Here is a 57,671-nt window from a genome sequence, read left to right on the forward strand (position 1 = left end):
TGTAATTTTCAGTAGGGCATAAATTTTTGCTTAATAAACCAGTTAACTTTTCCCTGTTAGCTGGTTTTTGTTCACTCCCTTCCCGTCAGAAGATGACCGAAAAAGTAAGATGGTATACTACAAAAATCAAGCAATGGTGGCATGGAGGAGAATTCACTGATAAATCGGCACGGTATGCGATCGCTCCGTATCATCGAACTTATTGCCTACCTAAATACTACAACTATCAATAAATTTCCTTTAGCTCTAAGTTTACTTAACTAGAGTATAAATATGCTCAACTATGTTGTGAATTTGCTCATGAGTTTGAAGTTGGGAAGATTGAAAATATTTTTCCAGCTTCTCGCGCACTTGTTGAATCGTTGTTTCTACAGGAAGATGATGTAAATCTTAAAGACCACCCTCAGCCGTCAAAATAGAGTTGAGGTAAAAAGTAGATCCTAGAGCAATGAAAGAAGATTCTATCAAAATTGTCGGTTTTCACGCCCATGTGTACTACGATACCATGACTCGGGACACGGCAGCACGGGTGCGTGAAGGATTGGACGCTAACTTTGATGTCCGGCTTGGGCGCTGGCATGACCAACCTATCGGTCCACACCCAAAAGCAATGTATCAAGTTGCGTTCTCACCAAATCAGTTTAGCGAAGTTGTCCCCTGGTTAATGCTCAATCATGAGGGATTGGATATTCTCATCCACCCTGAAACGGGAGATGATGTGGCAGATCACACCGAACATGCTTTGTGGCTGGGCAAAAAGCTAGACCTTAATATCGATGTCCTTAAACGGAGTAGAACAACCTCATAAAAAAAGGATGAAGGATGAAGGATAAAGGATGAAAAATAGGTTTGCAGGTGGGTACTAGCTAATGGCAGTTGCTTTAAACGAGGTAACCCTGTCAATACACTGCCTCCTCAATTTATTGATAAGTGGGTCGGTATGAAAAAGGGTAACTGGAGAAGGTCGTCCTTAGTCCTTTGTAAGGCTTTCCGGGGTAGTTACATTTTGTAATGTAGTTCTGTTTATTCCCACCCACCTACTTACTTAAGAAAAATTTTATTCAAATACCAATTCTCTATAAACCTGCACTCTTCTGATTAAGTTTCTCTTCTTGGCGCTCTTCGCATCTTGGCGGTTAATTCTGAAAATTAAGTACATCTTTATGGAGAACTGGTATAAGTTCAAGCCTTTCAATTTATTGATGTATTTACTATCTACTTCATCCTTTATCCTTCATCTTTCATTACAAAAGGCGAAAAATAAATGGATAACGGAAAGGTTCATCAGGCTTGGTTAAACAATGTATCAATGCCCAAATTGTCAGTCCCCAGTGCAGTAAAAAACCAAAAGCAATAACTGGAAAGAGCAATATTCCAGCAATACCAAAGGTAAGCCAAGATAAAACACCAATTGGTACTCCAATTAAAGTCGCCCAGAACCAAACATTAAAGTGAAAATTGATTGATTCTTTCGCGTTACTTTGAACAACTGGGTCATCGGAAATGAAGGTAATCGCAATTGGAACCCCAATCGAAATTAATGCCGTGCTAAAGAAAATCGCACCATGAGACAGAGATGATAGCAATTTGCGCTTATTGGAATCGTATGTAACTTGCATCCCAGTGACTCCTCAACTCGTTTTATATATTTGATTTTAATCGGAACTTGGCAGGGTCTGCAGTACAGATTACCGCACTTTAAAAGGTATGAAACTTTCCCCTTAGATAAACTTAGTGGAAATAAACAATTCCTATCATAAGATATGGGAATCCTCTCCTGAAAACTTCTACAATGACTGACTTCTTCCGCTCTAATGTTGACCTAATGGCTGCTTATGTTCCGGGTGAACAGCCCAAACCCGGTACTAAATTTATTAAACTCAACAGCAACGAAAATCCCTATCCCCCTTCCCCTGCAGTGATGGAAGTGCTGCGGAACTTTGATGGGGAATGGTTGCGGCGGTATCCAAATCCCTTCGCTCAAGAGTTCCGGGAAGCTGCAAGTCAAGCCTTAGGAGTTCCTGCTGATTGGATTATTGTTGGAAATGGCAGTGATGAGCTGTTGAACGTTGTGATGCGTGCCTGTGCAGAACCAGGGCGGAAGGTGGTCTACCCAATACCAACTTATGTATTATATCACACATTAACCCAGATGCAGTCTGCGGAAATTGTGGAGATTCCCTACAGTGAAGATTATCGCTTACCTCTTGAGGAATTGATCGCTGTCAATGGTTGTGTAACATTTATTGCATCGCCTAATAGCCCGTCGGGGCATATCGTTCCCTTAGAGGATTTACGACAATTAGCAAATCGTCTATCGGGGGTTTTAGTCATTGACGAAGCATATGTAGATTTTGCTGGAGAGAGTGCTTTGGAGTTAGTTCGGGAATTCGAGAATACGATCGCAATTAGAACGCTTTCTAAGGGTTACTCCTTAGCGGGAATCCGGTTGGGGTTTGGAATCGCAAATCCAAAGCTGTTGAGTGGATTGTATAAGGTGAAGGATAGCTATAACGTTGATGCGATCGCTTGTGCGGTTGGGGCAGCTGCAATGAGAGACCAAGCTTATAAAAATGCTTGTATAGAAAAGATTAAAGCATCACGGACAAAGCTCGCAATAGATTTAAAACAATTAGGTTTTCGCGTGTGGGATTCCCAAGCAAATTTCTTGCTGGTACAGCCTCCCCTAGGGAATGCGGAGGAACTCTACCTCAGGCTAAAGGAACTCTTAATTTTAGTGCGCTACTTCAAGCAGCCCGGATTGGATGATAAATTACGTATTACTGTTGGTACTGACGAGCAAAATCAAGCTCTAGTTGAGGCGCTGATTTCGCTAATGAAATAAAAATCTCGGTAAAAATCTATGGCTAAAAATATTTATGCCTTGCTGGTTGGGATTGACGAGTACCATCCTGCTTCAAAAGTACCTTCCCTGTATGGTTGCGTTAATGATATCAAAGCGATTGAAGTGTATCTCCGAAAGCGCATTGCCACAGATAAGGAATGGCAATTGGTTGAAAACTCCGATATTCCTTGGATACTGACAAATGAATGGGCAACGCGTCAAGCAATTATCAATGGTTTTCAACAGCATTTATCTCAAGCTGACAGCGAAGATGTCGTCTTGTTTTACTATGCGGGTCATGGTTCGCAAGAAACCGCACCACCAGAGTTGTGGTCTGATGAGCCAGACCATCTGATTGAAAACTTAGTTTGCTACGATAGTCGGACAGAAAACGGTTTTCATCTTGCAGATAAGGAATTGGAATACTTAATTTCCCAGGCTGCAAAGAAGAACCCACATATTGTAGTTATTTTGGACTGCTGTCACTCCGGTACTGGTACACGAGACCCAGAAGTTATTGTACGTCAAGCCCCTAATGATGCAAGACAACGAGATTTGAAAGACTTTATTTTTCCTGTAGAATGGCTTCTTTGTCGCTCAAACACAAATTACAAACCTCCAAGACATATTGCGATCGCAGCTTGTCGTTCCCATCAAACTGCTAAGGAGTACAAAGACGAAGATGGTCAACCACGAGGTGCTTTTTCTTATTTTCTAACACAAACACTGCAAAATACCAATGGTAGTTTGTCCTATAGCGATTTAATCAATAATACCCGTGCATTGGTGAGTGGGAAAAGACAAGAACAATCCCCACAAATTGAAGCACCTGAAATAGATGATTTAAACCAAGCTTTCTTAGGCGGTGCGGTTAGCGATCGCGATGCTTATTTTAACCTCACCTACAATAACAAATATAATAGTTGGACTATAAACGCTGGTGCTTTACACGGTATTCCCAGACCTTCTAACGGTGAAGAGACTTTGTTAGCCATCTTTCCAGAAAACACTTCCTCAGAAGAGTTACTTCAATTAAACAAGGCAATTTGTCAAGCTAAAGTCAAGCGGGTATTCCCAGAACTAAGCACAGTTGAAATTATTGGGTATGGAACCGGTCTATTGACTGAAAAAGGTTATTATGCAGTTATTGTAAGCTTACCACTACCACAGTTAAAAGTTTATTTTCAAGGTGACAATACAGGTGTAGAACTTGCTCGCAAAACACTTTCAACATCTGGCTATGATAATAAACCGTCGTTATATGTCCGGGAAGTGGAAGATCTGACAAGTGCAAATTACTATGTAGAAGCCAGCGAAGGTCAGTATTGGATTAAACAAGCATCAAATAAACATCCATTAGTTGCGCCCGTTCCTGAGACATCAGATAGCGATGGTTATACCGCAAAACGCGCCCATCAAATCATTCAAAGATTAGAACATATTGCACGATGGCAGAATATTCTTGACCTCAAAACTCCACCCACAAGCCAAATAAAACCTAGTGATGTGGAGATGGAGTTGATTATCTTTACAGGAGGAAAAGAGTATTCCTCAAAATCAGCAACCTCAGAACTGCGTGGAGAATATATTTATAATAATGGTAGGTGGGTAGCGCCAACCCTACAAATTAAAGTCATCAATAATACTGAAAAAGACCTTTACTTTCAGATAGTAGAATTTGCAGGAGATTACGAAGTTTGTATTCCTCCTTTATTCCCTGAAAGAAGTGGTTTACTTTTACCCAAAAAATCTCAACCAGGTGCAACCATTGTCAGTAAAAAAGTTCCTTATGGGATTCCAAAGAATTTCTTAGCCAAGGGCATTACCGAGTACAAAGAAATCTTCAAATTAATTGTCAGCACTTCAGATTTTGATGCTAGCTTGTTAAGGCAACCAGGGCTTGATGCCCCACTACCTACGACTCGTTCTACAGGAGGCTTAAATGGTTCCCTCAATCGTTTAATGGATCGAGTCTACACTCGTCAAGTTATGCGTGTTTCAGATAAAAGTAATGATAATTGGATGACGAAAGAAGTTTCTTTAATGCTTGTGCAACCAAATGTTCCAGGATAGTTGCTTTTAGTGTTTAGCACTAAAGTAACAAAGTAGCCTCGCATATCATGTCCTGATAAACACTTACAAAAAATACCCCTCCCTAGCCCTCCCTTTATAAACAAAAAATACCCCTCCCTAGCCCTCCCCTTATAAAGGAGAGGGATTATATTGACTTGCTTCCCCCCTTTATAAGGGGGGATAAAGGGGGGTAAATTCAACTTGTACACCACCACAGTAGCCCCCAATCATATGGAGGGACGGGAAAAAGTAAAATCGGGATATTGCAAGTAATCAACCGTACAATGGTTCATTCACTGGAAAATTGCTGCAATTACACTTATTGTAAACAGACACAAGATAACCTGTCTAGGTAGCATATGAACAAGCTTAATTATTACAACAAGATTGCACAAATCTACGACCAAACAAGGTGGTTGACGGAATCAGTAGCAGAAGAAGTCGCAAACTTTATTCTTGAGCTTACGTCTGCAACACTTGAAACATCTTTTTTAGAACCTGGAGTTGGCACAGGCTTAAATGTTCTTCCTCTCGTCAGACGCGGCTATTTCGTAACAGGAATCGATATCTCTCAAGAAATGCTAAATCAGTTTCGTCAAAAAATAAATGGAAATCCTCCCAATTTGAAATTGATTCATGCTGATGCCGAGCAATTACCTTTTCCAGACAACAGTTTTGATGTAGTATTAACCGTTCACATGATTCATACTGTCTCTGACTGGAAAGTATTTTTAGATGATATCGACCGAGTGCTAAAACCTAAAGGCTTTTATCTCAACTGTCAATGGATAACTCCTCCCGCCCGGAGAGAGTTTGAGGGCTATTTTCGAGCAATATTGTCTGAGTATGAAGGTAACAAGCAAAAATCAAAACCTGTAGATGCAACAATCCAAGAAATAAATGTGGAGAGGTATTTAAATAATAAAGGATACACATCAAATTATTTCATTGCAAAGGAGTGGTCAGTTAATAACACAGTGGGAGAATTATTAAATTTCTTTAAATCAAGGGCATATGGCTTATGTTGGCAAGTATCGGATGAGACCTTTCAGCAGGCTTTAAATGAGTTTGAAGAGTTTTGTATTAAGCATTATGGCTCGCTGGACACAATTCTTTCTTCTGAAGCTAAATTTGAAATCTGGGCTTATGGAGTGGGTTAATCCGGAAATATAACAAACAGAGTGAAGTTCATTTACCAATGACAAAGGACACTACTATTTTATGTCTGAAATTAAAAATAGTTATGCAGTTATTATTGGTATCAATCAGTACACTGAACCAAGCTGGAAATTAAAAAGTGCGACTAATGACGCTCGAAAGTTGGCTGAAATATTAAGAGATAAATACCAATATGAAGTTTTACAACTGGTAGATGAACAAGCAACTGCTAAAACACTGAATGAACTATTCACAGCTTTTGAAAATCAAACAATTCCTTTCCCTAATGGAAATAGAAGAGTAGAACCTGACGACCGTGTCTTATTCTATTTTGCCGGACATGGTGTTGCTAGGAGAGTAGATGAAAAAGATGATGGGCCCCAAGGCTTTATCTTTCCTCAAGACGCCAGTAGAGATGATAAAAGTTTGCTACCCATGCGGCAGCTGCACGATGCTTTGGTAAAACTGGGTTGCCGTCATTTATTAATTATATTAGATTGTTGCTTTGCTGGGAGTTTCCGTTCGGCGGTCAGACAAGCAGTGCTGTCAGAAGAAGATTTGTATTTGGAACGCTACAATCGGTACATCGCAGGTTGCGCCCAAGAGGTGATTACCTCTGCTGCTTATAATGAGACTGCTGCGGATTCTTTATATAGTTTTGGGGAACGCGGGGAAGATGAGCGACACTCTCCCTTTGCTAGTACTTTATTTGAAGCTCTCGAGCCGGACAGTGAAAATAATGCAGACTATAACAAAGATGGCGTTGTTACTATTACCGAAATCATTCAATATATAGAACAAAAATTTTTAGAAATGAATTCCGGACAAACACCCGGATATACTCAATTGAAGAAACATGATTTTGGGAAATATATATTTGTTATACCAGGATTTGATGCAAACAAAATACTACAAAAAGCCCCTCTTCCCGATGAAAAAAATCCAAGATATCCCTATAAGGGTTTGTTATCATTTGAAAGAGAAGATAAAGATAAATTTTTTGGTAGAAAAAGGTTAATTAAAACCCTAGCGCAAAAAGTCAGTACAGAAACACTTTCTATTGTCTCGGGAGCTTCTGGTTCGGGAAAATCTAGTTTAGTGAAAGCGGGGCTTGTTCCTGAATTGGAATCAGCTACTCAGTCTGATTTTAAAATTTTAGAACCAACTCGTCCGGGTGAATCTCCTCTCACTGCACTAGCACGAGTATGTAATGATATAGAAAACCCTGTATTGCAAGCCAAAAAGACCGAGTTACGGCGTAAAGCACTTAGCACTGACACTGAACATTTCACTGGTTTAGTTGGGAATTTGGCTTTAGTCCATCCCAATAAAAAATTCTTATTAGTCATTGACCAGCTTGAAGAATTAGTGACTCTGTGCCGTGATGAAAAAGAGCGGAAGCAGTTTTTAGAACAATTAGCTAAAGCAGTTATTAAGTATCGAAATAAGTTGTGTATCGTTGTGACGCTGCGTTCTGACTATGAACCTGTGTTGCGATCGCTATTTCAATCAGCATTTCAAGACTATGCCAAAGTTGATTTGGTAAAGGCAAGATTTGAAGTTACGCCAATGACGCGTGAAGAATTACGAGAAGCAATTGTCGAACCTGCTGAGAGGATAGCCTTATTTTTTGAGGGTGCAACACAAGATTACGAAATCTCTTTGGTAGATCGATTGATTGATGAAGTCATCAATATGCCTGGGGGTTTATCACTCCTTTCCTTCACTTTGAACGAACTTTATCGTAAATTTTATAGAAATGTTCGGGAATATGAACAATACAATCGGGTCATTACGCATAAAGATTACGAAGAATTAGGTAAAGCGACTGGTAGCCTTACGAGAAGAGCAGATGAAATATATCAGAAGTTAGTGAGTCAACACAAAGACTACGACAAAATCATCAAAAACGTGATGCTGCGAATGGTAGCGGAGGGAAGTGGTGATTTGGCTCGCAGACGGGTTTTTATGAAGGAACTGGAATATCCCAAAGCAGTTCAGAGCAAAGTAGATGAGGTCATTAGAGAATTTACAGAAGCTCGCTTGTTGGTGAAAGGGCGAGATGAAAAAGGTAATGAATACGTTGAACCTGCTCATGATGCTTTGGTAAGGGGTTGGAGTCAGTTGCGCGATTGGTTAGAACCAACGCAAAAGCGGGAAGATTTAATAGAAAATTTAATAACCATACAACGTAGATTGACTCCTGCTGCAGAGGAATGGGAAAGAGAAAAATCGATAAATTTTGATTGGAGAACAAACCCCCGCAACTGGGCAAAGTATTTTCGGGAAAAATATAGAAAAGAAAACTTTTTATGGGATAATAACCCGTATTTGGATGTTTTAGAAAAGGTACTCCACTCCCCAGACAATTGGTATAACAAGCTAGAAACTCAGTTTGTTAGGAGTAGCATTCAGCGCCGAAAAACTAAGCAGTGGATTAGAAGGGGTTCGTTTTTTGCTGTATTCAGTATGGTGTTGGCATTTGCTTTTGTTCAGTGGAGTGAAAATCGAGATGCTCGGACAGGAAAACTGGCAGCCATGAGCGAAATATCCTTTAACTCTAACAAGCAGCTAGAAGCACTGAGCGACGCTTTAAAAGCAGGCAAACAACTAGAAATACCGATAGGAATAGCAGCCAATACTAAGTTGGAAACAATGTCTGCTTTGCAACAGGCAGCTTACTGGACACGCGAACGCAACCGCTTGCTAGGACATAAGAATACTATTAGGAGTGTCAGCTTTAGCCCGAACGGGCAAATTCTCGCTTCAGCAAGTACTGACAATACCATAAAACTCTGGGATTTAAAGGGCAAAATACTTCATAATATTGAAAAGCATAAAGATATTGTGAATAGTGTAAGCTTTAGTCCTAATGGTCAAATTTTCGCTTCAGGAAGTTATGACAAAACTATCAAGCTCTGGAGTATTCATGGCAAGTTACTGGACGATAAACAAGTGCATCAAGCACAGGTTTATAGTGTGAGTTTTAGCCCTGATGGTAAGATGCTCGCTTCGGCAAGTTGGGATGGCACTGTAAAACTGTGGAGTGTGAAGGATAATAAGTTGACATTTATCAAAACTGTAGAACTTCCTAACGAAATACTAGAAGCAAAAGCAAAAGACAAAAATCAAAGTAGTGGTTCCCCAAAACCATACTCATTTTTTGGAGTCAGCTTTACCCCTGATGGTAATTTGATTGCCGCAGGCAATGATGATAAAACAGTGCGAATTTGGAATTCAAAAGGTCAACTGCTGAAAACTTTACCACAAGAACATAGCGACCGCGTCTACGGAGTCAGCTTTAGTCCAGACGGTAAAACGTTAGCTTCCTTTAGCGCTGATAGTACAATTATACTTTGGAACATTCAACAAGGTAAAAAGATAAGAACTCTGACTGGGCATAAGTTCGAGGTTTTTAGCACGAGTTTTACTGTAGATGGCAAAATATTAATTTCGGGTAGTAACGACAACACCATTAAATTCTGGCGTGTTGAGGATGGCAAAGAACTGAAAACCTTGGCAGGGCATAGTAGTGCTGTTCGTACTGTCAACATCAGCCCTGATGGCAAACTCCTAGCTTCAGCCGGGATTGACAGTACTATCAAACTCTGGAGAATTCAAGGTGATGATGTGATAACTCTTGCAGGACACAGCCAAAAACTTTATACCGTCAGCATCAGTGGTGATAGTAAAACGGTCGCTACAGCTGGTAGTGATTTTACGTTTGTAGATAAGGAAAAGTTTTACAAAATTAAACTCTGGAGAAAATTAGATGGCAAGGAATTGAGGACTCTCTTAGGGCATCAAATTGATATCACGGCAACTAGCTTTAGCCCAGATAGCCAGCTATTAGCCTCAGGAGATACTAGAGGTAACATTATCTTCTGGAATCCAGAAAATGGAGAAAAACTCACAACACTAAAAGCACATGATGACACGATTCGCAGCCTCAGTTTCAGCCCCGATAGTAAAATGCTAGCCTCAGCCAGTTATGACAGAACTATTAAGCTATGGAATAGAAAAGGTGAGTTACTTGCAACGTTCCCAAAACAAAAAAATGGAGTGTTAAGCATCAGCTTTAGCCCTGACGGCAAGATGTTAGCTTCTGGAAGTACGAAAAGCATTAAACTTTGGAATGTGGAGAAACGTCAGGAAATTAACGTACTTGAAGGGCACATAGCACCAGTTAATAGTGTGAATTTTAGTTCTGATGGCAAAATATTGGCATCTGGGAGTGAAGACAGAATGGTTATCATCTGGAATATTCTTGATGGCAAAATATCCTACAAACTTAGAGGACATGGTGAAGGTGTGAATAGCGTCAGTTTTCTTCCCAAGTCAGATATCTTAGCTTCTGCTAGTAGTGACAAAACTATTAGACTGTGGAACGTCAAGGAAAGAAAAGGCATCAGCACTTTTAAGGGGCACACAGATCCTGTCTACGGCGTCAGCTTTAGTCCCGACGGCAAGACACTGGCTTCAGTCAGCAGTGATAGTACTGCCTTGCTTTGGAACACAGAACTCTTGGATTTGAATAGAGCATTAGCACGGGGTTGTCAATTGGTTAAAGACGCTCGCAATCATCTTTTCTGGTTGAATAATGGAGTTCGGGATGTTTGCGATAATATTTCCGAGCCGTTGTAAATTCGTCACATCCCCGTTTCACAGTGTCTCTACATCTTTTTGTTGCCAATCATGCAAAGGAGCTATGCTTCTTATCGCCCATTCAATGACCATCGGGGGAGCTTCTGATATCAAAACACTTGGATAAACTGCTGCCCCCCAAGTCGGGTGGACTAATACGCGGCATCTATTTTGAATCACTGGGTAATGCAGTAAAGCTTTTACCACTGCCGTATCATCATGGGTTTTTTTCCCCGGACGAGAGAGCAAGGGATATCCCGTGCGGGGATCGATAAGGTCTGTTAAGTAGCCGCGATCGCGCAAATTAAAGGCAACATCGCAGCCAAACCTCATAAACTTTTCCCGCAACTTTTCTTTTTCTGCTTCTATTTCTGGTGTCGTGTCCACCATTTCATATTGCGTTTGCTGTAGAACAATCACCACCCATAAGGAGAGTGCATTTCTCCAATCTGGTAATATCTGTTCGCGGTTGGCACAGATATACTGACTTGGAGAATGAATTGAAATTTGAACAGACCGCCCCATTTTGCCAACCAAATGAATGGGGTTTACTTGTTCAGAAGTGTAAACTGTTGGATAGTTCACTTAACTTGATTTGTGTTTTTGCAAGTTTTTCAATTCATGTTTTATATTGATGATAACTCTTTCTTACTCCATAACACGTTCAAATTTTCTTTATATATAACCTTATTATTAGATATTTTTAATAAAAAATTTATTTTTAATCGATGTCTTATCTTTTCTTAACCTTCTCTGATAGCACATTCTGCTGCTTAATTTACGTTTTTGATACCGAAAGTGGAAAGCAGGCAGTAGGAAAACAGAAAAAATTATTTTTCCTTTCAACGTTTTCCACTCCTGCTCTTGGAGCTTCCTAGCAATATCAATTTAGCTTTAAAGCATTGACTGGAACTTCATCCCAAGAATCAACCGTCCGCAATCGCGCTATCCAACCCCATGCTTTTTGCTCCTCAGTCAAATTTTGCTTAAAGGACTCATGACAATCTTTAGCTTGAGACTCATCACAACAAGCAATACAAGCATGAATCATGCCAGACGCATCAATTTGCTCATTTACCCAAATAGTCATTATCTTCTAGTTAGTGGTTAGTGGTTAGTGGTTAGTGGTTATGGCTTTTCGGTAGCAATAGCTAGTCTTGCTCCCTGTACCTGACGCAAGCGATCCATCACAGCTACCACCTGACCGTGATGCACTTGTTCGTCTGCATTAATAATTACCACAGTTTCTTGGTTGCCAATCAATCCACGTACTTGCTCTACCAAAGCGTCAAGAGCAACAGGTTGACGGTTTAAGCTGATTTGTCCTTGATTATCTATCGTCACCGTAATTGGTTCTGATGCTTGTTGTTGCTGTGCGGTTGCTGCTTTTGGCAAATTGACCGGCAATCCATCTTGCCGTGTAAGAAACAATGTTGACATAATAAAGAAGGTCAAAATTGCAAATATGACATCAATCATCGGTACAATATTAATTTGTGCTGGCAGATCTGGTTCATCTGGAAGGCGCATAAGCTTTGTCTCCTCTTTCATAACGGCGACGATACAGCAACTCCAACTGTCCGCCATACTCTTGAATCAATGCAATTTGTCGCTGGTAGAGTCCCCGAAAGGTATTGGCAAATAGGAGCGTAAAAATAGCAACAACTAATCCTGATGCGGTAGAAACCAAAGCTTCACTAATACCAGACGTCACACCGGCTGTCCTAGTACCTCCCACATCACCGATATTCAAAGACTTAAAAGAGCCAATCAACCCCAAAACAGTTCCTAAAAGCCCTAACAGTGGCGCAAGGGAAATGATGGTATCAAAGATATTTTGAAAACGCTTAAGCAAAGGTATTTCAGCTTGCGCTTCACTTTCCAAAGCAAGACGAAATTCTTCTGGAGTAGGTTGTTCCAATTGTAATGCTGCTAAAAAAATCCGTGCAATGGGTAAATCCGCATTTTTTTGCAATTTATCCAAAGCACCGACAACGTTATCAAGACGGTAGAGATTGAGCACTTCTCGAACCACTTGGTTCTGACGCTTCGTAATCCGTACCCAAAACAAGATTCGCTCAGTAATGAGTGCTACTGCTAGCATCGAAAACGCTAGCAAGGGCCACATCACTACCCCACCTGCTGTAAATAGATTGCCGATTTCCATGTAGTGTTTTTTTTACTCCTCAACCATCCACACATATTGACACTTCCCAAACCAGAATTCTAGGAATTCTTAGTTCACATGGTGGTAACTGCTTTACTTCGCACAGCATTTTAACCATGTCCGCTTGTAACTCTACAGCTGCACATTCCTTAATGAGTGCAACTTGAGCGGCTGCAACATAAGAATTATAGTTAATCTTCGATTTGGTCGGATAATTCCAAGTTGCGTTCGTACATTTTACCTTCTCTTCTTTGTCTGCCTTGTCCCCCTTGTCTTTCTTTGCTTCTTTGTGCAAGATAAAAAATTTATGCCACAGGTCTAATGTTACAAAGCATTCGTGATTAAATACCGTACCATAACCCAACAGTTAGACTGGTAGATATAGACCACAATCTAAAGCAAATATGATGAGCGATCGCGATTACACGTTAATCATTGATAAAAGTGGTAGTATGTCTACCCCGGATCAAGCGGGTGGTAGAAGTAGATCATAAACACCTGATTTATTTGTCCGGCATAACACTCCACCAGTGGTAAACTTCCATACTCTCTTATGACTTTAATATCTGAATGATTCGTATTTGCTTTCAGTCGATTTTGTAATATCAGTAGTGTACTATCCAAACCCTCGTGAATATCCACTGGCTTCATTCCCGCTTCATCAACACGAGAAAAATTTTGTAATGACCGAATAATCTCGCGGATGCGTTCAGCTCCAATCTTCATAGATGCCAGTAATTTGGGCAAGTCTTCAATCAGAAACTCTAGATCTATCGCCTCTATCTGTTGCTGAACTTCCGGAGGTAGTGAAAGAGTATACTTACCGTACAAATCTAAGAGGTAAAGCAAATCTTGAGTGTATTGATTCGCATGAACTAAATTTCCATAAATGAAGCTAACCGGATTATTAATTTCATGAGCAACCCCTGCTACCAGTTGTCCGAGACTGGACATTTTTTCACTTTGTACTAACTGGCTTTGAGTTTCTTGCAGTTGACGAAAAGCAATTTCAAGCTGACGGGCTTGTTCTCGATAACGAACCTCTGACTGTTGCAAGGCTTGTTCTGTTAATATCCGCTCATTAATTTCCTGTTGCAGTGTTTGATTTGCTGCTTGAAGTTCAGCCGTTCTTTCTGCCACTCGTTTTTCTAACTCAGCGGTTAACTGCAAAAGTGCTTGCTCTGCGTTTAGGCGTTCTTGAATTTCTCGCTCTAAACGCACAGAATGTTCTTGCAGTCTCTTAGTCAAGTTTCGCAGGCTCAAATGTATATTGACACGAGCTAAAACTTCTTCATACTGCAACGGCTTGGTAATATAATCTACCGCCCCAAGATTTAAACCTCTAACTTTATCAACCGTTTCCGACAGTGCTGTCATAAAAATGATGGGAATCTCTTTTGTTATGTCCTTGGCTTTTAAACAACGGCAGGTTTCAAAGCCATCTATTCCAGGCATAATCACGTCTAACAAGATTAAATCGGGCAAGGCATATTCCACCTGTTCAATCGCATCTTCACCATCCTGAGCAACTAAAACTAGGAAACCAGAATCTACTAAAAAATCGAACAATACACCTAAATTAGTGGGATTGTCATCAACAATTAAAATAATGTTGTTTTTATCCTTCTCTTGAATCACAATTAATTTCCTACACTTTTAAGAAATTCACGAATTTTTTTTACTTGAAATCCTTTTGCTAGTCGATATAGTTCTTGAGAAAAGGGAATGTATTGAGAACTTAATTCTTCCAAGTAAGTGGAACGCTCCATAATGGCTTTGAGATCGCCTTTCATAACTAAACTCAAAAGAATCGTAATTTCTTCAGGCGGAGGAAATATTAAAATTTGTCTGGAAGGATTAGGTTGAGACAACACAAATTTTTCCGACTCTTCATAAATCGATTCCAATTCTAAATGAATTTGTAACTTTTCTAACAGTTCTGTGACTCGAATTGGCTTGGCTATAAAATCATTACAACCGACTTCTTGACTTTTTTGTTTATCGAAATCAAAAACACTAGCAGAAGTAACAATAATCACGACATCTTTAAACTCCTCTGACTGCCTAATTTGACGAGTTACTTCAAAACCACTGATTGTTGGCATGAGCAAATCCATTAATATGCAATCTGGCTTAAATTGTGCCACTTTATCCAAACAATCCTGACCGTTGATTGCTTCCAAAATTTCAAAGCCTAAGGGAGCCAGGGTATCAACTAAAAATGACCTATTTTCCCATTGATCGTCAGCTACAATAATTTTTCGTTTATTACCCCTAAAATGTAAGATATTTTGTGTTTCTCCTTTCAACTCACCTTTCACAACATCAGTATCTTGGTTAACAGGTAACTCTAAATCGAAAAAGAAAACGCTGCCCGTGCCCAAGGTGCTTTTCACCTGAATTTCTCCACCCATCATCTGCACTAATTTACGGCTAATAGATAGTCCCAATCCTGTGCCTTCAACCTTGCGATTATTGTCCCCTACTTGGTGAAAGGGCAAAAATATTTCTTTTAATTGTTCTGTAGTCATACCAACTCCAGTATCTTCTACTTCAAAGTGAATTTTGTAAGTCGTTATTTCTCCTTTGTCCTTTGTCATTGGTTCAAATGTATTTTTCAGAGGCTCTTGACAAATGTCACATGACTCATAACTAATGACTCCTACTTTAAAAGTCACTGTACCCCGGTCGGTAAACTTCACTGCGTTACCTAGTAAATTAATGAGTATTTGTCGCAACCGTTTCTCATCAGCTTTCACTACCTTAGGAAGTTGAGTTGTCGGTTGATAAATGAGTGAGATACCTTTTTGTTGAGCGCGAAGACGGCAAATTTCTGCAATGCCTTCAAGAAATTCGGGAAAATGAAAATTTGTGGGATATATTTCCATTCTCCGAGCTTCAATTTTGGAAAGATCCAAAATTTCGTTAATCAGATTTAAAAGGTGATCGCCACACTGATAAATAATGTTCAAACCATCTTTTTGAGAACTTGTTAAATCTTTATCGCGTTTCAGAATTTGGGCATAACCTAAGATTCCGTTCAGTGGAGTGCGGAGTTCGTGACTCATGTTTGCTAAAAATTCGCTTTTAGCACGATTTGCAGATTGAGCTGCTGCTTCTGCTTTTTGCAAATGTAGGTTTTTTTCTTGTAACTCCTGTGTTCGCTCTTGAACTTTTGCTTCAAGGGTGACATTAGCTGCTTCCAAATCGCTATAGAGACGAGCATTTTCAATAGAAATTGCTGCTTGGGAAGATAAAAGTTTTAAGACTTCTAAGCGTTCTGGTGTAAATGCTTCAGGAGTTAGATTATTTTCTAGGTAGAGGATACCGCTCAATTTTCCTTGATGGAGAAGTGGCGTACACAATACTGATTTTGGTTGATGGGTGATAATATAAGGGTCTGTTGCAAAAAGTTCCTCACGAGTGGTATTGCTGAATAAAAGGTTCTCCTGAGTTCGGGCTACATAATTAATCAGAGATAGTGGCAAATGGGGGCTAGTTTCTACTGGTGTTGATTGCAGTACGATCGCATTATCTTTCTCTAGATCTGCTTGTGCTTCTATAACAAGAGCACCGTCTTTTTCTAAAATTAGGAAACCCGTTTGAGCGCCAGCATTTTCGATCGCAATCTGCATTAACTTTGTCAGCAATTGCGAGAGAACGATTTCGCCAGAAAGAGCTTGAGTTGCTTTCATGACTGTGGCTAAATCTAGATTTTTGGAAACATCCCCGGTTGTAGCTGCTGTTATCGGAGAATTGTCCGTACCGAGGGCTAGCATCTTCTGCTTTCGAGAAAAGACTTGAGCGTATTTTGCTTCTATGTCTTTTACCTTAGCTTTTGCTCCCCAACGTACATACCCATAATGAGCATCGGTTAAATAGACTTGAGCAATTTTCTCTTTACCAAATGAGAAATAAAACTTGGCAGCTAGTTCATTTGCTAAAGCCTCTTCTTGAATGTATCCTTGTTTTTTAGAATTAGCGATCGCTTGGTCATACAATTCCATCGCTTCTACGAATTTTCCCAATACCCGTGCTTTTTCTGCCTCCACAAGCTGATATTTATGCTGGAAATTCATTGGTGCATAGTTTGCCCATTTTTGCATTTTTTCTTGGTTTTTTGTCACTCTACTTAAGATATATTCTTGCTCTGCTTTTGGAACTGATGGATATAGGGCTAATTGTGCTAGAGAATCGTAAAAGTAGAACAAAGGCACAGCTAACCATCCCGTGACTCCGTCTAAATATTGTTCGGCTTTAGTTGCATTTTCCACCGCTTGTGTTACTTCATCAAATAGGTAACACAAAATTAATTTATTTAAAAATACATAGTGTATGACTGTTCGCTCATTGGCTTCAATATGAAGTGATAATAATTGCTCTTCATTGTAAGCTTCACCAATTAAACGGCAAGGATTTGTAACACTTCCTAACAAGTTTAAAACTGCTTGCTGAAATATTTGCAACCACTTTAAAGCAGTTTCTTGATTAATTTGAGCGATGGCTTTACTGTAAGTAGCCATTTCCTGTTCAAGGCTCTTTAGTTCCAATCCACTCCAGTAAGAATATTGACATTTATGACTTGCCGAATAGCCAGCGTGTGCTAAATCTCCATTCTCCAATCCACTAGAGTAAGCATTTTGTAAAAGCGACAAAGTACTTTTGACATGATATTTCCAGTGTATTGTAAAAGATGAAACTTTGAAGAGTGTTTGGCTCTTAACTTCCCTAGCATTTAATCGCTCTACTAAATTTAAAGCCAATTGTCCAAATTTATAACCAGATTCAATATCTTGTAAAACACCACTTAAAAGAATTCCATAGTCAGCAAAACCACTAGGTGAAAAGAGACAATTGCCAGAATTGACAGATAAACTTACTTGTTCGCAAACCATTAGAGGAAACAACGCTGGTGCAGCTTGAAAAGTAGCCGGAATTAGACTTGCTATTAGACGAAAGACTGCTAACTTAGTTCCATCTGTCATTAACGGCAAATTAATTAGATCTTCTATTGTTTTAAGAGCTAAATTGGTTTTAGTCTTTTCGATAGCTTGTTCGATATCTAAGGTTGTTGGTGATTCAACAAGTTTCACGTCCAGTATTTCCAAAACTTGCAGCCCTATCCTTACCGCTTCGAGTAATTTTCTTTGGACTTCACAAGCTTTAATGCGTACCTCGTAAACTTTTACTTTATCCACCAACGTTCTAGCATACTGTAGCAATACCTTGGCAAATTGCTCCATCTGCTCAAAATCACCGTTAAGAAATGCCACTTCTACCACTTCTTGATGCAGCGCTAATGTCAGTTCATACTGTTCCTGCCAACTAGAAGTTTCCACCAGACTTAAACCCACCTTCAAGTAGCGGAAGGCAGACTCATATGCCATAGCTGCTTTTGCTTTCTGACTGGCTACCAGATTAAGTTCAGCGACCTCGTATTTCTCCGACTTTAAGATAAGTAAATCGACACTATAATTCAGTTGGTTGACGATAGCAAAAATGTTTTCTTTTCGTTCTTCAATTCTAGTATTTTGCAGTAGCAATTGACCAATTTTCAAGTGAATTTGTTTCTTTTGAAATTCTGGAATTAAGGAATAAGATGCTTGCTGCACGCGGTCATGTAAAAATTTGTAGCTTATGGGGAATTGAGCAAAATCAGGTATACTTTCTGCTTGCCATCCCTCACTCTCTATCTCTTTTTGTTCAAACACCAGTGGAATTTTATAGGAATTATTTAAGGGTAAAACTAACCCTGCCTGCAAAGCTTCCCACATTTCTTTAGCAGTTTCTGCATGGCTTTTTTCATTAACAATTGTTAAAACTCCTAAAGTAAATGTGTCTCCAATACAGGCAGCTAACTTTAAGGTGTTAATGGTCTTTGGTGACAGTTTTTGAATTTGCCTAACCATCAACTCTACAACATTATCTGTAATTTTAATCTCTTGTATGCGTTCACTATTCCATTTCCAAATTTCTTTAGAAAAATCAAATATTAGCAATTTCTCTTGATACAGGAATTTGAGCAACTGGGTTACAAAAAAAGGATTGCCTTGAGTTTTATAAAACACTAATTCAGCTAGTGGTTCGCTTTTTGATTCTTTGCTGCAAAGGGTATCGCGAACTAATTGCTGAACATGACCAATATTTAAAGGTTGGAGAACAATGTTATTTATAGTAACTCCAAATTGTTGAATTTGCTCTAAGGTATGAAGCAAGGGATGAGTAGCGCTGACTTCATTATCACGATAAGCCCCAATAAATAACAAAAATTGCTTGTCTGGAGCGGTCATAATTAACTCAATGAGCTTCAAAGATGCTGAATCCGCCCACTGTAAATCATCGAGAAATAAAACTAGGGGATGTTCTGGTTTTGTAAATACATTAAGAAACTGTTTAAAAACTCGATGAAAACGGTTTTGGGATTCCGTAGCCCCTAATTGAGGAACTGCAGGTTGAAAACCAATAATTCGTTCAACTTCTGGAATCACATCTATAATGACTTGACCGTTAGCGCCAAGGGCTGTTAGCAGTTTAGATTTCCAACTTTCTAGAAATTCGACAGTTTCTGTTAATAGTTGCCGCATTAATTCTTGAAAAGCTTGAATTAATGAAGCATAAGGAATATTGCGTTTAAATTGCTCGAATTTCCCCGAAATGAAGTAGCCTCTCTGGCGTATAATTGGTTTATGAATTTCATTAACTAAGGAAGATTTGCCAATTCCTGAATAACCTGAGACTAAAACCATCTCAGTTTTTCCACTGCTAATGCGATCGAAGGCTTTAAGTAAGATAGAAACTTCTTGTTCCCGACCGTAAAGTTTTTGGGGAATGAGAAATTGACTGTATAGATCTAATTGACCAATTGTAAAATTACTAATTTTGTCAGTTTTCTCCAATTGATTGAGACAAGCTTCCAAATCGGCTTTCAGACCTAAAGCATTTTGGTATCTTTCTTCAGCCGTCTTAGCTAAAAGTTTCATAATAATGTTAGAGATTACCAACGGAATCTCTGAATTGACTTCATGGGGCGCAGTTGGAATTTTAGCAATATGGGCGTGAATAATTTTTAGAGAATCGGTAGTATTAAAAGGTAGCAAACCAGTTAACATTTGATAAAAGGTCACACCTAAAGAATAAAAATCGGTGCGGTAGTCAAGTGACCGATTCATTCTTCCCGTTTGTTCGGGAGACATATAAGCAAGAGTGCCTTCTAGTAAGTTGGGGCTGCTAATGCTTTGGTTTTCTCTAGTTAGGTGTGTTGCAATACTAAAATCGATAATTTTAACAATTAGATTTTTAGGATTAATAATAATATTATGTGGTTTAATATCTTTATGAATAACTTGTTTGTTGTGAATATTTGCCAATGCTGAGGCTAGTTGAATAGCAATCAATAGAAAATCTTTTAATGATAATTGGTGTTGATTAGTAAAGTTTTTTAGCGAAATCCCATTTATGTCTTCCAGAACTAGGGCTAAACCGTTTTGATAATTTTCTAGCCCTAAAGTCTGTATCGCTCCTTCAACATTTATTAAGCTTTTGAGGGTTTTATACTCGTGTCTGAGTCGAGTTAATTCTTCCAGGGTAGGATATTCAGCCCTGAGAACTTTAATGATGACAGAAATCGCATCTACCTGTTTGATGGCACGATAAATAACGCTGTAAGTGCCTTCATAGACAGTCTCAGTAAGAACATAACCAGGAAGAGTTAGCATTTGGTTGCTTAGAACGATGATTAAAGTGAACGAGGTATGAGTTTAAGTGGGTGGGATAAAGCCGCTTAAATGCTCAAAATATTTTGATGTGTATATTAATGATTCCCAAATAGATTGAGAAATTTTTAAAAGCTACACAAATCTCAATCTTTCGCAATGCAGACATGAGAAGCCATTTGTCATGGAAAGATGATGGCAAATCCGAGACAACAGACCGCATTGCAGGAGCTACTTCTCCTAGTTTAACTCCTTAGCAAGAGGTCAGCACTTTCAGCCCCACCCAATATATACTTATCTACATGGGAACTTAGGTATGGCTGGGCAGCGATTGGAGCGATCGCAAATTCAAGAAATTGCGAAAAAAACATTTGGTTATGAAGAATTGCGTACCGGACAGCAAGAGGTTATCGAAGCCGTTGTTGCTGGGCATGACACTTTAGCTGTTTTTCCAACAGGTTCGGGTAAATCAGCAATTTACCAAATTGCTGCCTTACTGATTCCCGGTGCAACGGTTGTGATTTCTCCTTTAATTGCGCTTCAGTACGATCAACTAGAAGCAATTGAAGACCAAGATATAGCCTCTGCAACTGCTGTCAACTCTACCATATCCAATACAGAAAGGGAAGAAGCGTTTGTAGATTTGGAAAAGAAAAAGCTAGAGTTCTTATTTCTCGCCCCAGAACAATTTAACAACGAGGAAATACTCACCCGACTGATAGAGGCAAAACCTTCCTTATTTGTCATTGACGAAGCTCATTGTATTAGTGAATGGGGACATGATTTTCGTCCTGAGTACCTGAGGTTGGGTCGTGTTATCGAAGCCCTCGGTCATCCCAGGGTATTGGCATTAACCGCCACTGCTTCTCCTATTGTGCGGGATGAAATTGTTGAACGTTTGTCAATGAAGAACCCGCGTGTTTTTGTACGTGGCTTTGACCGTGCCAATATATGGTTGGGTGTGGAGACATTTCATGAAGAAGATGAGAAAAAAATAGCTTTACTCAAACAAGTGACAGCAGCGGAAAAACCAGGTATAGTTTACGCAGCTACCCGCAAACACACAGAAGAAATGACGGAAGCTTTGCAGAAAAAAGGTATCAAAGCAGTCTACTATCATGCAGGAATGAAAGCAGCAGAACGAGAGCAAGTTCATGCTGCATTTATGGAAGATGAAGCAGAAGTCATTGTTGCTACCACAGCTTTTGGTATGGGCGTTGATAAGCCAAATGTACGCTTTGTCTTTCATTACGAAATTAGCGATTCAATTGACTCCTACTATCAAGAAATTGGACGTGCAGGACGAGATGGAAAAGAGGCAAAAGCGCTTCTTTTCTATAATTCAGGTGACCTTAACATCCGCCGTTTTTTTGCTAGTGGCGGTAAAGTCGATTATGATGATGTTGTACAAGTTGCAGAATCTGTACAAAAGGCTGATGCACCGATTGAATTGGAAGATTTAAAGGAAGAAACAGAACTGTCTAAAACAAAACTTACAAAAGCCCTGAGTCGGCTGGAAGAAATAGAGGCAGTGGAAATTTTGCCAACAGGAGAAGTGACTGTAACCGAGACAGAAATAGATCGGGAATCAGCAGCAAAAGCAGCAGCACTGTCTGAGGAACGACACAAACAATTTGTGCGATCGCGCTTAGAAATGATGCGAAACTATGCAGAATTGCAAGATTGTCGCCGTCAGTTCTTGCTTAACTATTTTGGAGAAGCATTGACGAACAAATGTGGCTTCTGCGATAACTGCCAAGCTGGTATAACCATTGAGGAAAATGTATCTCATCCTTTCCCAATTAACAGCACGGTCATTCATACCAACTTTGGCAAAGGGCGCGTGATGCGCTATGAAGCAGATAAAATGGTAATTTTGTTTGAGAAAGTGGGTTACAAAACTTTCGCTGTTGAGCTTGTACGGGGATTATTGAAGCTGTTGGAATAAAACTATAGAGATTTCTGAAATATAGAAATCCTATTTGAATTTTTGAAATATAAGCACTGCCCACCGTTATTCAATTGCTCAAAAACATAAGTAGGGTGGGCACCGCCCACCGTTATTCAATTGCTAAAGCATAGCCTTACCTACATTACTTATAGATTTTTCAAGAATAGCGATCGCAAGCGCAAGCTATTTAAACCTAAGCAGATTCGTAAAGCTTGGCAGCGTCTGTATGAGCAAAATTTGCTTACTTCGATCGTTAGTAAAAATTTTGCCAGTGAACTTATTCAGCGATTGCTCAAGCAAATTAATTAAAAGCTACCTGTAAATTATTTATTGATACATTGCCAGTCTCTTTTCCAAACTACGAAGCTGCGAATCAAAGGTCATAATTTCTATACTGGTGGGTAAATAGCGTTTGCTGAGCTGCGAGCGTTCTGCCTTAAATTCTGCAATTTTAGTTCGCAGTGCCTGAGAGACAGCTGTATTGACTATCTTTTTAGAATTACGTGGTTGGAACTTAGCATAGCGTTGACGCAATGCACGAAGCTTTCTTTCCATGTCCCCAATCACTGGTGAATCTGGAGTGTAACGTGCATTGAGTATTGCAACTTCTACCTCCAAATTTGCAACTTTTACCTTAAGACCATCTGCTACCATAGGGTTAACCATCTCGTTAGTTCCACCTGCCCGGATAAGTCGAGTACGGGCGTCTTGAATCTGACGTTCAATTTCCTGAACAATTGGAGATTCAGGAGTAAATCGGGCATCCAGCAACGCACGCTCAACTTCAAGTTTCACAATTTCCTGCGTGAGACCATCCACTGTAGTTGCTGCTGTCTTTCCGGAACTAGGAACAGGACTTGATGAATTGACCTCAGCTAAGGCTGATACCAAGAATGCCAATGTAGGAACTGTTAGTGCAACAAAAACTGCAACAGCAAAAGGAATAACTTTGTAAGACTTGAACAGATTCATGAGCCGCAGCACACAGTCTATTTGCTTTGGGTGTACACTCATAAAGAGTTTTCCGATAGACCGAGTGATGACGAATTGCGAAAGGAATTTAACAAGATTCAAGAGCAAGCCGATCAATAACAGCAATGGAAGGTGAACAAATTTATATTCAAGCGGGAAAAGCGGCAGAGTTTAGCAAGCAGGGTGTTGAACTCATCAAAGCTGGCAAGTCCAAAGAGAACCAATCTTATGAATACAGCATTTTTCAGATAAATGAAATGTATCAGTAGGGGCGAACGGTTGAGAGCCCTTACAACTGTACATCCAACCGTAAATGTTCCTGATACAAGAATATAACCTCCAAATTGGCGTAGATTGGGTTTCGTTCTCCAATTCAATTTTGTTAAGGTTTTGTTGGGTTTCGTTCCTTAACCCAACCGACGATATACCACTTCCAGGTGGATAGCTAGGTGGATAATTTTATTTTCCCGTCAGGATGCTATCTGTATCGGTGCGATCGTAACCGCCAGATAGTATTTACACTGATGTTTAAGTAGGAAACTAGTACTAAGACTATCAGAGAATGTCTCGGGTTACTAAAGCATCAGCCTAAAATTACACTCAGGCGATCGCACGGTACTGCACAGCCTCTGTTATTCCACCATTTTCCCATTGCAAGGATTGTTAATGACCAATTCTATAGAAATCTCTGCTGGTTATCCTGGCAGATCGCGTAAAACAGGAGCGAACCAAGGACGTTGGCAGCGTTACTTTCTTTTAGGTCTAGCGACTAACCTAGCCTTTTGGGGTTCAGCTTTTCTTTATCTAAAGGTGGCACCACATACCTATACGAGCTCTTCAGCTATTAATCTGCCAGGTGCGTGGTCAAACACCAATGTTAACTTACCAGGCATCGGTCAAGCTAATTATGAAAATGTGTCTCCATACGCTGCTCTCTCCACCCAAGATCCAAGAGAAATTTATAAATATATTGCTGAAAGCGAACCTGTTTTGCAAGCAGCAGCAGAACAGCTTAATATGACTTTAGAAGAGTTTGGCGAACCTCGGCTTAAGGTAATAGTTAATACTTCCATTATGAGCGTTGATTTCCAGGGTGCGAGCCCCGAGGAAGCTCAAAATAAATCTTTAGCTTTTTACAAAGCCTTTCAAGCAAAACTCAACGAGTTGAGATCTCAAGAAGCTATTCAAAGAGATGTAGGTTACCGAACTGCCCTGACTTCTTCCCAAAAAAAATTGGCAACTGCTCAGAAGCAACTTTCCGATTATAAAGCGCGTTCGGGTTTGAGCTCTGAAAATCAAATTAACGACCTGACAACCAACATAGAAGAGCTACGCAGACAACGAGCCGAAATATTAGCTCAACAGAAACAAGCCAATACTCGTCTGGCACAATTATCAGCTAATTTAAAACTATCTGCAGGTCAAGCTTCAGATGCTTTCGTTCTTCAAACAGACCAAATATTTCAACAGAACTTAAAAAGCTACAGTGACGCCAGCGCTGCTTTGGTTGTTTTAGAATCCAAATTTTTGCCCAACCACCCTACATTAATTACAGAGACAGCCAAACGAGATGCTGCTCAACGGGCTGTGCTAGCCCGAGGGCAATTTCTTTTAGGACGACCAGTCAGTTTAGCAACGCTAAAGCAATTAAGCCTGAGTAGCAATAATTCTGGTAATGCTGTTCCTCGGGACACTCTTTTCCAAGAACTTGTTAAAGTTCAGGCAGAGCAAAAGGGGTTCACAGCCCAAGCTCAAGAAATAGAACAACAGATAGCCCAGCTTGAAGGTAGACTCAAAGCTCTAACACAGCAGCAAATTACTTTGGAGTCTCTGAAACGGAATACACAAATTGCTGAAGCTGTCTTTTCCTCTACTCTGGCTAGATTAGATCTTGGTAAGTCGAATGCCTTTGGCTCTTATCCACTCATTCAACTTGTTATACAGCCTACCTTACCCGATACTCCAAGTTCACCAAAAGAAAAATTGGTTTTACTAGGCTCGGCTGCTGGCTCCTTTTTTGTATCCCTTGGACTCGTGTTACTTTGGTGGCGCGAACGTAAAAATTCGATAACTGACACGACTGGGAATAAATAGAAAAAGACAATCGACAATGAAACCTCAAAACTTTGAAGAACGTCTGGTTTGGTCTTCCATAATTGGTACCTATGGATTTTATTTTCTTGCTCTTATATATCCTGTAAATTTCATCTTAGGTTGGGTACTATTTTTGTATTTATGTAAACGACTTTGGAACCAAACAAAACATACTCCTATTGAAAAAAGAATTAACGTTTCCTGGATACTGTGGCTTTGGCTTGTCGGTATTATCATCATTGCAATTGCGACAGTCGTAGGTTGTATTGATTCTGATGTCGGCACTAATCAAACCCTTAGATCGTTGATCAATTGGGGTACAGACTGGGCATTGCTAGCATTATTTCCCTTAAGTGGTTGTCTCAACATTCGACCCCAATTGATTTATCGAGCCGTCTGTATATTATGTCTTCAAAGTTTGATTTTAATTCCCATTTTTTATTTAACTTGGATACTAAAGTTGCCTGAGGTACTTTTTTCTTCTCCAATTGAAAGACTAATACAAAATGGTTCTCTTTTTTATACTGTAAATCTTTATAGTATTGAGTACGGTACGAATGAGGTACGTCTATTTCTCTTTGCTCCTTGGGGACCAGCGTTAGGTTTGATGGGCAATATCTACTTCTTCCTGGCTCTTGGAGAACCTAACAAAACATGGCGCAGAATTGCTATAATTGGCTCCTTGGCTATGAGTATTGTGTCGGTTTCTCGCTTGTCTTTTATAGCTATGCCGATAGTTTTCATATTAGTTTTATTTATTTCCAAAATTACTAAAGCTGTCACACCAATTGTCATCGGGTTAGTTAGCTTTTTATCAGGTATTTTTAGCACGGTAATTCTTGGGGCTGCCAGAGATGCTTATGATATATTTCATAATGCCAGACCTGACTCTTCAAGAGTGCATGAAGCTTTAGCTGAAATCGCTTCGGAGCGTTGGCAGGAAGCCCCTATATGGGGTCATGGGGTTCCGGAGGTACCCGGTCCCAAGGTAGTGGCAATGATGCCCATTGGCTCCCACCATACCTGGTTCGGTCTCTTGTTTATAAAGGGGCTAGTTGGTTTTACCGCTTTTTTAGTACCAATGCTATTGAGTATTATCAGTTTGGCAATTAAGGTACATAAAAGTGCAACAGCCAGGATAGCATTGTCTTTTCTTTTGATTTTATTTCTCTTTACTTTTAATGATAGTCAGCAGCGTTTGGCATATCTATACTGGCCTGGTTTAATCATTATGGGAATCGCACTCAAAGGAGAAGTACAAGCTCCTAGTTCTCCTTGGAATAGAAACCCAGAGAAAACCTATGTTTAAAGGTCGAATTTAGAAATTTTTAAAGAAACAATATCTACTTCTTGCCCCTTTAATGATTGGAGGGGGCAAGAGTGCTCACCCTGTAAGAACAATAATTGATGCCTTAGTAATCCCTTATAAGAAAAAATGCAATTGTCTCTTCAAAATGACAAATATGTTAATCAGCCAGATTAAGCAAAAATTCTCCAGTCAATTTATCCGTAATTTTGGTTCGCTTGGTGGGGCGGAGTTAGCGAATCGTATTTTTCGCTTGGCAACAACAGTAACTTTAGCTCGCTTATTAAGCCCTTACGATTATGGTTTGGCAGCAGTTGTTCTTACCACGAAAGATTTTGCAGATGTTTTTAGCCTCAAAGCTGGCATTGGAGCTAAACTTATTCAAGCCGACCAAAGTGATATCGAAGTTTTATCCAATACAGCTTACTGGCTTAATTGGATTTTATGTGGCTCGCTTTTTATTATTCAGTGTATCGCTGCTTTTCCTATTGCTTGGTTTTATGGAAATACGCAAGTCATCTTGCCTATTTGTGTGGTCGCTACAGTTTATTTAATGTTGCCGACTTACATGGTTCAATGTGCATTAATTCAGCGAGAAAACCGACTCAATATATTAGCACTGTGTACTGTTACGCAGTCCCTGCTTGCCAATCTTCTTACTATAGGTTTGGCATTATTAGGTCTGGGAATGTGGGCTGTAGTATTACCGGTTGTCTTAACGTCTCCAGTTTGGGTTGTAATCAATCGCAGAAACCATCCTTGGCGAGTTACTAAGCCCTTTACTCTTTACCGATGGCGCGAAATTGCTAATTTTGCTAAAAATGTTCTAGGAAGTGAACTCTTAAATAAGCTCAGAAGTAACTTAGATTATTTATTGGTTGGGCGTTTTCTTGGTATTGATGCCCTGGGTCTTTATTATTTCGCCTTTAATGCTGGGCTGGGGATAAGTCTAAATGTTATGAATTCGTTTATTTGGGCTATGTACCCGCATCTTTGTGCAGCCCGTGGAGATATCAAGCAACTGAAGACACGATTTTTTAGCGGTCTCAAAACGATCGCTTCGGTTGTAGTTCCACTTGTTCTTCTACAATCGAGTTTAGCCCCCTTTTATGTACCAATTATTTTTGGACAAAAGTGGATAGCGGCAATTCCAATATTAGTATTGATATGTCTTTCAGCTCTACCACGTCCCTTTTCTATTGCTGCTTCTCTCTTACTCCAATCTCTAGATAAAACTCATATTAACCTATACTGGGATCTAATTTTCACTGTAATATTTGCAATTTCCTTACTGGTTGCTGTGAAATGGGGAATTTTTTGGGTAGCTGCAACGGTACTCATTACTCACGGTCTAGCTATGCCTGTGTTCACTATTTGGGCTATTAAATATGTTTTCATCAGAAAAATATCTATTTCTACTACATTGAGGTAAATTTTTATGCCAACTATATCTATCATTGTCCCTGCCTACAACGCTGAACATACTATCTTAGAGACTATTAAGTCAGTTCAGAAACAAACATTTTCAGATTTTGAGATAATTGTCATTAATGATGGTTCAACTGACAGGACTTTAGAAATATTGAATGCGATCGCTGACTCTCGTCTCAAAATTTTTTCCTATGAAAATGGTGGTTTACCAGTAGCTCGCAATCGTGGAATAGCTCATGCAACTGGAGAATTTCTTGCATTTCTTGATGCCGACGATTTATGGTCACCTGATAAGTTAGAATTGCAACTTGCAGCTTTAAAACAACATCCAGAGGCAGGCGTTGCTTATAGCTGGACTCATTTTATGGATGAACAAGGAAAATCTTTCCATGCAGATGAGCCTATATTTTTTGAAGGTAATGTTTATAGAAATTTGTTAGTCAAAAACTTTCTTGCTAGTGGCTCAAATCCACTTATTCGCAAGCAAGCGATTGAGTCGGTAGGAGAATTTTATCCTCCTGCTGGAGGTTCTGCAGATTGGGACTATTGGCTGCGGTTAGCGGCTCATTGGCATTTTGTTGTTGTTCCTAAGCCACAAATTTTTTATCGTCAATCATCAAGCTCAATGTCCTCTAAAATAGAGTTTATGGAACAATGCAAGTTCATTGTGCTTGAGCGAGCATTTCAAGCAGCGCGACCGGAACTCCAAGCCCTCAAAAATCAGAGCCTAGCTAATGCCTATCAGTATTCAGCCCACTTATGTTTAACACGTGTTTCTGGAATTGATGGAGTGAAGCAAGCTGGTCAGAAGTTGATGATGGCAATTCAACTTCATCCACAGACTTTATTGGATAAAAAAACTCAAAAAATGCTGTTGAAGTTTGTATTGAAACGAGTACTTTCTCCTAAAATTGCTAACAACTTACTTCAACGAATTAGTGAAATTATTGCCACTGCTATCGTTTAACAGGTTTGTTGAAATTCATGGTGTTTAATTCCCACAAAATCAGAGCGTAATTGAAAATCCTCTCAAGGATAATGATTCTGGCCGTAGAGGCGATGGGCTAAGTTTAGGAACTTCCAAATAAAAAAACATCCAACTTTCTCTTGTGGTGCGGGCGTCTCAAGAGCCACCTATATAGAACGGGCGAGGACGCCCAGACCACATTCAAAGGATAATTTATTTCTTAGATATCCCTTAGCTGAAGCGCTCGTTTTTTTAGGTAGACAGCCGCTTCGCATTATCTGTTATTGTTATTTCATTTTAGATTGACGGCTCCATAGCCCAATACAGTTCAGTTAAGGTTAATGTGTAAAAAATCATGTGTGTAGAGACGCGCTGTTTGAAGCGTCTCTACATTGTGTTTGTGATAGGGGTTCTGGTTTTATCTGAACCGTATTGCTCCATAGCCCAAATTACAAAAGTGTAATTGAGAAAATAGACAAGCTATCATTTTCAGATAGGTTAATCGGAAATGTAAGCAACAGTCATTTTTCGAGGGCATTAAAAGTTAGACATCATGAAAAATAACAATCGCCGGTTAGGTCGCATTTTCACTCGAAGAGAAGCACTTGCTTTATTGAGGGCATCTGGAACTGCAATACTTTTGGTTGGATGTCTACCGCGAAAGTCAATCTCTACACAGGCACAGTTGAGTGCAGCTATCCCGGCATCATCTAAGGTTAAGTCTACTACATTGTCTGCGTGTGTTGTGAGTCCAGAGCAAACTGAAGGACCCTATTTTGTAGATGAAAAGCTTAATCGTTCCGATATCCGTTCCGATCCGACAGATGGTTCGGTGAAAGAAGGTGTACCCCTGCAACTGACGTTGCACGTTTCTCAGGTTGGTAGTACTGGCTGTACAGCGCTGGTAGGTGCGATTGTGGATGTTTGGCATTGTGATGCACTGGGTGTCTATTCCGACGTAACAGATAGAAGCTTTAATACTGTTGGCAAAAAGTTTCTGCGCGGCTATCAAGTCACCGATGCTAAAGGAAGTGTCCAATTCACAACCATTTACCCTGGTTGGTATCCAGGTAGAACTGCTCACATCCACTTTAAGGTTCGCACAGCTGGGGCATCAGGACAAAGTTATGAGTTTACTTCTCAGTTATATTTTGATGATGCAATTAGCGCTCGCGTGTATACTCAAGCACCCTACGCTAGCAAAGGACAACGCAGGTTCAAAAATGCCGATGATGGAATTTTTGCTGATGGTGGAGAACAAATGTTGCTCGATCTCGCTAAGGATGGACGGGGCTACGCAGCAACCTTTGATGTTGGGCTTCAGATGACCTAACTTGAGCAATGTACTGGAACAAAAATTACAAAATTGTAATTTAGAAGCAGGGCAAACTGTCATGTTCAGCTACTTCAATCAGAAATATAAATAATCTATCCTGTGGTGGATGATATGAAATTTAATACAGCAGCGGTTGTAACAGCAATTTCCATTGTGGCTGGTACATTTAGTTTGATGAATCAGGTAAATGCTGCTAATCCATCTTATCTGATTGCCCAGACTTCACAACAGCCTAACCAACGACCAGACGGACAAAGGCGACCACCTCGACCCGATTTTGCAGCAGCAGCCGCGAAGCTTGGTGTTACCGAACAGCAGTTAAAGGATGCGCTAGGAATACCTGCCAATCCTCCCACTGACCCAAATCAGCGACCACCTCGACCCGATTTTCAAGCAGCAGCGGCAAAGCTTGGTGTCACTGAACAACAGTTAAAAGATGCACTCGGTGTTCGACCTCATCGACGCCGCCCGGATTTTGCAGCAGTGGCGGCAAAGCTTGGTGTCACCGAACAACAGTTAAAGGATGCGCTAGGAGTGCCAGCCAATTCTCCCACTGACCCAAATCAACGTCCACCTCGCCCGGATTTTGCTGCTGCAGCAGCAAAGCTTGGTGTCCTCGATTCATGCGTCCGGTTTGTTCCGGAGATAGATATGCTAACGTCCCTTCTAAAACATTGGGACATATGAGGGTTTGGGTTTCTCTAAGAAGTAAAGAGGCAATACTGAAATCAATCAGTTTAACTTGCTTGGTAGTGGGGTTAATCAGGATGTTGGCTGGTTTGATGTCTTTATGAATGATATGGTAGCGATACAGCCCTTCTAAAGCCGTAACAATTTGAATGGCAATGTGAAGAAATTCATGTAGTGACTTTGCATACAACGTCTCTACATTAGTGACGTAATCCTTTAGAGAAATACCTCCAAAGTCTTCCATCACCAAAACATAGCCGTTTTGGTATGGTTCCAAACTATATGTTTGAATCACACCTTCTAACTGAAGATTTTTGGCAATGGTGTACTGATTGCGAAATTGTATCAGTTCTTTAAAGCTAGGATACTCACTACGCATCATTTTCAAAACGACTGCTTTTCGGTCTCGTTCTCTAAGTCCCCGATAGATTACAGTTTTATTACCCAGATAGATTTGTTGAGAAATGAGATAACCAGCCAGTTCTACCACAGCCACCTCTCGCAAAGCAACACTGTCTTTTTTCTTACAAACTTATTTTTCCCACTAGCGTGTTGAAATTACCTCTGTTTGTAAATTTTTTTAACTGACTGGAGACAAGGTAAGGGCGGTAATGCAATATATAGAGCTTTTAAAATGGCTATAACCCCTATAAATGACGAATGACAGTATTAACTAGTTAACTCTATTTGTACCGACCTACTTACTTGTTCATAACTTCACCTGAATTTGTACTGTTCAAAGTCTGAACTGTCAGAACTTGCGGTGGAGTAGCGTCTGGTGGATAAAGAAAATCAACTTCAACCAATCTTTGCTCGCCTTCCTTCATATTCAGTGTTACTAACGCTTCTCCTAGTTGACCCCGTCTTTGCACCAAATGTACAAATTGGGTTTGAGGCAAACCTCGATCGTCGTTATAACGTACTCGCACTGACCCACGAAAGAAGACTTGTGGCGCAGCTGTATTAAAAAAGCGCAAACCTGGTTTGGTTAACTTGTCTTCCTTTATTGGTGTTTGTATCGACACAGTCACTGTCTGTGGGTTCTGAGTTTTGTTATGCAACGGCAAACTCAAGCTGTATTGCACTCCATAGTTTCCATGTGCCCGATAGGCAGTATCGGGATAGCGCACCAGCATGGGGGCACTTTGTATTTGATCGGTACCCAAGGTACCCCGATGCAATGCACTTACTATATAGGAAAAAGTTTGACCGGGGCTGGGAATGGTTAGATATGTTTTTTCTGGGTTATCTACTAGTAGACCTTTCCATTCCGAACCCAAGGCAACCCCAGCAACACGACCATAAATTATAGGTTTGTTTGTTTCTTCAAGAGGGGTGGGGGTTTTGTCTCGGGGTTCTGATAGTTGACCGTTGTTTAATAAAGATTCCCATTCTTCTACAGTGGGGGCACGTTCGCTTCCATCAGGATTAGTTGGAGCAAACATTGCTAGACTTGCTGCATAGACTGTGTCGCTACTCCGCAATCGCATATATGTAGACCGACCATTTAAAGGTGGCGTGAGTTCTCTTACGGGAATTGGTGCATTGAGTAACATTTGGCTTTCCCCTGGTGGAATTACGATTTGAGCCGGGAAAACATCTTGCCTCTGTCCTCGAAGGATATCATTTGTAACGCGATCGCCCGGTCCTGCATAGACTGTGCTCAAGATATTATCACTATATGATGGCAACTCAACAAAAGGTGCTTCTGGTTGGCTGAGATAACTGGCTGCTTGCAGGATATTTACCGTCACTGCTTGCTTCCCTGGGTTATGCAGGATAATTCCCAAATACAGTGTTCGTAAATCCTCTGGGGTGGGTGCTTCAGCCACATGATGGGCAAAAACATCAAATCGACCTTTAAAAGGAAAATTTAAATGTGCTGTTGGCACTTTTTTGCCCTCTGCTGGAAAAGTTGAGAGTAAAATCCCTTCTTTGAGTACTTTTTCTGGGCTATTGCTATTAAAGACTGGCACGGAATCCAATTTTCCCGGTAAAGGACGTACTTGTTGCTGTTGAACAATTTCTTCAAGAGGTGCCGGTGGAGGAGCGACTGGTGGGGGAGGTGTGATTTGTGCGATGGGAAAAATGGGTAAGAATGGAAACATATACCTACATATTTTTTTCTTTTTTGAGACGCAAACATCTTTACAAAAGTGCCAGTTTATGGAGGATCGCTACAAAATCCTCAAGAATTGAGGTCAAATTTTCTTCAGTCAAAATCGGAACGTGGACAAAGATGCAAGGAGTTCTTAGTTGGCTGCGGCGCAGTTCATCTAAAACGGAATAATAGAGACCTTCACAGACAAATTTCCCGCAGTCGTTGCTAATCTCAACTGCCTGGGTGCCCGCCACTAATTTTTCTAAATCAACCGTTGTCCGCAACATACTTTCTCCACAGATGGCGATTGCTTCCACACTTAATAACGTCCGTCTTTCGGCCATGCCACAGCAAATAATAACGTCTGGAGTAAGTTCGCGGATGGTTTCTAGAACCCGAAAACTGGCTGGCTGCACATCTACAGGCAACTGTCGCAACAGCGTTAACTCATAAGGTAACGAATCTAGTCGGGCAACTTCTGCCAATAAATCATCAGAAGAATTCGATTTTTGATGGGGCAACCAAATCTGAAAAGAAGTTAATAGAAACCTTTTCTGCATAAGAAATATTATTTACAATATAAATACTCTCCATAATAAATTAGCAGGGAGCAGGTAAATGGCGGTGATTGCAGTCGTAGACTACGACATGGGAAACTTGCACTCGGTCTGCAAAGGATTAGAAAAAGCTGGTGCAACTCCAAAAATTGCTGATTCCTCAAAAGAATTAGAGAAGGCAGATGCTATCGTTTTGCCGGGAGTGGGTGCATTCGACCCAGCTGTACAGCAGTTGCGATCGCGTGATTTGGAAAAACCCATAAAAGAAGCAATTGCTTCTGGCAAACCCTTTTTAGGTATTTGTTTGGGTATGCAAATTCTTTTTGAATCAAGTGCAGAAGGAGTTGAACCAGGGCTGGGAATTATCAAAGGAGTAGTACGGCGATTTGTTCGAGAACCGGGTATCACTATTCCCCACATGGGTTGGAATCAACTCGAACTCACTCAGCCAAAAACAACTTTGTGGGAATATTTACCGCAAAATCCTTGGGTTTATTTTGTGCATTCCTATTACGTAGATCCAGCCGATCCACAAGTTTGTGCTGCAACTGTTACTCATGGAAGTCAAACTGTCACCGCTGCGGTTACCTGCGATAACATCATGGCAGTTCAATTCCACCCTGAAAAATCCTCTAATATCGGATTGCAAATTCTCTCTAATTTCGTATCTCAAGTTTGGACACAGGTTGCTGCGTAATAGGATTCAGTTCTTTGTCATTTGTCCAGTGTCATTTGTTCAGTGTCTATTGTCAAATAACCAATGACTAATAACTGCTGCATAATAGAATTCAGTCCAGTGTCATTTGTTCAGTGTCTATTGTCAAATGACCAATGACCTCTTGACCAATGACTATTGACTCATGAGTTTGAGAATTTACGGTAACCGCCCGTTAAAAACATTACCAGGGAAAGAAACCAGACCCACCAGTGCGCGAGTAAGGGAGGCGGTATTTAACATTTGGCAGGGAACGATAGAAGGTTGCCGTTGGCTAGATTTGTGTACTGGTACTGGTTCAATGGGCGCTGAGGCTTTGTGTAGAGGAGCCAGTTTAGTCGTAGGCATTGAGAAATCCAGTCGTGCCTGTGCAATTATTCAAGAAAATTGGCAGCGCTTAGCTAAAGCCGAACAAAAATTTCAATTACTGCGGGGAGATATCGTACAGATGTTGCCAAAACTTTCGGGGCAGCAATTTGACAGAATCTATTTCGACCCGCCCTATGCTAGTGGTTTATATCAGCCAGTACTAGAAGTCTTAGCTTACCATCATCTTTTAGATCCAGATGGAGAAATAGCATTAGAACACAGTCCTCAAGACTGGACATCACCAATCGTGTCCGGCTGGGAAATTTGCCGCGAGAAAGTTTACGGCAACACTGCTTTGACCTTTTACAGAATTGCGGAGTGAGGAGAGACAAGGGAGAAGGGGAAGATAACGAAGACGGTTTCCGCCTGTCTTCCTTGTCCTCCACTTATCAACTTACAGACCAAGCTGGTTGCCGCGCTTGTATTGCTCGTAAGCTTTGAAAAACAACCCGCCCAGGGTTACGAAGATTAGACCCAGCACAATGCCGTCAAGCAGGGGTTCAACCACGTTAAATCTCCTTTATGCAACAAATGAGTTCCCGCACTTGATTCTACCAAATTCAGCACCAAGCTCGACGGGTGTGAGGAGAAAGGGTTGTCATTACCTAAGATAGCTTGTCATCAGAATCAAGAACTTTTAAGCTATGTGTATGAAATAAAAATTTTTTGTACACTTTGACTTGAACAGCCAACTTTTGGATAACCAGATTGCCAAACCTAAAACTCTGATTCAGCGAATCGCTTTCATCGCTCTAGCGGTTGTGCTAGCAGTCCTTTTGGGCACTTTTGCTGTTTATGCAATGAGACCCTCAGATCCATATGCAAAAGCTGTTCTAGGGCTCAAAGGTGACCCAGTACAAGGACACGCCATCTTTCAAATAAATTGTGCTGGTTGTCATGGCTGGCAAGCAGATGGGAGTGTTGGTCCAAGCTTGCAAGGTGTCTCGAAACGTAAATCACCCTTTGGTCTCATTCACCAAGTCACCAGCGGCGAAACACCACCAATGCCTAAATTTCAGCCAAGTCCTCAGGAAATGGCAGACCTTTTAACCTATTTGGAGTCTCTGTAATCCCAATAACAAAGCTGTGGCGTTTCCTCTAAGATGAAAGACGGAAGGGGCAGCTTTTTATTTCTTAAAAGCTTAAGAAATTGCAAAGACTTTTGTTAAGAAAAGTTTAGTTTTCTTTATATTTCTTCAAAATACTCGGTTTTGTCAGTCCAAAAACCAGTTTCTGTTTGAGGGCGATCGGCTAGCTACTTAAACGGTTCATGAATTTATACAGTTTTGACTCAGTAAGTAAGTAGGCGGAGATAAAGGCAACTATGTGAAGAAAGGTGAAAAGGACAGAAACTCTTACAAATGACTCATGACAGTCATAACTAGTTAACTTTATTTATGCCGACCTACTTACCAATGCTCTAGAAAGCAGCATCTACCGGCTGCTTTTGCGTTTCCGGCTGGATTGCAAAAGATAAATCGATCGCAGAGTGTATTGTTGAGCCCTCAAACTTTCCCGATTCAGAATCACCTAGTGGCTTTGGGCTACAACAACCATCTGTCCACTTTTCGCCCGGTTTGTGATTGCATACTTTCTTTACTTGCTTGCCCATATTAAGTTCAATTCTGCTCCCATACCTTACAAAGTACCTCAAAATCATAGCATTTTTAGGTAATTTACGGTAACTAACGGTAAAAAGCTAGTAAAAACAGCAGGTCAAGGTTCACCAATCAAAGAGCGGGGAATCCGTTTATTTGGTAATAACAGGTGGTCAACAATCTGGTTGCGTAACTCTTTAGAAGAGTAACTGCCTCCTCTGACGCATTCTAGAAGAAGGACATTAGCATAAAAATAATCTTTTACGATTTTGATTTGTTCGGGTGAAAATTTCACGTCATCATAGCCAATATTTAAATACAGCCTCATCACCCCTCTTAAATGTTTCGTCCAATCCTGCCAATCAGATGTAGGGGCATCTTCCTGAGGAAAACTTTCCAGCAAAAACATCAATTCATCCGCTAAACCCTCATAATTTAAGGGGCGCTCGCTAACAATGCCTGAAATCACTTGATTGGGGAAATGATCTTTATCTAGGGTAATTTGCCTCTGTTGTTTGTTCAGGGTAATCACACCCTTATCTTTATCAACCGTCACTCCTTCACCCCCTAATTCAGGGGAGTTAGCCGTATCATCACTCATAGGAAGTTCTCTTCTCAGCAACGGGCTAACTTTCTGAGGCTGAAATTGCTTGTCCTGGGCTCTAGCAGCAACTTTGCTGTAGGTGTCAACTAAATATAATGCGAAATCAGAAAGGGGCGAGCGCTCGATTATCTTCTTTCGTTCCCTATTAAACTCTTTTAGTAAAATGGCAAGTTTTTGAGCTAGGGCAGAGTCAACTTTTGTAAGTTGATTCGTATAGAGTTCAAACTCCTGATCTACAAACAGGTAAAAAGCTCTCCAAGAACTTGATTTTATCCCATGATAACTTGTAACATCATCTAGCCAAGTTAACATATCTTGCAATACTTTACTACTGGCTATGCGATTAATTTGGTTAAATATAAGCCTTAAAAAAGCATCTGCATTTGCCAGACGTCCTGCAATCATAAGAAACACTTCTCGCCAATGACGATTAGTTAAATGCTGTTTGACAACTTCCTTTAAGAGTTCAATATCTTGACTGTCTACAATATAATTAGCCACAAAATATTCTTGAAAAGTTAAGTGAGAAAAGGAATATATATCCTGAGCTTGCTTGATAAATAAACCATGATTTGCCTCGATGGTTTTTAAAATAGCTAAACTATCAATAGCCAGAGTATCCGACGAAACTTCAGGAAGATTTTCAATGTAATCTCCAATTATCTCTTCTAGTTCTCTTTGATGCCATAAATGTTTGTGTGGTTCTTGTTGAAAAGATTCATAAGCTATCTGACTCAGCAAATTAACTTTTCGTTGATGGGGTAAGTTAAACCGATTGGCTAAATGGCGTTCTATACGTCTGCTTGCATCCCATTTGCGTAGTAGTATATCTACCGCGTCATGAATAAGAGTGTACTGATTTCTTGGCAGTTCATAGTTGTCATCAAATACCAAACACAACATGGTTAGAAGTAATGGATTTGGTGTTAACTCTTGTATGGATCTATTTTTTTCTATTTCTTCTAGTAAGCTATCTGCTAACTTTAACTCTTGACTTGATGCAAACCATTTTTTTACAAACACCTCAATTTTGTTGTCATCAAAATCTGCCATTGCCACTTCTGTAAAGTCAGGAAATGTATAATCAGATGCTCCAGAACGACAGGTCATGACAAAACGGTTTTTTGAATACCTTTTGATAAAAGTATCAATAGTTCGATACACTGCCTCGCTTTTGGCATATGCAACTTCATCCAATCCATCCAATAAAATTAAACAACGACCTTGCTCTAGTAACTCTTGGATAAATTGTTCTGGTTCAGAAATATACGGTGTCAATTCTTTTTTTATAGCATCAACAAGATTTGGGCGATCGTCTTCATCAGAAAAGGCTTTTAATGAGATAAAAATTGGAATATCTTGCCTCCCCAATTCTTGAAAAGAATGTACAGCTAAATGCTTCAAAAATGTTGTTTTTCCTGCTCCAGGTCTACCCCATATAAGCAGCTTGGAATAGCGTTTAACAGCATCTACAGCAGCTAACTGACTGCCAATTTTATAGTGAAGACGACTAAAGATAGTACTTGTACTGGAGAGGTTGGTTAACAATTCTTGAATGGTTTTTGATTGTTTCCCTCTAACACTTTCTAACACACTCACATTCGCATAAATGCTATCTAATTGTACGGGGTGAGTCATCGTCAAGACTTTCATAGTACCGCACTTTATTTGAATATATTCCTGATAATGATGCAGCCAATCTCCCTTGACCTCAAAATTGCCCTGTGTGACTTCGTCTAACACTGCTTGTTGCCTCAAAGCTTCTTGATAGCTTTCATAGCCTAATAACACACCGCATAAAAAGTTCAGGTTTTTTTCCTGCATCTTTGTTGGTTCATCATCTTTAAAGAAGTTGCGGATTGTTTTATCTGAAATAATATCTTTTGAAGTTTCTCTTTTGTCTTGATAAACTCGATTTAACTCAGTAATAAGAAATTTAGGTGAAGCACCAAATTTTTCTATGTATGCTTGTTTTAATTTATCAAAAACTTTTTGATTCACTGGTATTGCTGCCATGTCTCCCCTCGCTACTTTTTCTTCATTATGTAGAAACTTCTCATGCTTAATTAAACTCAGTTTGAATAATTAACATCCTAAAATTTCAGTTTAAGAAATGCAAGAAAAGGCATAAAATATCAAAAAATATTGTATCATAAATAACTATTTACCCAATATTCTCTGTTGTATTTGAGGAACTTGCTTATTTAAAATTTATACTAAATCAATATATCTAAAGATAGAAAATCCGACTTCATAAATCAACAATCTACTTTTAGGTATATGAAGGCAAGAACGAAAAACTTGTAAGGTAAAAGAGAATTCCGAGATTTACCGTTTGTTACCGCGTATTGATTAGTAGTAGAGAAAATTAACATAAATTTTCATATTATGAGTAATAATACCGTCAGCCTGAAGAAAGATATAGATGTAGATTGGATTAACCATCAGTTCAGACAATGGGTATCTTCTATATCAGTGGAGTTTAAGCTGTCTGTTAACTGCATTCTTGCTTTGGCCCATCTTTGGCGTCAAGGTCGCCTCGACGACAATGCAACCGTTAAAGCTTTTGAAGAAGTCGAGCAAAACGCCAAACGTCAGCGTCTTCTCCTTGAACAACTTCTAGATTGGCGTCTCACTTCCTATAAACTGGAGGGAAGCAAGTCTGAAGCCATTGTGAATGTTGTGAATCAGCAATACGAACAACATCAATACTCTCTTGCTAGAGAATATATATCTCACCTCGATCGCATCCTTGATTTGACCTACTCTTGGCATCAGGATTGCTTTGTTCGCAGTGCAACTGCTGGGGTGTTTGAGGAGATTGAGTACAATGCCAAACGCCAAAGCAGAATTTTAGAGAAACTCCTGAATTGGCGCTTAAATGTTGACGAAGTTAATTATGATTTCGTTAAACCGCCCAGAGCGCCTCAGAGAAATCAGTTATAAGAGACTGGTAACATTTGATTGCAATTAAGTTTCTGCGAAACCTTTTTAAATTTGTTCTTTCTATTAAAGAATATATAAAGTTACACTATAATGCTGTCTATTCCGTGTAATCTACGTAAGTAGTTATACAGAGGAAGTGCAAAAGCAAAAATATTAATAATTTTTTTAGAAAATTTTTGACAACTTGCGCTGAGAGTGTCTACCAAAACATCAGCAGGAGCCAGAAATCAAGCGTAGCAGCGATATGTCAACAAGCTGTGCTTGTTGAGGTCTTGTCACAAAATTCCTCCTGTCAACTAAAAACTCATGGACGCTAAACACAATATGAGCCAAAGCCTAAATATTCAGGAAATTGCGATCGCAATTGCAGCTAGACAATATAATCCTAAACTTTTAACTCCAGATTTTCTGAAATACGCTGGCATTGTCCCAAGTAGCTGGGAATTGATCCGACCTGCCATCCTAACGGATTCTGTAGCCCAGGTTATCTTCCAAAACGGTGTCAATATTGGGGCACAAGTTAATAAAATTGTGTTTGCTGAGTTGATTGGTAGCAAAGAACCATCGGCAGTGGAAGTGCCGACGATCGCCAAAAAATATATTGACAAATTGCCTGAAATAGAGTATGTGGCAATTGGCGTCAACTTTCGGGGTCATGTTCTTTTTGATGAGCAAAACAATACAGCTCGCAACTACATCTTTAAAACATTGCTTAATTCCGGGTCTTGGCAAGAGTTTGGCAAAGCCCCTGTGATGGGGTCGCTGCACTTGGTTTACACCTTAGAGGACGCACAACTCAACTTGGACATCAATGAAACTGGGCTGCAGATGCTAGATAAAACAGTAGTAAGAGCAGTTCAGTTCTCTGCTAACTTCAATCGCTCACTTCCCCAAGATAAACAAAGTGAGGTATGTAGTACCCTGACTCAAATCATTGGCAACTGGCAAAAAGACTGGCAGACGTTCAAAGAACTTGTCAACAAAAAGTTCTTAAATTCAGGGAATTATCAGCTCAACCTGGTACCAGGTCTGCCTACAATTGCGTCTGCAGCGAATTTTTGACCGAAAATCACACGGGCGCAAGCTCCTGGGTTTAGTTGCCTAAAGGCGTGATTTTCTCAATATACACCATAACCGCGATCGCCCCTACAAATAATATCCAAATGGGCTTGGCTGAAAAGCTGTAGCCCTAACTGGGTTGGAAATTTTTATTTGATTTGCGTCGATTCTCTTGCTAAAATCGACGCAAACAGCATATCTTATTGTTAAAATTTTGTAGACAACGATAAAAGAGTGAGTCTATCTTGACAATGTGGGTGCAGAGAAAAAATTCTCGATGGGAAAGCCAGGTACATGGCTCACTTTTTTGATGCGTCTAAATAACATCTACAAACTCAGGGAGCAACACCAAGCAAATTAAGCATTTTTCTATGCATGGCAGTTAATGACTGAAGTGTTGCAAATTGGTAACCGTACAATCAATGCGAGTGAACTGGCTTCCTTACTGGGAAGTTATCAAATGCTGCCGCAGTTGCTGCGAGAGCTAGTTATTGATGAGGCTATTGCATCAATAGACTGTACACCCGATGAAGTCAATCGCGCTCAACAGCTGTTTTATGCCGAACATCAGCTTAAAAACATAGTTGATGTCAGAGCATGGATGGCTTATTACGGTGTAGTTCCCAATCAACTAGAAACCATCATCATTCGCAAGCTAAAAATCGAAAAATTCAAGCAACAGACTTGGGGCAAAAAATTAGAACCCTACTTTTTCCAGTGCAAGACAAAGCTGGACAAGGTGATTTATTCCCTACTGCGAACTCAGGATGCAGGAGTGGCTCAAGAACTTTACTTCCGCATTTTGGCAAAAGAACAGCCCTTTGCCGAACTAGCGCGGGAATATTCCCAAGGTCCGGAAGCCCAAACTGGTGGGTTAGTAGGTCCGGTTGAATTGTCTACACTCCATCCAGTAATGGTGCAAATGCTTTCTAGCAGTCTACCTGGAAAACTGCTACCACCAACTCGTATTGGGGAGTGGTTTATCGTTGTGCGGTTAGAAAAATTTATTCCCGCACAGCTTGATGAACCTATGAAAGTGCGTTTGTTGAATGAACTCTTTGAAACCTGGCTGACAGAACAGCTTCAGAAACTGAGGAGTGGAAAAGAAGAGGAGATGGGAAAACAGTTAGTGGTTAGTAGTTAAGGGTTAGTGGTTAGTGGAAAAGAACAATCTACCACCTACCACCTACCAACTATTAACTACCACCTACCAACTACCACCTACCACCTACCACCTACCAACTACTAACTACTAACAATCGACATTCCCAATCTAAAATCACGCCACATCGGTCAATGGGGCGAACCCCTGCACGTGAGTGACTCGAAAATCTAAATCCGAAATTTCATGACTTATACTAAAGCCTCAATTGAGGATTTTTTAGCTGGATTATTCCCTTTCAACCAACTACCTGCACAAGCACTGGTGGAATTTCTTCCCAAGTTGCAGCTTTTGCGCTATCGTATGGGTCAAATCGTTCTTGTGCAGGAACACATATCTGCTCAAGTATTGATTCTCTATGAGGGGCAGGCACGTTTATTAGGTAATGACCCCAATACTCAAATGCCTGTCACAATACAACGACTTAAACCAGGAGATATCTTGGGTTGGGTAAGTTTGCTACGGGGAATTCCTTGTGAAACAGCCATTGCTTCTTGTGAAACAATTTGTATCACTTTGCCCGCCACAGATTTTTTAAGCTTAATAGAAAATTTCCCGGCTTTTGCAAAAGGTTTTCACAACCACTGTAGTACGATTGAAGTTTTCGAGTTATTAGGTGCGGAACTCACAAGTCAGGCTGATAGTGAGACATTACTTAAATCTTATGGGGTTTCAGATATTGCGGAACTGACTGGTAAAGTATTCCCAGAAGCCCTTACTGTCACTCTTTTGAAGGGCAAAACTTCCACAATAAAATTAGAGCCGGAGTATACCTGGTTTGTCAGTAACAACGCAGTCAAAGATTTTCCTATAGGAACTCGGCTACCATCAAGCATCGATCCAACTCATTTGAAGGCAGAAAGTTCTATGCCTGTACGTTTAGTAGGTTTGCCGCTACGGAATGAACTGGGAAGTATAAAAGAAGAAACTTTTCAACCTTCAACCTTGACTCTTCAACCTTTACAAGAGATTCCCTATGGACCTGAAAGCCCCCCCAAATTAGAAGCAGCAACGGTTCTTAGCTCGTCGCGATCGCCAAATTACCCCTATATTCAAGGTAGAGGACCGAGGGATGCAACGTTAGCTTGTTTCCAAATGCTGAGCCAATATTGGAACATTCCTTTTCGTCGGGATGGAATCTGCAAAGTGCTGGACAATCAAATTCAGCGCACTCAAACCCTGTCATTACAACTATGCGGTGCCATTGCAGAATTAATAGGGTTAAATGCTCAACTAATCAACATCAGCGCAGTTTCGATCGCTAAACTGCAACCTCCTGCAATGATTCGCTGGCAGGATAGTTTCGCCATTCTTTATGAAACGAGCGAACAGAAGCTGGTATTAGCAGTCCCGGAAGTAGGTATTGTCCAGCAAAAGCTGACCAATTTTATTGAAAATTGGGGTGAAGAAGGTCAGGTATTGCTACTCAAACCAACCAAATACACACCCAAGCAGAAGTTTAGCTTGCGTTGGTTTGTTCCTTCCCTGATTAAATACCGTAAAGTTCTCTTTGAAGTCTTACTTGCTTCCTTCTTTGTCCAGGTTTTCACTCTAGCGAATCCCTTAATCATCCAGCTAATTATTGACAAAGTCATTATTCAGAACAGTTTTAATACCCTCAATGTACTGGGGCTGTTACTGTTAATACTGGCTGTATTTGAAGGGATTTTAACCAGTCTCCGCACATACTTATTTGTCGATACAACTAATCGAATTGACCTCACCTTAGGTTCAGAGATTATTGACCATCTGCTACGTCTGCCCTTACGTTATTTTGAGCGAAGACCTGTAGGAGAACTTGCCACTCGCGCTCAGGAACTGGAAAATATTCGTTCATTTCTTACAGGAACTGCTTTAACAGTGGTGTTAGACGCGGTATTTTCCGTTATCTATATTGTAGTGATGGCAATCTACAGTTGGGCGCTGACTGTTGTGGCTTTAGCAACCGTACCGTTTTTTGCCTTTCTGACAATGGTGGTTTCACCGATTGTGCGAAGGCAATTGCGAAATAAAGCAGAACGTAATGCCGAAGCTCAGTCTTACTTAGTGGAGGTGATGTCAGGTATCCAAACGGTGAAAGCACAAAATATAGAGTTGCGTTCCCGTTGGCAGTGGCAAGAACATTATGCTAACTATGTAGATGCTGGTTTCAAAACTGTTATTACTTCCACTGGTGCGAACGTCACAAGCAATTTTCTCAACCAAGTTTCTTCATTGTTAGTTATATGGGTGGGGGCATCTTTAGTTCTTCAGGGACAACTTTCCTTAGGGCAGCTGATTGCTTTCCGCATCATTGCTGGCTACGTTACCGCCCCGTTACTGCGTTTAACTCAACTGTGGCAAAACTTTCAAGAGACAGCACTCTCTTTAGAACGCCTTGGCGATATTTTAGATAGCCCGATGGAAGTCACAGAATTAGACCGTCAAAACATTCCCATGCCCACAATTTCCGGTGATGTTAAGTTTGAGAATGTCAGCTTTCGGTTTAACCCCAATGGTCCACTGCAACTGAAGAATATTAATTTAGAGTTTCAGCCCGGACAGTTTATTGGCATTGTAGGACAAAGTGGTTCTGGAAAAAGTACTCTAACAAAGCTATTGCCGCGTCTTTACGATTCAGAATCCGGCAGAATTCTCATTGACAGCTATGATATTGCCAAAGTAGAACTCTATTCACTACGCCGTCAGATTGGCATGGTGCTGCAAGATTCTCTCTTATTTGATGGCACTGTGCAGGAGAATATTGCACTCACTCAACCAGACGCTACACCGGAGGAAATTATCGAAGCAGCAAAAATCGCTGCAGCACATGATTTCATTATGTCTCTGCCTAATGGTTACAATACCAGGGTTGGCGAGAGGGGTTCAGCTTTATCAGGAGGACAGAGGCAGAGAATCGCCATTGCCCGTACTGTTCTACAAAATCCCCGCTTGCTGATTCTAGACGAAGCCACAAGTGCCTTAGATTACCAGTCAGAAAGACAAGTTTGTCTCAATCTAGCAGAAGCGTTTCGCGATCGCACGGTCTTTTTTATTACCCATCGTTTAAGTACCGTTAAGAATGCTGATGTCATTTTGCTGTTAGAGCAAGGAGCCGTTGTAGAACAGGGAACCCACGATCTACTCATGACACAAAGAGGTCGCTACTACTGCCTTTATCAACAACAAGAAGCACAGCTTTAAAAAATACTAACTATGAACGAATCCAATACCATTCAGTTCAATCAAAGACCATTAATACCACCAAGGGCTCTTGAACCTGAGATAAAAGTACCTACAAATACTCCTGCTGAGGACAAGGGATTTACGCGTTCAGTCGTTTTACGTCAGTCGGCTTTTTGGTCGAGAGCTATCCTTTGGGGAATTGTCGGAGTCACTTCCGTAGTGTTGGTTTGGGCGAATTTTGCCAAAATTGAGGAAGCCATTCCCACTCAAGGAAAACTAGAACCTCAAGGAACTGTCAAAGAAGTGCAAACTCCTGTCGCTGGAGTTGTAAAAGCTGTCTTTGTTAAGGATGGACAACGAGTACGCCGTGGTGATTTGCTTTTGAGACTGGATGCAACAGCCGTGCAGGCACAGCTCATTTCTCAGCTTAAAATTCGCACTTCTTTAACACAGGAAAATCAATTCTACCGCGCTCAACTGATTGGCAACAGAGCAGGTTCGGAAACTGCACAATTGATAGCGCAAGTCAAGTTACCTCCAGGATTAGCTTCTCTGACTCAAAGCCGCGCCGCACTTATAGCAGAAAATCGGGTTTACCGCGCTCAATTAAATGGGACATATCAAAACAATTTGTCCCCAGAGGAAGAGGCTCGTCTGGAATTTAGCCGCACAGAATTAAATGCTCGCATCGCATCTGATGAATTGCAAACAGAGCAATTAAAAAAACAACTCAACGAAAGCCAAGCTCAGTTATCCTCTGCTCGAGATATTCGGCAAGTTAACCAGACTATTCTCAACAATATTGAACCTCTGGTCAAAGAGGGAGCAATTGCTCGCTTACAATACCTCAAGCAACAAGAGCAGGTTCGCGTACACCAAGGTGATGTGGAAAGGCTGACACAAGAACAAGCACGTTTGAGATCTGCCATCACCCAATCCCAGGAAAAGCTTCGCAATACTATTGCTGCAGCAAAAAAAGAGCTCTTGACTGAAATTGCTAATAATGACAAACAAATTGCCCAAATTGATAGCGAATTGAATAAAGCAATTTTAGAAAATGAGAAGCGGATTGCTGAAGTTGAAAGTCAAATTAGTCAAACAAAGTTAAACCTACAATATCAAGAACTTCGCGCTCCGGCAGATGGAATTATTTTTGATTTACAAGCTCGCAGCCCTGGTTTTGTAACCAATCCCAGTCAAGCTGTTGTCAAAATTGTTCCTGATGAAGCTCTCACTGCTAAGGTTTATATCACTAACCAAGATATTGGTTTTATAAAAGAGGGCATGACAGTGGATGTTAGAATTGACTCTTTTCCCTTTAGCGAGTTTGGTGATGTCAAAGGTGAAGTTGTTTGGATAGGTTCAGATGCTTTACCACCAGACCAAATTCGTCCGTACTACAGTTTCCCCGCCAAAATTCGCTTACAACGGCAAGATATTAAGATTAAGAATCGAGAAGTGCCACTTCAATCAGGAATGTCAATCAGTGCAAATATTAAGGTACGCGAGCGAACGGTTATGAGCATTTTTACCGACCTATTTGCAAAACAAATTGATAGTATCAAGACAATAAGATAATTCTAGGGCAATGGCTTAGCTATGCCACCCAGTTCCAGACGGCAAAGTCAATTGCATAGAACAAAAGCGATATGGCGAACCAGCTTAATATTGCGTATCCCCAACGACGATACTGGGAAAGCAACATCCCAAATGCGATAGACATCGAAACGATGCCAAAAACATAGCGGTTGATGGACATTAAAGCGCCGGAGAAGATCGTGAGCAACAAGGAACAAAAGCCATAAACGACAGCAACCCTGCTAAGTTTGTGGCGTAAATACCATAACAGGTAGCCACCACCAAAAACCATAACAACTTTAATCAAGCTATCTCTACCTACGTCTAGAGCATCTGTCAATATAAACCACCAACTTGGCTGCGCCCATGCTTTCTGTATGCGAACAAATGCCAAGGGGTCGCCAAATCGAAAACCGCAGTAGGCGCTGAATGAAATCAGCCCAATTCCTACAGCCAAACCCGATACATAAGCCAGCGCAGGTCTTTTTTCTTTCCAAGCCACAAAAAGAAAGGCGGGCATGAGTGTAACTCCTGTTGCTCGAGTTGCACTCGCCAATGCACCCCAAATAGCAGCTTGTAGGTGTTGGCGTTTGTCAAATGCTCGCAAAGCTGCTGTCGTTATCAGTAAAAACAATCCCTCAGTGTAAATAACAGTGCCGAACAGCGAAAAAGGACACCAAGCCATGACAGCAGTTGCCCACCTTGCAACAGAAATACCGTGACGCTCTTTTGTCCAAGAGTATAACAGCAGTAACGCACCCAGAAACGCCAGATTGCTTACAAGTGTACCTGCCACTTCAAAGGGTAAGCCCAGCATCATCACCCCACGAATCACCAAGGGAAACAGGGGGTAAAAAGCAACGGAATGCTGCTGTCCGTCATCGGCATAGTCATAACCAGCAACTGCAATTCTTCGGTACCACTTACCGTCCCAATGGGAGAAGAGTTCCCAACTGGGTTTAGGAATATAGCCGGGAACAAAATCGAGTGGATGGGAGGTTTGCCAATGGGTCTGTACGGGTGATGTGTAAAGCAAAGGAGCGATAACCTGCATTGCCACAACAATGACCAGTCGGCTCACTATCCACATTGCTATGACAAAAAGGAATCCATTGGTTGTAAGCTTGTATTTTTTGCAAAGATTGGTTGCCCTTGAAGTTAATTTTGTCATAATAAGCACTCAAGCCGCAGACACAAATTCTTTCACGGTAAGTCCAGCAGTGCGAATAAGGGTACGCAAAGTTCCTTTCGCTATCTCACTATGGTCAGGTACAGACAGTGTTGCCATTTCACCATCCTTAACCAAGATGATATGGCTTCCACTTTGCCGCACTACTTGCCAACCAAATTTCTCAAAAATGCGGACTACCTGACGACCGCTTAGAACAGGAAGTGCAGATGACATACCTAAGCCACAACCTCGACTTGATAAGTCTCGATAGTAAGTGGTAAACCAAGTTCTGCACGAACTTGTAAACAAGCAGCGATCGCATCCTTTATATTTTCCAGAGCTTCTTCTTTTGTCTGTCCCTGACTGACACAACCAGGAATACTGGGACATTCTACAATCCAAACTCCATCTTCGTCACGGTCAAGTGTTACGTTGAATTTCATAATTCTCTGAAATTTTCAGCGTTTTGGTTTAATGCTTATATAGTAAGCGTTATGTACATTTTGTGGATAACGCAAGGTTAATGTGGGTAAGTTAAGCTAAACTGCTGTGTGTAAAATCTAGCATAGCGGTCTCCCAGCTTCAGCAATTCCTCGTGAGTTCCCGACTCAACAATCTGTCCCCCTTCCAGAACTAAAATGCGATCGCACCGTCGCACTGTACTTAAGCGATGAGCGATAATAAATACAGTGCGTCCCTCCATAAGCCTTTCTAATGCTTCTTGCACCAAAGCTTCCGATTCAGAATCCAGGGCGGATGTGGCTTCATCTAAAAGAAGAATTCTGGGGTTGAGGAGAACGGTGTATACTTCTACTTTGCCGGGAAAAAGCTGTTTTAAACCTTTAACAGTACTAAATTGTTTGCCCTCTGAGACGGCTTCCCAGCCATATTCGGAGTGCATATCAAAAATCAAATTAACTGCTGCATTTTTACGGATTGTCCCAGCTAAAAGTAATCTTGTTAAAAAGGATTTGCCTGTTCCAGATTTCCCAAAAACTCCGTTACTTCTTTCTACAAATCGATTTAAATCGAGGCAGACTGGTACGTCCATATCCAGTGGTTTTCCAATGGAAAAGTTTTTCCTTTGGGGATCGTCTTCCCAACCAAATACTCTACGGAAGTCATCTTCAGACGCTTCATAAACCTGGCTGAAGTGGCTGGGAATTGTTTTTACGGGTAGTAATTCCATTGTCGTACTAGTTTGTGCCTGAAATGAAGCCAAACCTGTTGCCGATGGAACAAAGGGATTTGCAGATTTACTGTTTGTCGCAGAAAAAGATTCTTCAGATTCAGGCGTAAACATCAGCATCGGAGCAAGGTTTATCGTGCCGTATGTACCGCCTCCCCCTAAAACCTCTCGCAAAAAAGTGTCGTCCCAATTAGGAGGGTTAGCAATAATTCTCTGGTTGGCTACACCCAAAGATACGTCTGTTAGCATGCAGAAGAAACGCGATCGCACCCCTTGTACCACCAAAAATTTACCCACCCGCATATCTTCTACTGAAATATCGGGGTGCAATCTTACTTCTAATCCCCCTATGAGAGAGCCTTGTATAACCGAACCTAATGGCTGTCCCAGATTCATTTTTACATTTTCATTCCTATCATATGTTGCATTGTAATTGGAAAGTTCGCTTTTTGCACCAAAGAAATTTTGGTTGTTAGTGGTTAGTAGTTAGTAGTTAGTGGAAAAATAAATCACGACTAACGACTAACCGCTAAAAAATTACTCAATTTGAATTGAAGTTGGGGCACTTGGTGCTGTTGTCTCAAAAGAACTTAATAAAGGTTTGCGATATTGAGCGTAAAGACGGTCTCGCCAGCTAAAGAATGGTTCATAAGCTGGGTTTTCTGCAAATATAGGCACCCCTTTGCCTTTAAGAGGTTCTGGCAAATTTAGATAGGAACCGCTAGGGAACTTCAATAATATTGATAAACTCGCAACGGCAAAATCAGCTAGGGTTGGTTCGTCTCCTACTAAATAAGGACTATCTGCTAACAATAGTGTTAGTGCTTCCAAATCTTGCTTTAAGTCAGCGATCGCACTGCGTATAACATCTGGAGTGTAACCTACTCCTAACCCCATCACTTGTAGCAGTTCGCTGGGTACTTCTTTCACGAGATTTTTCACAAAGTCTGGTGTTGTAGTTGGGAGTAGAGATTTCCGAAAATTTTGGTCTTGACTTATAGCAGAAAAGAGTGCTTTACTACTTTTTGTGCCTATTGACTCATCAGCCCATTCTTCCATCATCAAGCATAAACCGCGTTGTTTAGAATCGGTTGGTATCAACGGGCGTTCCGGATATTGTGAGTCTAAATACTTAGCTATTTCTGTGGAATCTGCAATATATTTACTCCCATCCTTGAGCACTGGTACTTGTCGGTGACCTGTCAAACTGAACAATTCTACCTGTCCGATTCCAGGTGTCACCTCAATTTTACGGTACTCCAGCCCTTTATAATCTAGGAGCAGACGAACTTTCTCTGAGTACTGAGATAGTTCAAACTGGTATAATTCCAGCATTTTTCAGTTCCTGTGCTTAGTGTACTTATTGATTCTACAATCTTTACTTCGGTAGAGTAATTGATATTTTTAATTGAATTTAGACTTTTCTCTCTAAATCTCGTCAGCGATCGCTTAGATATAATTGCTCAAATTAACATTGAACAGAGCGTAGGTTGGGTTTCGTTCCTCAACCCAACATTTAAAGTATGAAGTATCAAAGATAAAGTATAAAATAAGACCTCCAATAAATTAAAAATCTCGTATCTATGAATTTATTTTTCATCCTTTATCCTTTATCCTTGTTTAACTAGATATTGCCGCTCGTCAACTAACGAAAAATAGGTAATTGAAAAAAATGAATTAACAGGGAACATAATCCTTAATGAAAACGTCTATAAGGGTTTTTTCCAAGTCAATTAACTGAAGAATAACAACATAACATTTATCTAACTTCCAAATTTCAACAGATATAATAGGTGGGGCATTAATAAGAAAAAATATTACTTCTTAAGTGAGATAGTGTGTGTAACAAAATGATATAAATCAATAGTGGTGACACTTGGAAACAAAAGCCAAATAAATTATATGAAGGTTGAATACAGCAATTTGCTAACCAAAGTGGCTAACATTGTGGGAGTAACGAGTGTTAGTATCCTGATTGGTCTACCTGTTGGAGCAAACGAGGTATTAAATCCCAACCCCAGTATTTTCAATGAAGCCCCCTATAACAAGACTCAGCGTATTCCGATCAACTCAGAGTCCACGCTCAGTACAGATGTTACAACGGCAACGAAATCTACCAAGAACAATCCTGCTGAAAAGACAGTAGCACAAAGCGGCAGTGGGAGAACAAACCCAAGCCCAAGTATTTTGCAGGAATGCCCTTATAACCGTGCTGCTTGTCCTGGAGGCGGAACAAGTAGCCCTTCTAACACAACCCCAGACACTCCAACTCCCCCGCCAACTAAAGTACCGAGTACGCCAGAGACACCCAGTAAACCAGCACAAGAAACGCCTTCCTCAGGTACAACAGATAGCAAAAACATAGTAGCAGTGGCAGAGTCTAACGGCTCCTTCACAATGCTAACCAAGGCATTAAAAGCAGCTGGACTAGTAGAAACTTTGCAAGGAGAAGGACCCTTCACTGTTTTTGCGCCTACCGATGCAGCATTTGCCAAACTACCACAAGACGCAGTAACAGATTTGTTAAAGCCAGAAAACAAGGAAGTCCTGGTAAAAATCTTGAGGTATCATGTAGTACCAGGTGCTGTAGAGTCGAGCAGTTTGAAATCTGGTGAAGTCAAAAGTGTTGAGGGCGGTGCAATTAATGTCAAAGTTGAACAAGGTGGTGTCATGGTAAATGACGCTAAAGTAGTTCAACCTGACATCAAAGCTAGCAATGGCATTATCCATGTTATTGATAACGTGATTTTGCCTCCCGATCTGTAAATTGTAAGGGCGGGCAGGGATGCCCACCCCACAATATGGATAATTGATTTCTTGGAAATCCTTAATTGATTTCTTGGAAATCCTTAATTGATTTCTTGGAAATTCTTAATTGATTTCTTGGAAATTCTTATCTGTAGAGACGCGCCATGGCGCGTCTTTTATCTAATCTTTTATATTTAAATTTACACAGCATTGTAGGTTGGGTTGAGGAACGAAACCCAACACAACCTGAACCATATTTGTATTATCCTTGAGTTCATTTCCGCGTATAACGATGTTTAACACCAATAGGAAAATACTCGGGATCGCCCATTGGAGCTAAAGCAACTTGTGGCATTTGGTATTCTGGAGGAACATAGTTGGCAAATTCGCTATTAAGGCGTTTTAGCTGTTCGAGAATAGAGGATGCGATCGCTTGTTTTTTCTCTTCACTACTCTCTATCCCCGGTGCTAACTCCACAACAACAGATAAATACCTATTCTTATCTGCATCTTCCTTCACCTGCAACACAAACTTACCCGTCACCCATTCTCTAATAATTGATTGTTCCAATCCTACCGTCACATTTTCTGGGTAAATATTTGCTCCAAAGAAAGAAACTGTAAAGTTTGAGCGTCCAAAGATATAAACAAATGGTAGCGGATAGATTCCTCGTCCACCGTGTTCCTGCAATTCGGCTACTGGGTTAAAGCCCCATTTTGCTAAAAACTGGAGCATGGCATCGTAAGTCATTATGCCGCCATTATCTAAGATGTTATAACGCACCAGAGGAATGCCATTATTTCCTGAAAATAACAGTGCGCCATCTTTCACTTCAAAAAAGCGACTGATGGGATCGTATTGTACTAGTGTAGGTAAACGGGATTCACCAAACAAAGCCCGCGCTGCTTCTGGAGTGTTGGCTAAAAACCGCCGAATGCAAATACTTAAAGGTGTTTCATTGCCCAGTACACCCGCATCTGCTGTACCGTAGAGAGAGGCTGAATCGTAGCAGAAATTACGGGAACCAAGGCGATCGCCAACCAAACTACGCCATTCCTCACTGAACACCTCTCCCGCCATAACCAATTTTACCTGATATCGCTGCCACTCAATCCCACGAGCAATACCAGTATCGATAATATCTTTTAAAAATGGTGGATACCCTAAGAGAACAACCTGCTCAAAAGACGAACCCAATTCTTGGACGACGCGAAAAATTTCTTCTTTATTATTACCGGGAGTGACTACAGTAATAGGGTAACCCTTGCTGGCAAGATAGCGACAGCAATTGGTTGTAAACATTCCACCCACCCAGGTTCCCAGAGTGAAACAAATGACAGCCAGAGTGCGTTTGGCATCTGCATAAAAACTGTCATGAAAAACCTGCTCAAAACGGGTGGCAATTTGCATTTCATCAGCAAAGAAACGGGGCCAAAAAGTAGGTTTTCCCGTAGAACCTGAGGAAACAGCGATCGTATCGCAGGTTTGTAACTGCCCATAGCGGCACAAGTCAGCTAAAGGATAACGTAGCAGGTAATTTTGTTTTGTCAGTTCTGGAATCCTCTGGAAATCCCCAGCATTTTGGTACTCCTCGGGATTTATAGCGTGTTGTGCCAGAAAATCTTTGTAAGCCGGCACATTCACAGCCACATCGTGAAATAAAGCTAGGGCTGCGATTGATGCATCTGCCTTAATATGTTGCTGAAGGAGTGTGCCCAGATCGGTAGTTAAAAACTCTTGAAATGCTGCGATCGCTCGTTGCTGCTGTTCTACCTTCATTTTCACAACTCCTTCCGCTTTTTGTATAGCTATAGATAGATGGGTAAATATTACACCCTCTCCCAATCGAAAATCATAAGCTAAAAAGCTGATTGTTTCGTAGGGTGGGCACTGCCCACCGTTGCCTTATTAAGAAGCTGCAAGATGTCAGATAGCGTGTCTCTACACCAATGGAAATTGTGAAATGCATATCGCCAACCTACTGACTCGGTATACTAGTGCTGTTTTGGGGAGATTGTGTGTCTTGGTTTTTCTCTTCGTTACCTTGCACAACAGTACTATTTTGGGAGGACGATTTTGTGTCTTGGTTTTCCTTTTCGATTGGACAAAAACCTGATTTAGAACCTTGAGGAGCAGGTCCACTTCTACAAACTTGAACGAGGCGGTATTCCCGATCCGGATCGCCTGTTGCAAAAAACCTGAGCCTATCCCCTGAGGTTTTATCTGGTGGAAGATCCACATACCTTAAGTTTTGAAGTATTGTTTCTCGTGTGGCGTTTTTAGATAACGCGTCGATGAGAGCTTGTGTTGCATCATAACCACCCGCAGTTCGCCAATTAATCTCTCCCTTCCATCTTTCCCTTGCGTTTTTTGCGTATTCTGGAGAGGAAGAAGTTCCATCATCAAACCAGGGTACGCTTAAAATTAACCCCTCAACATCATCTCCACCCTGTATTGGGGTGTTGGGACTGTACAGCGCAGTATCACCTAATAGCTGCAACCTTTGCTGTAGTTTAGCGTTTGCCCTAGCAACAGAGATGGCGACAGAAATTGTTTGTGTACTTGGTAATAAAACAGCAGCGCGTACTCCCTCCTGATTCACACTGCGCTCAATTACAGCCTTAGGATCTAGATTAGAAGCCCTCAGGTCAACATGTTTGACAACCCTCCCTCCCTGTAATTTGAAAGCCGTTTCAAAGTCTTGCTTCGCGCTTTTGCTATAGTTGCTCTCGGAATCAAAGAAAATGACTAGTTTGTCTAAGAGCAACTTGCTTTTGATATAGTAAGCTAACTTGTTACCTGCTATTGTGGTAGAAGGAACTGTTCGGAAAAAAACCTTACTTTTTAAAGATGAACTGGTACTAGTGGGAGAAACCACAGCCAACCCGGCTTTTTCGTATTCCTGTAATGCAGAAGCACTGGTATCGCTGGAATTGTGACCAATTACTGCTAAAACATCTGGGTCGGCAGCCAATAGGCGGGCAACTTTCTGTGCTTGCTCTTTGTCATCTCCATCATTGGCTATGATAATTTCTAATAACCGACCATTTAAATCTTTATCTTTGTTGAATTGACTTTGTGCATCCGCCACACCGTTGAATTGACTTTGTGCATCCGCCACACCTCGCAACATTTCTTTAGCGTTAGTGGCAATGTTCTCCACTGGTACTGCAACTGCTAGGGTGAAAGGAGAGCCTTTCATACGGGCTTTGGCATTATTAAGGTAAATCTGTGGTTCTGGGTTATTTGGAGCACTATTTACAGCTTTTTGAAAAAACTCAACTGCTGGTTGATATTTACCTGATTTGAAAGCCTCAACCCCGCGAGTAAGGTCAAAGTTACCTTCAGATCGAAAGAGGATACTCTCCCCACTGCTAGTTACAAGTGAACAGCTATCGTCTTCTAGCTTAATGTGATGAGCTGGACAAGAAGATATAGACTGCCGCCACAACACAAATCCTCCCCCTAAGAAAGTAGGAACTGCAACAGCAGCAATCAAAATAGCAGCTTGTTTCCACTGCCGAGCTCGTATCCCTTCATGTGAGGCTATTTGTTGAGCTTTTTCTCTTTCTAATTCTTGGCTGGCACTTAGAAATTGGTAATCCTGCTCGCCTAAACTTTTATGCCTTGACCATTCTAGAATTTCTTTGAGCTTTTGTCCTTGCAACAGCCAGGATTGGTCATATTTAGAATCCAACCAAGCTTTTAAGGATTCAGCATAGGGACGGGCAATCCCCAACTGCCTCATAACCCAAGTTTGGTTAAAAACATTCTCATAAATGCGGTTATAAACTTTTAAAGAATTGCTCTGCTTTACAACCAATCCTGACAACCGCAACTCTATCTGTTCTGGACTATCATCAGCAGTAATTTCTCCTTGTTGCAAAATTTGCTGATATAGCGACAACAAACGAATAGTTCTTCCCTGACTCCCCAAAATGCGATCGCGAATAGTCTTTAAATGTTGGGGTACATCTTGAGCTTCCCAATTTTCAATTATTGAAGAGCGGACTAAGTTACCAATACACTTAGCTTCACTACCCTGTGGAATAGGCAATGCTGAGGTTGCAATAAGTTGACAGAGCTTTTGGGTCAGGAAAGGTTGACCACCCGTCCAAGTTAACACTTCTTTGAGTACAGCTTTTAAGTTTTTGACCTTCCGCTGTAACCCTGAAGCTAAAGGTATAACCTCTTCTAGGGAAAAGCCGTGTAATTCAATCGCTTTACCAATGTTAAATGGTGACTTTTTTTTATCTTCAATCAAATCCGATGGTGTAGCTACTCCCAGTACAGCAAAGGTGAGGCGTCTGTACTTTGGATTGTTGGCACGTTTGTTATAGCAGGCACGTATAAACGCAAAAAAATCATCTTTAAAGTTTAAGGTCAGAAGAGCATCAATTTCATCAATAAATATGACGATATTTTGGGAAACCTCTGGCAGCAGTACCTCTTCAATAAAATGACTTAACCGTTGAACGGGAGAAAGATGCTGACGCGAAATCCACCAACCTTCTAACTCTTTTTTAATTGAAAGATTGAAATCTCTACACAGCAAATCAACAAAGCCTACATACCACTCCTCAGGAGGTATTCCAGACTGGCTGCCAATTGTTGTAATATCTACGTCAGCACAGGTAACGCCTTCTTGTTGCAAACGATGTATCGTCTGCACTTTTAAGCTAGACTTGCCCATCTGCCGCGAGTTCAATACATAACAAAACTCGCCACTCATCAATGCTTCATAGAGTTCTTCATCAGCTTGCCGCATTACATAGCTGGGGGCATCAATTGATAGGCTGCCTCCAACTTGATATTTATAGGCTGAGTTTGCTTCTGTATTCATTGGGTGTCTTTTAGGAGTTCTTTAAAATACAAACGATACAACTCACAGAACGGTATCACGGCATTGCCTTGCAGCTTTACTAGCCCCAATTCATATAACTTCGTCGCCAGAACTGAATCTAATTCCACTGGGGAATTATTCATAACTACTTTTTTAAGTGCTTCTTCTAGTTTTGAATGGTTGAGTGTCTCTTCTTTAAGTGCTTCTTCTAGTTTTGAATGGTTGAGTGTCTCTTTATGTTTTACATACTTTCGCAAGTTCCACAAGTGTTCTTGTAACAAATCACTATATATCCCAGCTCTCGTAGGATGTTTTATTGTTGCTAACAAATCTTCAAGTTTTATGTCCCACGATGTTACGTGTTCAAGAGCTTCCCGCACCAGATACGGATGTCCGTTTACCATCTCCATTAGCTGCTGAACTTCAGTGGTGTTCCAATTCAGTTCATATCGCTTTGCCAAATCTTCCACTTGAGCTGGGCTAAATTCTGGTAACTCTACTACTGTGCCTACAGTAAAT

Annotated in this window: 46 protein-coding genes and 2 pseudogenes (2 of these 48 cut by a window edge); 25 read left to right on the plus strand and 23 right to left on the minus strand. The window is 40.7% G+C overall.

Annotated features, from left to right (window positions below; all coding sequences use genetic code 11):
• From ACYRY3_RS26170 to ACYRY3_RS26180, 3 genes and pseudogenes are all read left to right on the plus strand, one after another.
• Window positions 1–15: pseudogene (locus ACYRY3_RS26170) on the plus strand (hypothetical protein); its annotated part reaches 165 nt to the left of the window's first position; the annotation flags it as partial.
• Window positions 16–92: 77 nt separating this feature from the next.
• Window positions 93–233 carry a hypothetical protein gene (locus ACYRY3_RS26175; RefSeq protein ID WP_460204548.1) on the plus strand — a complete coding sequence of 47 codons (141 nt, stop codon included), beginning with the start codon at window positions 93–95 and terminating at the stop codon, window positions 231–233.
• A gap of 215 nt (window positions 234–448) precedes the next feature.
• Window positions 449–808 (plus strand): DOPA 4,5-dioxygenase family protein, encoded by a 360-nt coding sequence (locus tag ACYRY3_RS26180; protein ID WP_460204549.1) that lies wholly within the window; start codon window positions 449–451, stop codon window positions 806–808.
• A 436-nt stretch (window positions 809–1,244) separates the two neighbouring features.
• On the opposite strand, the gene ACYRY3_RS26185 is transcribed toward ACYRY3_RS26180, so the two are convergent.
• Entirely contained in the window at window positions 1,245–1,619 is a 375-nt protein-coding gene (locus ACYRY3_RS26185; protein ID WP_460204550.1) for a DUF4870 domain-containing protein, read from the minus strand.
• 173 nt (window positions 1,620–1,792) lie between these two features.
• Here ACYRY3_RS26185 and hisC point away from each other — a divergent pair, with 173 nt between their 5' ends.
• From hisC to ACYRY3_RS26205, 4 genes are all read left to right on the plus strand, one after another.
• Entirely contained in the window at window positions 1,793–2,845 is a 1,053-nt protein-coding gene (gene hisC / locus ACYRY3_RS26190; protein ID WP_460204551.1) for a histidinol-phosphate transaminase, read from the plus strand.
• An 18-nt stretch (window positions 2,846–2,863) separates the two neighbouring features.
• Window positions 2,864–4,918, plus strand: coding sequence for a caspase family protein (locus ACYRY3_RS26195; protein ID WP_460204552.1), 2,055 nt, complete (start codon window positions 2,864–2,866; stop codon window positions 4,916–4,918).
• A 359-nt stretch (window positions 4,919–5,277) separates the two neighbouring features.
• A complete protein-coding gene (locus ACYRY3_RS26200) occupies window positions 5,278–6,078 on the plus strand; it encodes a class I SAM-dependent methyltransferase (protein ID WP_460204553.1) in 801 nt (266 codons plus the stop codon).
• A 61-nt stretch (window positions 6,079–6,139) separates the two neighbouring features.
• Window positions 6,140–10,720, plus strand: coding sequence for an nSTAND1 domain-containing NTPase (locus ACYRY3_RS26205; RefSeq protein WP_460204554.1), 4,581 nt, complete (start codon window positions 6,140–6,142; stop codon window positions 10,718–10,720).
• Between the two features lie 18 nt (window positions 10,721–10,738).
• On the opposite strand, the gene ACYRY3_RS26210 is transcribed toward ACYRY3_RS26205, so the two are convergent.
• The 7 genes from ACYRY3_RS26210 to ACYRY3_RS26240 all read right to left on the minus strand — a co-directional run bounded on the left by ACYRY3_RS26210 (window position 10,739) and on the right by ACYRY3_RS26240 (window position 20,602).
• Window positions 10,739–11,305, minus strand: coding sequence for a methylmalonic aciduria and homocystinuria type D protein (locus ACYRY3_RS26210; RefSeq protein WP_460204555.1), 567 nt, complete (start codon window positions 11,303–11,305; stop codon window positions 10,739–10,741).
• Between the two features lie 298 nt (window positions 11,306–11,603).
• A complete protein-coding gene (locus ACYRY3_RS26215) occupies window positions 11,604–11,810 on the minus strand; it encodes a glycogen debranching protein (RefSeq protein ID WP_460204556.1) in 207 nt (68 codons plus the stop codon).
• 38 nt (window positions 11,811–11,848) lie between these two features.
• Complete coding sequence (locus tag ACYRY3_RS26220) at window positions 11,849–12,250, minus strand: ExbD/TolR family protein (protein WP_460204557.1); 402 nt, start codon at window positions 12,248–12,250, stop codon at window positions 11,849–11,851.
• The gene (locus tag ACYRY3_RS26225; RefSeq protein WP_460204558.1) at window positions 12,234–12,887 is read right to left on the minus strand and encodes a MotA/TolQ/ExbB proton channel family protein; all 654 of its coding nucleotides are present in this window, start codon (window positions 12,885–12,887) and stop codon (window positions 12,234–12,236) included. The genes ACYRY3_RS26220 and ACYRY3_RS26225 overlap by 17 nt, the downstream gene beginning before the upstream one ends.
• 19 nt (window positions 12,888–12,906) lie before the next feature.
• A complete protein-coding gene (locus ACYRY3_RS26230; protein ID WP_460204559.1) occupies window positions 12,907–13,251 on the minus strand; it encodes a hypothetical protein in 345 nt (114 codons plus the stop codon).
• Between the two features lie 92 nt (window positions 13,252–13,343).
• Window positions 13,344–14,525, minus strand: coding sequence for a hybrid sensor histidine kinase/response regulator (locus tag ACYRY3_RS26235; RefSeq protein WP_460204560.1), 1,182 nt, complete (start codon window positions 14,523–14,525; stop codon window positions 13,344–13,346).
• Between the two features lie 2 nt (window positions 14,526–14,527).
• The gene (locus ACYRY3_RS26240; RefSeq protein WP_460204561.1) at window positions 14,528–20,602 is read right to left on the minus strand and encodes a hybrid sensor histidine kinase/response regulator; all 6,075 of its coding nucleotides are present in this window, start codon (window positions 20,600–20,602) and stop codon (window positions 14,528–14,530) included.
• A 313-nt stretch (window positions 20,603–20,915) separates the two neighbouring features.
• On the opposite strand from ACYRY3_RS26240, the gene ACYRY3_RS26245 reads away from it, so the two are divergent.
• Window positions 20,916–22,547: a RecQ family ATP-dependent DNA helicase gene (locus tag ACYRY3_RS26245; RefSeq protein ID WP_460204562.1), complete on the plus strand. Its 1,632-nt coding sequence runs from the start codon at window positions 20,916–20,918 to the stop codon at window positions 22,545–22,547.
• Window positions 22,548–22,667: 120 nt separating this feature from the next.
• Window positions 22,668–22,859: a hypothetical protein gene (locus tag ACYRY3_RS26250; protein WP_460204563.1), complete on the plus strand. Its 192-nt coding sequence runs from the start codon at window positions 22,668–22,670 to the stop codon at window positions 22,857–22,859.
• An 18-nt stretch (window positions 22,860–22,877) separates the two neighbouring features.
• On the opposite strand, the gene ACYRY3_RS26255 is transcribed toward ACYRY3_RS26250, so the two are convergent.
• Entirely contained in the window at window positions 22,878–23,564 is a 687-nt protein-coding gene (locus tag ACYRY3_RS26255; protein ID WP_460204564.1) for a hypothetical protein, read from the minus strand.
• 83 nt (window positions 23,565–23,647) lie between these two features.
• On the opposite strand from ACYRY3_RS26255, the gene ACYRY3_RS26260 reads away from it, so the two are divergent.
• From ACYRY3_RS26260 to ACYRY3_RS26290, 7 genes are all read left to right on the plus strand, one after another.
• Window positions 23,648–23,791, plus strand: coding sequence for a hypothetical protein (locus ACYRY3_RS26260; protein ID WP_460204565.1), 144 nt, complete (start codon window positions 23,648–23,650; stop codon window positions 23,789–23,791).
• 397 nt (window positions 23,792–24,188) lie between these two features.
• Window positions 24,189–25,616 carry a GumC family protein gene (locus tag ACYRY3_RS26265; protein WP_460204566.1) on the plus strand — a complete coding sequence of 476 codons (1,428 nt, stop codon included), beginning with the start codon at window positions 24,189–24,191 and terminating at the stop codon, window positions 25,614–25,616.
• A 16-nt stretch (window positions 25,617–25,632) separates the two neighbouring features.
• Window positions 25,633–26,925: an O-antigen ligase family protein gene (locus ACYRY3_RS26270; RefSeq protein WP_460204567.1), complete on the plus strand. Its 1,293-nt coding sequence runs from the start codon at window positions 25,633–25,635 to the stop codon at window positions 26,923–26,925.
• A 154-nt stretch (window positions 26,926–27,079) separates the two neighbouring features.
• The gene (locus ACYRY3_RS26275) at window positions 27,080–28,354 is read left to right on the plus strand and encodes a lipopolysaccharide biosynthesis protein (RefSeq protein ID WP_460204638.1); all 1,275 of its coding nucleotides are present in this window, start codon (window positions 27,080–27,082) and stop codon (window positions 28,352–28,354) included.
• A gap of 6 nt (window positions 28,355–28,360) precedes the next feature.
• Window positions 28,361–29,320 (plus strand): glycosyltransferase family 2 protein, encoded by a 960-nt coding sequence (locus ACYRY3_RS26280; protein ID WP_460204568.1) that lies wholly within the window; start codon window positions 28,361–28,363, stop codon window positions 29,318–29,320.
• Between the two features lie 553 nt (window positions 29,321–29,873).
• Window positions 29,874–30,653 carry an intradiol ring-cleavage dioxygenase gene (locus tag ACYRY3_RS26285; protein ID WP_460204569.1) on the plus strand — a complete coding sequence of 260 codons (780 nt, stop codon included), beginning with the start codon at window positions 29,874–29,876 and terminating at the stop codon, window positions 30,651–30,653.
• Between the two features lie 114 nt (window positions 30,654–30,767).
• Entirely contained in the window at window positions 30,768–31,343 is a 576-nt protein-coding gene (locus ACYRY3_RS26290; protein ID WP_460204570.1) for a hypothetical protein, read from the plus strand.
• On the opposite strand, the pseudogene ACYRY3_RS26295 reads toward ACYRY3_RS26290, so the two are convergent.
• The 3 genes and pseudogenes from ACYRY3_RS26295 to ACYRY3_RS26305 form a co-directional block, all read right to left on the minus strand.
• Window positions 31,270–31,836, minus strand: a pseudogene (locus tag ACYRY3_RS26295) (serine/threonine protein kinase); the annotation flags it as partial. The gene ACYRY3_RS26290 and the pseudogene ACYRY3_RS26295 sit on opposite strands and share 74 nt — an antisense overlap.
• A gap of 211 nt (window positions 31,837–32,047) precedes the next feature.
• Complete coding sequence (locus ACYRY3_RS26300) at window positions 32,048–33,454, minus strand: DUF3370 domain-containing protein (RefSeq protein ID WP_460204571.1); 1,407 nt, start codon at window positions 33,452–33,454, stop codon at window positions 32,048–32,050.
• 40 nt (window positions 33,455–33,494) lie between these two features.
• A complete protein-coding gene (locus tag ACYRY3_RS26305; protein WP_460204572.1) occupies window positions 33,495–34,007 on the minus strand; it encodes a peptidase C15 in 513 nt (170 codons plus the stop codon).
• 58 nt (window positions 34,008–34,065) lie between these two features.
• Here ACYRY3_RS26305 and hisH point away from each other — a divergent pair, with 58 nt between their 5' ends.
• Both hisH and rsmD read left to right on the plus strand, forming a co-directional pair.
• Complete coding sequence (gene hisH, locus ACYRY3_RS26310) at window positions 34,066–34,701, plus strand: imidazole glycerol phosphate synthase subunit HisH (protein WP_460204573.1); 636 nt, start codon at window positions 34,066–34,068, stop codon at window positions 34,699–34,701.
• Window positions 34,702–34,864: 163 nt separating this feature from the next.
• The gene (rsmD, locus tag ACYRY3_RS26315) at window positions 34,865–35,410 is read left to right on the plus strand and encodes a 16S rRNA (guanine(966)-N(2))-methyltransferase RsmD (RefSeq protein WP_460204574.1); all 546 of its coding nucleotides are present in this window, start codon (window positions 34,865–34,867) and stop codon (window positions 35,408–35,410) included.
• Window positions 35,411–35,482: 72 nt separating this feature from the next.
• Here rsmD and petG read toward each other — a convergent pair whose 3' ends face one another.
• Complete coding sequence (gene petG, locus ACYRY3_RS26320) at window positions 35,483–35,596, minus strand: cytochrome b6-f complex subunit V (protein WP_460204575.1); 114 nt, start codon at window positions 35,594–35,596, stop codon at window positions 35,483–35,485.
• Between the two features lie 187 nt (window positions 35,597–35,783).
• Here petG and ACYRY3_RS26325 point away from each other — a divergent pair, with 187 nt between their 5' ends.
• On the plus strand, window positions 35,784–36,158 hold the full coding sequence (locus ACYRY3_RS26325; RefSeq protein ID WP_460204639.1) for a c-type cytochrome: 375 nt from the start codon (window positions 35,784–35,786) through the stop codon (window positions 36,156–36,158).
• Window positions 36,159–36,508: 350 nt separating this feature from the next.
• Here the strand turns inward: ACYRY3_RS26325 and ACYRY3_RS26330 are convergent, their stop codons facing one another.
• Window positions 36,509–36,700 carry a hypothetical protein gene (locus tag ACYRY3_RS26330; RefSeq protein WP_460204576.1) on the minus strand — a complete coding sequence of 64 codons (192 nt, stop codon included), beginning with the start codon at window positions 36,698–36,700 and terminating at the stop codon, window positions 36,509–36,511.
• A gap of 104 nt (window positions 36,701–36,804) precedes the next feature.
• Entirely contained in the window at window positions 36,805–39,306 is a 2,502-nt protein-coding gene (locus ACYRY3_RS26335; protein WP_460204577.1) for an NACHT domain-containing protein, read from the minus strand.
• A gap of 372 nt (window positions 39,307–39,678) precedes the next feature.
• On the opposite strand from ACYRY3_RS26335, the gene ACYRY3_RS26340 reads away from it, so the two are divergent.
• From ACYRY3_RS26340 to ACYRY3_RS26360, 5 genes are all read left to right on the plus strand, one after another.
• The gene (locus ACYRY3_RS26340; RefSeq protein ID WP_460204578.1) at window positions 39,679–40,236 is read left to right on the plus strand and encodes a hypothetical protein; all 558 of its coding nucleotides are present in this window, start codon (window positions 39,679–39,681) and stop codon (window positions 40,234–40,236) included.
• A gap of 324 nt (window positions 40,237–40,560) precedes the next feature.
• Complete coding sequence (locus ACYRY3_RS26345; RefSeq protein ID WP_460204579.1) at window positions 40,561–41,298, plus strand: hypothetical protein; 738 nt, start codon at window positions 40,561–40,563, stop codon at window positions 41,296–41,298.
• Between the two features lie 382 nt (window positions 41,299–41,680).
• Window positions 41,681–42,439 carry a peptidylprolyl isomerase gene (locus ACYRY3_RS26350; RefSeq protein WP_460204580.1) on the plus strand — a complete coding sequence of 253 codons (759 nt, stop codon included), beginning with the start codon at window positions 41,681–41,683 and terminating at the stop codon, window positions 42,437–42,439.
• 204 nt (window positions 42,440–42,643) lie between these two features.
• Entirely contained in the window at window positions 42,644–45,640 is a 2,997-nt protein-coding gene (locus ACYRY3_RS26355; protein ID WP_460204581.1) for a peptidase domain-containing ABC transporter, read from the plus strand.
• Window positions 45,641–45,652: 12 nt separating this feature from the next.
• Window positions 45,653–47,200 (plus strand): HlyD family efflux transporter periplasmic adaptor subunit, encoded by a 1,548-nt coding sequence (locus ACYRY3_RS26360; protein WP_460204582.1) that lies wholly within the window; start codon window positions 45,653–45,655, stop codon window positions 47,198–47,200.
• A gap of 19 nt (window positions 47,201–47,219) precedes the next feature.
• On the opposite strand, the gene ACYRY3_RS26365 is transcribed toward ACYRY3_RS26360, so the two are convergent.
• From ACYRY3_RS26365 to ACYRY3_RS26385, 5 genes are all read right to left on the minus strand, one after another.
• Window positions 47,220–48,290, minus strand: coding sequence for a mannosyltransferase family protein (locus tag ACYRY3_RS26365; protein WP_460204640.1), 1,071 nt, complete (start codon window positions 48,288–48,290; stop codon window positions 47,220–47,222).
• A 90-nt stretch (window positions 48,291–48,380) separates the two neighbouring features.
• On the minus strand, window positions 48,381–48,605 hold the full coding sequence (locus ACYRY3_RS26370; protein WP_460204583.1) for a type II toxin-antitoxin system HicA family toxin: 225 nt from the start codon (window positions 48,603–48,605) through the stop codon (window positions 48,381–48,383).
• 2 nt (window positions 48,606–48,607) lie between these two features.
• Complete coding sequence (locus ACYRY3_RS26375; protein WP_460204584.1) at window positions 48,608–48,814, minus strand: type II toxin-antitoxin system HicB family antitoxin; 207 nt, start codon at window positions 48,812–48,814, stop codon at window positions 48,608–48,610.
• Window positions 48,815–48,891: 77 nt separating this feature from the next.
• Window positions 48,892–49,956: a helicase HerA domain-containing protein gene (locus tag ACYRY3_RS26380; protein WP_460204585.1), complete on the minus strand. Its 1,065-nt coding sequence runs from the start codon at window positions 49,954–49,956 to the stop codon at window positions 48,892–48,894.
• Between the two features lie 141 nt (window positions 49,957–50,097).
• Complete coding sequence (locus tag ACYRY3_RS26385) at window positions 50,098–50,895, minus strand: glutathione S-transferase (protein ID WP_460204586.1); 798 nt, start codon at window positions 50,893–50,895, stop codon at window positions 50,098–50,100.
• A 567-nt stretch (window positions 50,896–51,462) separates the two neighbouring features.
• On the opposite strand from ACYRY3_RS26385, the gene ACYRY3_RS26390 reads away from it, so the two are divergent.
• Window positions 51,463–52,326, plus strand: coding sequence for a fasciclin domain-containing protein (locus ACYRY3_RS26390; protein WP_460204587.1), 864 nt, complete (start codon window positions 51,463–51,465; stop codon window positions 52,324–52,326).
• Between the two features lie 256 nt (window positions 52,327–52,582).
• Here ACYRY3_RS26390 and ACYRY3_RS26395 read toward each other — a convergent pair whose 3' ends face one another.
• From ACYRY3_RS26395 to ACYRY3_RS26405, 3 genes are all read right to left on the minus strand, one after another.
• Entirely contained in the window at window positions 52,583–54,088 is a 1,506-nt protein-coding gene (locus ACYRY3_RS26395; RefSeq protein ID WP_460204588.1) for a phenylacetate--CoA ligase family protein, read from the minus strand.
• Between the two features lie 199 nt (window positions 54,089–54,287).
• Window positions 54,288–57,152, minus strand: a complete 2,865-nt coding sequence (locus ACYRY3_RS26400) for an AAA-like domain-containing protein (protein ID WP_460204589.1) — start codon at window positions 57,150–57,152, stop codon at window positions 54,288–54,290.
• A protein-coding gene (locus tag ACYRY3_RS26405) for an AAA-like domain-containing protein (RefSeq protein WP_460204590.1) crosses the window boundary here: on the minus strand, window positions 57,149–57,671 show its end. Its footprint extends 857 nt past the window's final position; the window shows 523 of its 1,380 coding nt (coding positions 858–1,380); the start codon falls outside the window, past its right edge; its stop codon occupies window positions 57,149–57,151. The genes ACYRY3_RS26400 and ACYRY3_RS26405 overlap by 4 nt, the downstream gene beginning before the upstream one ends.

The sequence above is a fragment of the Scytonema sp. NUACC21 genome (assembly GCF_054684315.1).

Coding starts and splice junctions, on each gene's coding strand:
- ACYRY3_RS26365 (WP_460204640.1), bottom strand. CDS start 48,290: ATGTGGATAGTGAGCCGACTGGTCATTGTTGTGGCAATGCAGGTTATC.
- ACYRY3_RS26205 (WP_460204554.1), top strand. CDS start 6,140: ATGTCTGAAATTAAAAATAGTTATGCAGTTATTATTGGTATCAATCAG.
- ACYRY3_RS26370 (WP_460204583.1), bottom strand. CDS start 48,605: ATGTCATCTGCACTTCCTGTTCTAAGCGGTCGTCAGGTAGTCCGCATT.
- ACYRY3_RS26300 (WP_460204571.1), bottom strand. CDS start 33,454: ATGTTTCCATTCTTACCCATTTTTCCCATCGCACAAATCACACCTCCC.
- ACYRY3_RS26225 (WP_460204558.1), bottom strand. CDS start 12,887: ATGGAAATCGGCAATCTATTTACAGCAGGTGGGGTAGTGATGTGGCCC.
- ACYRY3_RS26375 (WP_460204584.1), bottom strand. CDS start 48,814: ATGAAATTCAACGTAACACTTGACCGTGACGAAGATGGAGTTTGGATT.
- ACYRY3_RS26245 (WP_460204562.1), top strand. CDS start 20,916: ATGGCTGGGCAGCGATTGGAGCGATCGCAAATTCAAGAAATTGCGAAA.
- ACYRY3_RS26185 (WP_460204550.1), bottom strand. CDS start 1,619: ATGCAAGTTACATACGATTCCAATAAGCGCAAATTGCTATCATCTCTG.
- ACYRY3_RS26380 (WP_460204585.1), bottom strand. CDS start 49,956: ATGAATCTGGGACAGCCATTAGGTTCGGTTATACAAGGCTCTCTCATA.
- ACYRY3_RS26265 (WP_460204566.1), top strand. CDS start 24,189: ATGACCAATTCTATAGAAATCTCTGCTGGTTATCCTGGCAGATCGCGT.
- ACYRY3_RS26240 (WP_460204561.1), bottom strand. CDS start 20,602: ATGCTAACTCTTCCTGGTTATGTTCTTACTGAGACTGTCTATGAAGGC.
- ACYRY3_RS26330 (WP_460204576.1), bottom strand. CDS start 36,700: ATGGGCAAGCAAGTAAAGAAAGTATGCAATCACAAACCGGGCGAAAAG.
- ACYRY3_RS26195 (WP_460204552.1), top strand. CDS start 2,864: ATGGCTAAAAATATTTATGCCTTGCTGGTTGGGATTGACGAGTACCAT.
- ACYRY3_RS26355 (WP_460204581.1), top strand. CDS start 42,644: ATGACTTATACTAAAGCCTCAATTGAGGATTTTTTAGCTGGATTATTC.
- ACYRY3_RS26285 (WP_460204569.1), top strand. CDS start 29,874: ATGAAAAATAACAATCGCCGGTTAGGTCGCATTTTCACTCGAAGAGAA.
- ACYRY3_RS26275 (WP_460204638.1), top strand. CDS start 27,080: ATGTTAATCAGCCAGATTAAGCAAAAATTCTCCAGTCAATTTATCCGT.
- hisC (WP_460204551.1), top strand. CDS start 1,793: ATGACTGACTTCTTCCGCTCTAATGTTGACCTAATGGCTGCTTATGTT.
- ACYRY3_RS26290 (WP_460204570.1), top strand. CDS start 30,768: ATGAAATTTAATACAGCAGCGGTTGTAACAGCAATTTCCATTGTGGCT.
- ACYRY3_RS26215 (WP_460204556.1), bottom strand. CDS start 11,810: ATGACTATTTGGGTAAATGAGCAAATTGATGCGTCTGGCATGATTCAT.
- ACYRY3_RS26360 (WP_460204582.1), top strand. CDS start 45,653: ATGAACGAATCCAATACCATTCAGTTCAATCAAAGACCATTAATACCA.
- ACYRY3_RS26350 (WP_460204580.1), top strand. CDS start 41,681: ATGACTGAAGTGTTGCAAATTGGTAACCGTACAATCAATGCGAGTGAA.
- rsmD (WP_460204574.1), top strand. CDS start 34,865: ATGAGTTTGAGAATTTACGGTAACCGCCCGTTAAAAACATTACCAGGG.
- ACYRY3_RS26305 (WP_460204572.1), bottom strand. CDS start 34,007: ATGCAGAAAAGGTTTCTATTAACTTCTTTTCAGATTTGGTTGCCCCAT.
- ACYRY3_RS26335 (WP_460204577.1), bottom strand. CDS start 39,306: ATGGCAGCAATACCAGTGAATCAAAAAGTTTTTGATAAATTAAAACAA.
- ACYRY3_RS26390 (WP_460204587.1), top strand. CDS start 51,463: ATGAAGGTTGAATACAGCAATTTGCTAACCAAAGTGGCTAACATTGTG.
- ACYRY3_RS26175 (WP_460204548.1), top strand. CDS start 93: ATGACCGAAAAAGTAAGATGGTATACTACAAAAATCAAGCAATGGTGG.
- ACYRY3_RS26280 (WP_460204568.1), top strand. CDS start 28,361: ATGCCAACTATATCTATCATTGTCCCTGCCTACAACGCTGAACATACT.
- ACYRY3_RS26345 (WP_460204579.1), top strand. CDS start 40,561: ATGAGCCAAAGCCTAAATATTCAGGAAATTGCGATCGCAATTGCAGCT.
- ACYRY3_RS26180 (WP_460204549.1), top strand. CDS start 449: ATGAAAGAAGATTCTATCAAAATTGTCGGTTTTCACGCCCATGTGTAC.
- ACYRY3_RS26400 (WP_460204589.1), bottom strand. CDS start 57,152: ATGAATACAGAAGCAAACTCAGCCTATAAATATCAAGTTGGAGGCAGC.
- ACYRY3_RS26270 (WP_460204567.1), top strand. CDS start 25,633: ATGAAACCTCAAAACTTTGAAGAACGTCTGGTTTGGTCTTCCATAATT.
- ACYRY3_RS26220 (WP_460204557.1), bottom strand. CDS start 12,250: ATGCGCCTTCCAGATGAACCAGATCTGCCAGCACAAATTAATATTGTA.
- hisH (WP_460204573.1), top strand. CDS start 34,066: ATGGCGGTGATTGCAGTCGTAGACTACGACATGGGAAACTTGCACTCG.
- ACYRY3_RS26260 (WP_460204565.1), top strand. CDS start 23,648: ATGGAAGGTGAACAAATTTATATTCAAGCGGGAAAAGCGGCAGAGTTT.
- ACYRY3_RS26255 (WP_460204564.1), bottom strand. CDS start 23,564: ATGAGTGTACACCCAAAGCAAATAGACTGTGTGCTGCGGCTCATGAAT.
- ACYRY3_RS26385 (WP_460204586.1), bottom strand. CDS start 50,895: ATGCTGGAATTATACCAGTTTGAACTATCTCAGTACTCAGAGAAAGTT.
- ACYRY3_RS26395 (WP_460204588.1), bottom strand. CDS start 54,088: ATGAAGGTAGAACAGCAGCAACGAGCGATCGCAGCATTTCAAGAGTTT.
- ACYRY3_RS26200 (WP_460204553.1), top strand. CDS start 5,278: ATGAACAAGCTTAATTATTACAACAAGATTGCACAAATCTACGACCAA.
- ACYRY3_RS26340 (WP_460204578.1), top strand. CDS start 39,679: ATGAGTAATAATACCGTCAGCCTGAAGAAAGATATAGATGTAGATTGG.